The sequence below is a fragment of the Halalkalibacter urbisdiaboli genome, from assembly GCF_002156385.1.
Taxonomy (GTDB): Bacteria; Bacillota; Bacilli; order Bacillales; family Bacillaceae_D; genus Halalkalibacter_A; species Halalkalibacter_A urbisdiaboli.
In genome coordinates this window covers 925838-983508 of record NZ_MVJM01000001.1, presented here as the reverse complement: position 1 = coordinate 983508, position 57671 = coordinate 925838, and the positions used below count along the sequence as shown (strand labels likewise).

At 38.3% G+C, this 57671-nt stretch carries 48 protein-coding genes (2 of these 48 running past the window's edge); 44 read left to right on the top strand and 4 right to left on the bottom strand.

What is annotated here, in order from left to right; translation table 11 throughout:
• Together B1R93_RS04875 and B1R93_RS04870 are read left to right on the top strand one after the other, a co-directional pair.
• Window positions 1-342, top strand: the 3' portion of a protein-coding gene (locus B1R93_RS04875; RefSeq protein ID WP_088102829.1) for a DUF3995 domain-containing protein. 81 nt of this gene lie to the left of the window's left edge; the window shows 342 of its 423 coding nt (coding positions 82-423); the start codon falls outside the window, past its left edge; the stop codon is at window positions 340-342.
• Between the two features lie 193 nt (window positions 343-535).
• Window positions 536-2596 carry a glycosyl hydrolase 115 family protein gene (locus B1R93_RS04870; RefSeq protein ID WP_245308191.1) on the top strand — a complete coding sequence of 687 codons (2061 nt, stop codon included), beginning with the start codon at window positions 536-538 and terminating at the stop codon, window positions 2594-2596.
• A 145-nt stretch (window positions 2597-2741) separates the two neighbouring features.
• On the opposite strand, the gene B1R93_RS04865 is transcribed toward B1R93_RS04870, so the two are convergent.
• Complete coding sequence (locus tag B1R93_RS04865; RefSeq protein WP_088102828.1) at window positions 2742-3767, bottom strand: LacI family DNA-binding transcriptional regulator; 1026 nt, start codon at window positions 3765-3767, stop codon at window positions 2742-2744.
• 215 nt (window positions 3768-3982) lie between these two features.
• On the opposite strand from B1R93_RS04865, the gene B1R93_RS04860 reads away from it, so the two are divergent.
• The 19 genes from B1R93_RS04860 to B1R93_RS04770 all read left to right on the top strand — a co-directional run bounded on the left by B1R93_RS04860 (window position 3983) and on the right by B1R93_RS04770 (window position 23593).
• Window positions 3983-4288: a UxaA family hydrolase gene (locus B1R93_RS04860; RefSeq protein ID WP_245308190.1), complete on the top strand. Its 306-nt coding sequence runs from the start codon at window positions 3983-3985 to the stop codon at window positions 4286-4288.
• 21 nt (window positions 4289-4309) lie between these two features.
• Complete coding sequence (locus B1R93_RS04855) at window positions 4310-5470, top strand: UxaA family hydrolase (protein ID WP_088102827.1); 1161 nt, start codon at window positions 4310-4312, stop codon at window positions 5468-5470.
• Window positions 5471-5509: 39 nt separating this feature from the next.
• Entirely contained in the window at window positions 5510-6304 is a 795-nt protein-coding gene (locus B1R93_RS04850) for an SDR family NAD(P)-dependent oxidoreductase (RefSeq protein WP_088102826.1), read from the top strand.
• An 18-nt stretch (window positions 6305-6322) separates the two neighbouring features.
• The gene (locus B1R93_RS04845; RefSeq protein ID WP_088102825.1) at window positions 6323-7096 is read left to right on the top strand and encodes an SDR family NAD(P)-dependent oxidoreductase; all 774 of its coding nucleotides are present in this window, start codon (window positions 6323-6325) and stop codon (window positions 7094-7096) included.
• Window positions 7097-7119: 23 nt separating this feature from the next.
• Entirely contained in the window at window positions 7120-8010 is an 891-nt protein-coding gene (locus B1R93_RS04840; protein WP_088102824.1) for a fumarylacetoacetate hydrolase family protein, read from the top strand.
• Between the two features lie 141 nt (window positions 8011-8151).
• Window positions 8152-9657: a sugar ABC transporter ATP-binding protein gene (locus B1R93_RS04835; protein ID WP_088102823.1), complete on the top strand. Its 1506-nt coding sequence runs from the start codon at window positions 8152-8154 to the stop codon at window positions 9655-9657.
• Between the two features lie 22 nt (window positions 9658-9679).
• The gene (locus B1R93_RS04830) at window positions 9680-10666 is read left to right on the top strand and encodes an ABC transporter permease (RefSeq protein ID WP_207634117.1); all 987 of its coding nucleotides are present in this window, start codon (window positions 9680-9682) and stop codon (window positions 10664-10666) included.
• A gap of 50 nt (window positions 10667-10716) precedes the next feature.
• The gene (locus B1R93_RS04825) at window positions 10717-11700 is read left to right on the top strand and encodes an ABC transporter substrate-binding protein (RefSeq protein WP_088102822.1); all 984 of its coding nucleotides are present in this window, start codon (window positions 10717-10719) and stop codon (window positions 11698-11700) included.
• Between the two features lie 55 nt (window positions 11701-11755).
• A complete protein-coding gene (fucU, locus tag B1R93_RS04820; RefSeq protein ID WP_088102821.1) occupies window positions 11756-12184 on the top strand; it encodes an L-fucose mutarotase in 429 nt (142 codons plus the stop codon).
• 245 nt (window positions 12185-12429) lie between these two features.
• A complete protein-coding gene (locus B1R93_RS04815) occupies window positions 12430-13257 on the top strand; it encodes an amidohydrolase family protein (RefSeq protein ID WP_088102820.1) in 828 nt (275 codons plus the stop codon).
• A gap of 48 nt (window positions 13258-13305) precedes the next feature.
• Complete coding sequence (locus B1R93_RS04810; protein WP_088102819.1) at window positions 13306-14322, top strand: zinc-binding alcohol dehydrogenase family protein; 1017 nt, start codon at window positions 13306-13308, stop codon at window positions 14320-14322.
• Window positions 14323-14344: 22 nt separating this feature from the next.
• A complete protein-coding gene (locus B1R93_RS04805) occupies window positions 14345-16630 on the top strand; it encodes a glycoside hydrolase family 95 protein (protein ID WP_088102818.1) in 2286 nt (761 codons plus the stop codon).
• 234 nt (window positions 16631-16864) lie between these two features.
• Window positions 16865-17425 (top strand): helix-turn-helix domain-containing protein, encoded by a 561-nt coding sequence (locus B1R93_RS04800; RefSeq protein ID WP_088102778.1) that lies wholly within the window; start codon window positions 16865-16867, stop codon window positions 17423-17425.
• Window positions 17326-18252 carry an IS3 family transposase gene (locus B1R93_RS04795; protein ID WP_133058600.1) on the top strand — a complete coding sequence of 309 codons (927 nt, stop codon included), beginning with the start codon at window positions 17326-17328 and terminating at the stop codon, window positions 18250-18252. Before B1R93_RS04800 ends, B1R93_RS04795 begins: the two co-directional genes overlap by 100 nt.
• A 230-nt stretch (window positions 18253-18482) precedes the next feature.
• Window positions 18483-19640, top strand: a complete 1158-nt coding sequence (locus B1R93_RS04790) for a Gfo/Idh/MocA family protein (RefSeq protein WP_088102817.1) — start codon at window positions 18483-18485, stop codon at window positions 19638-19640.
• Window positions 19641-19654: 14 nt separating this feature from the next.
• Entirely contained in the window at window positions 19655-20728 is a 1074-nt protein-coding gene (locus B1R93_RS04785; protein WP_088102816.1) for a Gfo/Idh/MocA family protein, read from the top strand.
• A gap of 36 nt (window positions 20729-20764) precedes the next feature.
• Entirely contained in the window at window positions 20765-21610 is an 846-nt protein-coding gene (locus B1R93_RS04780; RefSeq protein WP_245308189.1) for a helix-turn-helix transcriptional regulator, read from the top strand.
• 28 nt (window positions 21611-21638) lie between these two features.
• Window positions 21639-22496, top strand: coding sequence for a sugar phosphate isomerase/epimerase family protein (locus B1R93_RS04775; RefSeq protein ID WP_088102815.1), 858 nt, complete (start codon window positions 21639-21641; stop codon window positions 22494-22496).
• A 143-nt stretch (window positions 22497-22639) separates the two neighbouring features.
• Window positions 22640-23593: a sugar kinase gene (locus tag B1R93_RS04770; protein ID WP_088102814.1), complete on the top strand. Its 954-nt coding sequence runs from the start codon at window positions 22640-22642 to the stop codon at window positions 23591-23593.
• 110 nt (window positions 23594-23703) lie between these two features.
• Here the strand turns inward: B1R93_RS04770 and B1R93_RS04765 are convergent, their stop codons facing one another.
• On the bottom strand, window positions 23704-24690 hold the full coding sequence (locus B1R93_RS04765; protein WP_165763727.1) for a LacI family DNA-binding transcriptional regulator: 987 nt from the start codon (window positions 24688-24690) through the stop codon (window positions 23704-23706).
• Window positions 24691-24809: 119 nt separating this feature from the next.
• Between B1R93_RS04765 and B1R93_RS04760 the strand changes: the two genes are divergently transcribed.
• The 9 genes from B1R93_RS04760 (at window position 24810) to B1R93_RS04720 (ending at window position 34863) form a co-directional block, all read left to right on the top strand.
• Window positions 24810-25766, top strand: coding sequence for a bile acid:sodium symporter family protein (locus B1R93_RS04760; protein ID WP_088102812.1), 957 nt, complete (start codon window positions 24810-24812; stop codon window positions 25764-25766).
• A 128-nt stretch (window positions 25767-25894) separates the two neighbouring features.
• Entirely contained in the window at window positions 25895-27391 is a 1497-nt protein-coding gene (locus B1R93_RS04755; protein WP_088102811.1) for a UxaA family hydrolase, read from the top strand.
• Window positions 27392-27434: 43 nt separating this feature from the next.
• Entirely contained in the window at window positions 27435-28955 is a 1521-nt protein-coding gene (locus B1R93_RS04750; protein ID WP_088102810.1) for a tagaturonate reductase, read from the top strand.
• A gap of 155 nt (window positions 28956-29110) precedes the next feature.
• Window positions 29111-29752 carry a bifunctional 4-hydroxy-2-oxoglutarate aldolase/2-dehydro-3-deoxy-phosphogluconate aldolase gene (locus B1R93_RS04745; protein WP_088102809.1) on the top strand — a complete coding sequence of 214 codons (642 nt, stop codon included), beginning with the start codon at window positions 29111-29113 and terminating at the stop codon, window positions 29750-29752.
• 130 nt (window positions 29753-29882) lie between these two features.
• Window positions 29883-30650: a DeoR/GlpR family DNA-binding transcription regulator gene (locus B1R93_RS04740; protein ID WP_088102808.1), complete on the top strand. Its 768-nt coding sequence runs from the start codon at window positions 29883-29885 to the stop codon at window positions 30648-30650.
• A gap of 99 nt (window positions 30651-30749) precedes the next feature.
• A complete protein-coding gene (gene kduD, locus B1R93_RS04735; protein WP_088102807.1) occupies window positions 30750-31502 on the top strand; it encodes a 2-dehydro-3-deoxy-D-gluconate 5-dehydrogenase KduD in 753 nt (250 codons plus the stop codon).
• Window positions 31503-31556: 54 nt separating this feature from the next.
• Entirely contained in the window at window positions 31557-32387 is an 831-nt protein-coding gene (gene kduI, locus B1R93_RS04730) for a 5-dehydro-4-deoxy-D-glucuronate isomerase (RefSeq protein ID WP_088102806.1), read from the top strand.
• A 176-nt stretch (window positions 32388-32563) separates the two neighbouring features.
• Window positions 32564-33967, top strand: a complete 1404-nt coding sequence (gene uxaC, locus B1R93_RS04725; protein WP_088102805.1) for a glucuronate isomerase — start codon at window positions 32564-32566, stop codon at window positions 33965-33967.
• A 140-nt stretch (window positions 33968-34107) separates the two neighbouring features.
• Entirely contained in the window at window positions 34108-34863 is a 756-nt protein-coding gene (locus B1R93_RS04720) for an NAD-dependent epimerase/dehydratase family protein (RefSeq protein WP_088102804.1), read from the top strand.
• Window positions 34864-35156: 293 nt separating this feature from the next.
• Here B1R93_RS04720 and B1R93_RS04715 read toward each other — a convergent pair whose 3' ends face one another.
• Window positions 35157-37454 (bottom strand): helix-turn-helix domain-containing protein, encoded by a 2298-nt coding sequence (locus B1R93_RS04715; protein WP_088102803.1) that lies wholly within the window; start codon window positions 37452-37454, stop codon window positions 35157-35159.
• Window positions 37455-37792: 338 nt separating this feature from the next.
• On the opposite strand from B1R93_RS04715, the gene B1R93_RS04710 reads away from it, so the two are divergent.
• From B1R93_RS04710 to B1R93_RS04695, 3 genes are all read left to right on the top strand, one after another.
• Window positions 37793-39289 (top strand): extracellular solute-binding protein, encoded by a 1497-nt coding sequence (locus B1R93_RS04710; RefSeq protein WP_088102802.1) that lies wholly within the window; start codon window positions 37793-37795, stop codon window positions 39287-39289.
• A 410-nt stretch (window positions 39290-39699) separates the two neighbouring features.
• Window positions 39700-41997, top strand: a complete 2298-nt coding sequence (locus B1R93_RS04700; RefSeq protein ID WP_088102801.1) for an AraC family transcriptional regulator — start codon at window positions 39700-39702, stop codon at window positions 41995-41997.
• 456 nt (window positions 41998-42453) lie between these two features.
• Complete coding sequence (locus tag B1R93_RS04695) at window positions 42454-43998, top strand: extracellular solute-binding protein (RefSeq protein WP_088102800.1); 1545 nt, start codon at window positions 42454-42456, stop codon at window positions 43996-43998.
• A 27-nt stretch (window positions 43999-44025) separates the two neighbouring features.
• Here the strand turns inward: B1R93_RS04695 and B1R93_RS04690 are convergent, their stop codons facing one another.
• Complete coding sequence (locus tag B1R93_RS04690) at window positions 44026-44931, bottom strand: pectinesterase family protein (RefSeq protein ID WP_088102799.1); 906 nt, start codon at window positions 44929-44931, stop codon at window positions 44026-44028.
• A gap of 353 nt (window positions 44932-45284) precedes the next feature.
• Between B1R93_RS04690 and B1R93_RS04685 the strand changes: the two genes are divergently transcribed.
• The 11 genes from B1R93_RS04685 to B1R93_RS04635 form a co-directional block, all read left to right on the top strand.
• Complete coding sequence (locus B1R93_RS04685) at window positions 45285-46787, top strand: extracellular solute-binding protein (RefSeq protein ID WP_088102798.1); 1503 nt, start codon at window positions 45285-45287, stop codon at window positions 46785-46787.
• Between the two features lie 465 nt (window positions 46788-47252).
• A complete protein-coding gene (locus B1R93_RS04680) occupies window positions 47253-48122 on the top strand; it encodes an ABC transporter permease (protein WP_425348933.1) in 870 nt (289 codons plus the stop codon).
• A gap of 20 nt (window positions 48123-48142) precedes the next feature.
• Window positions 48143-49018: a carbohydrate ABC transporter permease gene (locus B1R93_RS04675; RefSeq protein WP_088102796.1), complete on the top strand. Its 876-nt coding sequence runs from the start codon at window positions 48143-48145 to the stop codon at window positions 49016-49018.
• A gap of 43 nt (window positions 49019-49061) precedes the next feature.
• A complete protein-coding gene (locus tag B1R93_RS04670) occupies window positions 49062-50174 on the top strand; it encodes a prenyltransferase/squalene oxidase repeat-containing protein (protein WP_088102795.1) in 1113 nt (370 codons plus the stop codon).
• 21 nt (window positions 50175-50195) lie between these two features.
• Entirely contained in the window at window positions 50196-51452 is a 1257-nt protein-coding gene (locus tag B1R93_RS04665; RefSeq protein WP_088102794.1) for an MFS transporter, read from the top strand.
• Between the two features lie 19 nt (window positions 51453-51471).
• On the top strand, window positions 51472-51786 hold the full coding sequence (locus B1R93_RS04660; RefSeq protein ID WP_088102793.1) for a cupin domain-containing protein: 315 nt from the start codon (window positions 51472-51474) through the stop codon (window positions 51784-51786).
• A gap of 9 nt (window positions 51787-51795) precedes the next feature.
• Complete coding sequence (locus B1R93_RS04655) at window positions 51796-53262, top strand: family 43 glycosylhydrolase (protein ID WP_088102792.1); 1467 nt, start codon at window positions 51796-51798, stop codon at window positions 53260-53262.
• Window positions 53263-53271: 9 nt separating this feature from the next.
• Window positions 53272-54810: a glycoside hydrolase family 28 protein gene (locus tag B1R93_RS04650; protein WP_088102791.1), complete on the top strand. Its 1539-nt coding sequence runs from the start codon at window positions 53272-53274 to the stop codon at window positions 54808-54810.
• 11 nt (window positions 54811-54821) lie between these two features.
• Entirely contained in the window at window positions 54822-55841 is a 1020-nt protein-coding gene (locus tag B1R93_RS04645) for a dienelactone hydrolase family protein (protein WP_088102790.1), read from the top strand.
• A 74-nt stretch (window positions 55842-55915) separates the two neighbouring features.
• Window positions 55916-57478: a glycoside hydrolase family 43 protein gene (locus tag B1R93_RS04640; RefSeq protein WP_088102789.1), complete on the top strand. Its 1563-nt coding sequence runs from the start codon at window positions 55916-55918 to the stop codon at window positions 57476-57478.
• A 30-nt stretch (window positions 57479-57508) separates the two neighbouring features.
• On the top strand, window positions 57509-57671 hold the beginning of the coding sequence (locus tag B1R93_RS04635) for a glycoside hydrolase family 88/105 protein (RefSeq protein ID WP_088102788.1). The gene runs 938 nt beyond the window's last position; the window shows 163 of its 1101 coding nt (coding positions 1-163); the start codon lies at window positions 57509-57511; its stop codon lies off the right edge, out of view.

Genomic DNA, 57671 nt, shown 5'->3' with positions numbered 1-57671 from the left:
ACATGGGGGGGTCGTGCAGCATTACCTGAAAAAGTAAAGGGGAACTTAGCGTTTACTCCTAGGCGGATTGAAACCCTCATTGTCGCAGTCGGCTTAGTAGGTGTGGGATTTATATTGTTAGCACAGAATGACTTGATTCCTTTTTTTGCATCAAATGCCTTTACAAAATGGTCTAGTACTATCCTTACCATCATTTTTCTGTTAAGAGCAATAGGTGATTTTAAATATTATGGCTTCTTTAAGAAGGTAAAAAATACGAATTTCTCAAAGTATGATACGAGACTTTATACCCCTCTTTGCCTGTATTTAGGTATTTGTTTCATGTTTTCTTGGCTATTTTGAATGTGTGGTGAGGGGAGGGCTTTTTCACAGTTTAATAAGAGCTCAAACTTTATTTGAAATTAATCACAACCAAAACGCCATTTTGAACATTTACGAGTAATAGTATACAGGTACATTTGAATACTAGTATGCTAGTTTGTCTTTTCTTTCTTTAGATTTTAAAATCATTCATGACTATTTGGAGGTTGTCAAATTGGATTTCTTTACGTTAAATGCAAATACGACTGTACAAGTACCAGAACAACTAAATACGCCTATTCAATATGCGTTAGATATGTTTGTTCGAGATATGGAAAACGTCTTTGAAAGTAAACCTCTAGTAAATGCTGAAAATGAAACTGGTGATGTGATCCTTCTTAGCTATGATGAAGGCTCGCTCGGAAACAAGTTGGAGTCCTTTTCAATAAGGTTTACGAAGCATGATGAAAGAACAGTTATGACGATAAAGGGTAGTGATGACCTTGGAATGGTGTACGGACTTTTGCATATTAGTAAAACGTATTTAGGCATTGATCCATTTTGGTATTGGGCAGATCTAAAAGCAGAAAAGAAAGATAGCGTTTACATACCTATCGAGGATTTTGATTCTCCGAGACCGGCTGTTCGATATAGGGGCTGGTTTGTGAATGATGAAGTTTGTTTAATTGGTTGGAAACGAGAATATCCTCCAACGAAAGAGGTATGGTATCCCGTTTTTGAAGCGTTGCTTAGGTCGGGAGGAAATATGGTCATACCAGGGACGGACTTACCAAAGGAGGGCATCCATTGGGATTTAGCATCTGAAATGGGGTTGTGGATTACGCATCATCATGCCGAACCATTAGGTGCTGAAATGTTTAAACGTGCATATCCCGATAAACAAGCGAGTTACGCTAGTCATGGCGACTTATATGAAGACTTGTGGGAAGAAGCTATCCAAAAACAAAAAGATAAAAAAGTCATTTGGGTCTTATCGTTCCGGGGGCAAGGGGATGAACCTTTTTGGAAGCAGGATCCTTCATATGATACACCGCATAAGCGTGGACGACTAATTTCTAATGTGATTAAGAAACAATTTGAAATGATAAAAACATACGTAGACAATCCCGTATGCTGCGTTGCATTATATGGTGAAATTTCCGAGCTGTATAAAAGCGGAAATATCGAAGTTCCTGAGGGTGTAATAAAGGTTTGGGCTGACAATGGGTATGGAAAAATGGTGTCGAGAAGAAATGGGAACGAAGATTTTAGGATCAATTCGCTACCAGAAGGAAAAGAGAAAGGGGAACAAGGGACTTACTACCATGTCACCTTCCACGATTTACAAGCTTCTAACCATTTAACAATGTTTCCTGCATCACCGTCCTTACTTGTAGATGAATTAGAAAAGGTACTTGAAGCCGGGGGAGACGATTACCTATTACTAAACTCCGGAAATATACGGATGCATCTCTATCCTTTAGATATTGTAAGTGAAATGTGGAACAAGGGTCGGGTTGATGTTGGCGAACATATCGAGCAATTTGTGGCTAGACTTTATGCATCACACCATACCGAGATTGTGGATGTTTATAATCAATACTTTCATTGTACGATTCAGTACGGGAAACATGCTGATAATCGAGCAGGTGAGCAATTTTATCACCACCCAGCAAGACGAATGATAAGTCATTGGATACAAGGGAAGCATTCCGAAAACCTTGATAAGTTAAATTGGGCGACAGGGCGAATTCCTTTTAGACAGCAAATGCAATGGTTCAAAAGCAAGTGTGAAAATAGCTTAGAGTTATGGATGGCCCTTAGGGAGAAATGTACGCAGTTGCTCGAGAAATTAAGTGAGGATGATAAACAGAGATTGGAAGACCAGCTCTTTATTCAAATAGAATTGCATTATTCAGGGTGTGCAGGGTTAATAAAATTATGTCAATCATATGAGTATGCAAGGCAAGAAAAATACCCGGAAGCATTCGTCTTAGCGTCACAGGCCATCTGGGATTATCAAAAGGGCTTTGAAGCTTTGCGTAAATCTGAACATGGAAAATGGAAGGATTTTTACCGAGCTGATTGGCTGACGAATGTTGAATGGACACTAGAAAGCTTAGAAACTTTAAGAAGATATCTTCGTATGCACGGCGATAGTCCTCATTTCTTTGCTTGGTATAAGGAGTATGTCATGCCGGAAACAGAGAAATATATTTACTTAGAGAATACGCACCGAGAACCTTTAACCAACGATGAACTTGCAAGAAAATTAGAAGACAGGTTGTCGCTTTAACTTAAAGAGAGAGGCATATTAAGAAGTTTGCGGGAGCGTTCCATACATCTTTTAAAAATGAGGGAGTCGCACCTTCATTCCACATTGAGAGATTGTGTCGGTGAAGGAGAATTAATGATTAAAACCCAAGCTAGTTGAATGGAAACTAGCTTGGGTTTTTGTTATGCCGTAACGATGATTCTCTAATCACAATTTCAGGCGGCAATACAATCCTTCTATTGGTTTGACTCGAATTCCCTTCAATTTTATCTATTAAGATTTGAGTGCCTAAATAACCAAAATCATAAGCAGGTTGGGCAGCAACAGTAAAGAAAGGATGATAGTCCATGACCGGATCAAAATCATCAAAACAAACAAACGCAATATCATTTGGTACATTTACGCCCCGTTCTTTAAGCTTTTTCATCATAGTAACAGCAATAAAATTATTGGCTGCAAAAATGGCTGTAGGTTTTTGCTCAGGTGGAAGTACCATTAGTTTATCAATAATTGTCGTTTCGCTTTGTTGCTTATAATCAGTTTCAAATATGAGGGCCTCATCAATGGGCAGGTTGTAAAATTGTAAGGTCTCGATGTAAGCCCGTTTTCGCTCTCTAGCAGTTGAGATGTAGGTAGGTCCATTAATAAGTGCTATTTTTTTATGTCCTTGTTCAACAAGGTGGTCGATTAAATTTCGTGTTCCTTCATAACTGTTCCCTAAAACAATATCAGAGTCCACCCCATCAATTTCTCGGTCAAGCAGGACAAATGGTATTTGACTTTTAATTAATTTTTTCACATTCTTACGTGACTGGTCGCCTGAAGGCGCCATTAATACACCATCAACTCTTGATTCCAACAGCATTTGGATGTATTTTGATTCCTTTTCGATATCCTCATCACTGTTACTAAATATCACTTGGTAACCAAGTTGAAGTGCTTTGTCTTCGGCACCACGGGCCACCTTGGTAAAAAAAGGGTTGCTAATATCGGTAATTAAAAGAGAAAGAATTTTAGTTTTTTTGGAGACTAAACTTTGTGCTGATTTGTTAGGTATATAGTTTAACGCTTCGATTGCTTGTTCTACTTTAAGTTTTGTTGCTTCACTAATAGGGCCTTTTTGATTAATGACTCTTGAGACGGTCATTGGAGATACCTCAGCCAATTTTGCTACATCATAAATGGTTGCCATAAAAATACGTCCCTTCTTAAACTTACAACAACTCCATTATAGTTTATATTGACAAGAAAAAGAAGTTTCTGTTATTTTTATGTTATCGGTAACATAAAAATAACATAGGTTAGTAATGAATAGACTTTCACTTGAGGAATGAGGCTTTTAGATTATGAACATTCTTATGTAAGCGATTTCTTGATGTTAGCTTAGGGAAAGGAGGAATTAATTTCGTGAGAAAAACTTTTAATTCAGGTATTACATGTATTGTCATGAGTGAAAAGGATAATGTTGTCACATTGTTACGGGATGTAAAAGAAAATGAGCACATCAGTTTTGAGTTGAATGGTAGGGAACAGAAGCTAATCGTGAAGCAAGATGTTGACTTTGGACACAAGATTGCGCTGAGGACAATTGAAAAAGCAGAGACGATATTCAAATATGGTGAGTCAATTGGGGTGGCAACGACGACCATTCAAGCTGGAGAACATGTCCATATTCATAATCTCGGTGGAGTGCGAGGCCGTGGTGATCAATAAAGTTCTAGGGGAGTGAGAGAAATGACAATGATTAGAGGATACCGCCGACCAGACGGGAATGTGGGAATTCGTAATCACTTATTACTGTTACCAACAGTTGTTTGTGCCAATCAAGTCGTTAACCGGATACAACAACAAGTACCAGGAGCTGTAGCGATTCCTCATCAGCATGGGTGTAGTCAGGTTGGCAACGATAAGGAACAGACCCATAAAGTACTTGTCGGTATGGGAAAGAACCCGAATGTTGGAGCAGTGCTCGTAGTAAGTCTAGGCTGTGAAGTCATGAATGCAGAACAAATTCGCGATGAAATCGCCGAAACGGGAAAGCCAGTCGTTTGGATTGATATTCAAGATGAGGGTGGTTCAGTCAATACAATCAAAAAAGGGATTGAAGTGGCAAATGAACTCCATCAGCAAATTTCTAGTTTACAAGTTGAGGAGATTTCTTTATCAGAATTAGCTATCGGGGTGAAATGTGGAGGGTCAGATGCAACATCTGGTCTGTGCAGCAATCCCGCTCTTGGAAGAACGTCTGACCTGATTATTAAAAAAGGTGGAAGCATTATTATGGGGGAGACAACGGAGATTATTGGTGCAGAGCACATTTTAGCAAAAAAAGCTGTGAATGAACAGGTTAGTAATAAGCTTTTCACATCCATAGAGCGATTTGAGAAAGAAATTGAACGAATGGGTGTCGATATGCGTGGTGGGAACCCAAGCCCTGGGAACATTGAGGGTGGACTCTCAAGTATTGAGGAAAAATCACTAGGATGCATTAGCAAAGCTGGGACTGCCCCATTGCAAGGAGTTTTCGAATATGCAGACCGGATTCCAGGGAAAGGGTTTTACTTTATGGACTCTCCAGGGAATGACATCGAATGTGTCTCAGGCATGGCTGCTGCAGGTGTTCATATTGTTTGTTTTACAACTGGACGCGGAACGCCGACTGGAAACCCGATCGTTCCGGTTATCAAAATCACAGGAAATGAACTAGCAGCTAAAAAAATGGCGGACAATATTGATGTCGATACGAGTCCTATACTTCAAGGCAAAGAGACACTCGAGCAAGCAGGTGAACGAATTTTCACGGAAATAGTCAAGGTTGCATCAGGGAAAGAAACGAAAGCAGAGATTTTAGGACATCAAGAGTTTAGTATAAGTCGCATTGGAATCAGCTTATAAATCTCTTAGAAGCAAATGAGATAAGGAGAGTGATGAAAAATGAATCGCTTGCAACAAAAGATAGCGTTAGTGACAGGTGGCAGTCGTGGGATTGGTAAAGCCATCGTTTTAAGGATAGCTGAAGAAGGAGCGGATGTGGCGATTAACTATCACTCTGAGCGTTCAGAAGCCCAAGCGGAGGAAGTAAAACTCGCAGTTGAAAGATTAGGAAGAAGAGCGATTGTTATTAAAGCCGATGTTGGGAATAAAGCAGAAGTAGAAAAAATGATGCAAACAGTTGAGGAAGAATTAGGCGAGGTTAATATTTTAGTAAATAATGCAGGAATTGCACCATTTGAACCATTTATGAAGGTATCAGAGGAGACATGGGATCGGACCTATAATACAAATGTAAAATCTATCTTTCTAGCATCGCAGCTTGCTGCCAAAAAAATGATTCCAAAACGATACGGGAAAATAATAAATGTGTTGTCTACCGCTAGTTTAATGGTAACAAGTCCAGTTATCCCACATTACCAATCATCGAAAGCAGCCGGTCATATGCTGACTAAAGGAATGGCGATAGAATTAGGGCCATATAACATAAATGTCAACGCTGTCGGTCCTAGCACAGTTGATACCGATATGTGTACCGATTTTCTAGCTGACCCTGAAATAAGACGCAAGGAAAAAGAGGCGAATCCGATGAAGCGTTTAGGCACAGCTAAGCAAATTGGCGACGCGGTTGTCTTTTTAGCATCGGATGAAGCAATGCAAATAAACGGACATTTGCTTATGGTGGATGGGGGATTAACCGTGAAGGCTGCTCAACCAGAGGATCATCTTGAACATTAAGAGGGAGGAATGATAAAGATGAGGTTAAAAGATAAAGTTATTCTCATAACCGGTGCAGGATCTGGCATTGGCAAAAGTACGGCTCTCCTTTTTGCTAAAGAAGGCGGAACAGTGATTGTGAATGATTTGGACGAAAAGGGTGGAGAGGAAACCGTACAAGACATTCGTGCCCAAAACGGGGTAGCACATTTTATTCAAGCCGATGTGACTGATTCAGAGTCTGTCAAAGCGATGGTAACTGAAGCGGTTCAAAGATATTCACGAATTGATGTTTTGTTTAACAATGCGGGCATAAGCGGAGTGGGAAAGCTTCATGAAATAGAGTTGGACGCTTGGGATAAAACGATGAATGTCAACATCAATGGGGTGATGCTACCAAGTAAATACGTGCTTCCGCATATGATGGAACAGAAAAATGGAGCTATCATTAATATGTCTTCTTGTATTGCAGAAATGGGGCTTGCGAATCGCGCTTCGTATTCAACAACAAAAGGAGCCATTTTAGCCTTAACAAAATCAATGCAGGTCGATTATGCAGCATATAATATTCGCGTGAATGCGATTTTACCTGGTACGATCTTTACTCCGTTTGTGGAGAACTATTTAAAAACATCGTACAATAATCCGGAAGAAGCCATCGAAAAAATCAAGACACGTCAATTAAGTGGAGATCTTGGGAAACCCGAAGATGTAGCTTACGCTGCTCTCTTCCTTGCATCGGATGAATCGACATTCATGATGGGCTCACCACTTTATATTGATGGTGGAGTTGTGTTTGGAAAAAATGCGTAATCAAACTAGAGGAGGACTGAACAATGAAACTAGTAACATTTTTGAAAAAAGGAAATCAAACGTTAGGAGTGAGAACAGAGAAAGGAATCATTGATATTCAAGCAGCCTTGACGGTATCACCGAACCCGGATATCCCGACAAATGTCATGGATGCTATTAAGGGAGGAGAAGTTGCAGTTTCAGCAATCGAAGCATACATAACCACACTTGCAAATGATGCTTCCTATTTGCTGAATGAAGAAGCTATTCAGTGGGGTCCAAGTGTAACAGAACCAAATAAAATTATTTGTGTCGGGTTGAACTATCGTAAGCATGCCGATGAAACAAATGCACCTTACCCTGAAGTACCAATCCTATTTAATAAATTCAATAATACATTAACTGGGCATAACTGCGACATCGCGGTACCAAACGTCACAGAAAAGTTAGATTATGAAGTAGAATTAGGCGTCGTGATTGGGAAAAAAGCAAAGAATGTAAGCAAAGAAGAGGCCTTAAATTATGTATTTGGCTATACGACATGTAATGATTTATCAGCACGTGATTTACAAATGAAAACACCACAATGGTTATTAGGAAAAACATGCGATGATTTTAGTCCAGTCGGTCCATATTTAGTGACTGCTGATGAGGTAGGGAATCCGAATGACCTCAACTTAAAAACCTATGTAAATGGGGATGTTCGTCAAAACTCTAATACATCAGATATGATTTTTTATGTCGATGAGATCATCAGTTATATCTCTAAGCATATGACACTAACCCCAGGAGACATCATTCTCACCGGTACCCCTGAAGGTGTCGTCTTAGGATACCCTGAAGCTGAACAAATATATATTCAACCTGGTGATGAGGTTACTGTTGAAATTGAAAAACTAGGGGCTTTAACAAACCGTTTTGTTGTAGAGAAATAAAACTAGGTTTATCCGACCTTTTTTAAGCTATGTGTAGATCATGCCACTTTCTATTTGAAGGTGGCAGTCCAAAACAAAACGAAAGTGGTTTCCTCAGGGTATGTTATTGTTTATTTTTCTAAATTGAAAAGGAGGGAAACAATGAGTACCGTACTACTGAAGATGGAAGGGATATCAAAAGGTTTTCCCGGTGTTCAAGCATTGTCTAATGTAGATTTTGAATTATGTGCTGGTGAGGTTCACGCAGTATTAGGAGAAAACGGCGCTGGTAAATCTACATTAATGAAAATCCTAACCGGAATCTATCAGAAAGATGAAGGAACTATTACGTATCAAGGTAAGAAAGTCAATATCACTGATGCGAAAAAAGCTCAAGAATTAGGAATAAGTATGATTCACCAGGAGCTTAATCTGATGCCCGATCTTACAATTGCCCAAAATATTTTTATTGGTCGTGAGCCTCGTAGTAAAATCAAATTCTTTTTAGATGAACATGAATTGAACATTCGAACCCAGAAATTATTTGATGAGTTACAACTCAATTTAGACCCTAGAGCGTTGATTTCTGAGTTGACGGTTGCAAAACAACAAATGGTTGAGATTGCAAAAGCACTTTCTTTTAATTCAAATGTTTTAATCATGGATGAACCAACAGCCGCGTTGACAGATAGTGAAATCGATACATTATTTGATATTATCAATCGCCTCCGAAAAAACGGTGTCGGGATCGTTTATATCTCTCACAGAATGGAAGAGTTAAAGCGTATCACTGATCGCATAACAATCATGAGGGATGGCACCTATATTGATACCGTTAACACTAAGGAGGTGGCAATAGACCAAATTATTACCATGATGGTAGGACGAGAAATCTATGATAACACAAAACCAATTGTAAATACGTGTACGAATGAAGTTGTACTGAAGGTGAAAAATCTAAATAGCAGTGTATTAAAAAATATTAATTTTGAACTGAAAAAAGGAGAAATACTTGGTTTTGCTGGACTTATGGGGGCCGGTAGAACCGAAGTGGCACGTGCCATTTTTGGAGCAGATCCGATAACCTTCGGAGAAATCATCGTTAATGGAAAGAAAATTGATATCAAAAATCCAAATGATGCTGTAAAAAATGGAATCGGGTATCTTTCAGAAGATAGGAAAAGGTACGGATTAATGGTTGAAATGGATGTAAAAACGAATATTGCCATTTCTTCTATTAATCAATTCTTGAATCCATTTGGTTGGGCGAAAGATTCAAAGATTGCAAAGGTTTCTAGAGAACTTGTTGAAAAGTTATCCATAAAGACTCCTAGCATTCATCAAGAAGTAAAATTTCTTTCAGGAGGAAATCAGCAAAAGGTCGTTATGGCAAAATGGTTAAATAGAGATTGTGAGATATTAATTTTTGATGAACCGACTCGTGGAATTGATGTTGGGGCAAAAGGAGAAATCTATAAACGTTTAAACGAACTAGCAATGCAAGGAAAATCAATCATAATGATCTCATCAGAATTACCTGAAATACTTCGGATGAGTCATAGAGTCATGGTTATGTGTGAAGGAAGAATAACAGGTGAACTCAATCATGAAAGCGCTTCACAGGAATTAATAATGAGGTACGCAACAAAGCGTGAACGTATAAGTTAAATAACGATTGGGGGTAATAAACATGAAAGTAGAAACAACCATGAATACACCTAATAAATCATTTATTCCTATTAAATCAGGTGCGATTCAACAACTACTTGCATTTGCAAGTTTGATTCTTCTAATAGCCATTTTCTCATTAGCATCTCCGAATTTTTTGCAATTTTCAAACATTGTGGGGATTTTACTGTCAACCGCCGTAATTGGAATCCTTGCTTTAGGTGCAACGTTTGTTATTATCACTGGAGGAATTGATTTATCTGTAGGCACTGTTATGACACTTTCTTCAGTAATGACTGCGCTTTTCATTACGACACTTGGATTGCCACTCATTATTGGGGTCGTAGTTGGGATATGCACTGGTGCTTTCTGTGGTTTATTGTGCGGTTTGGTTATTTCAAAAATGAATATTCCTCCTTTTATAGCTACATTGGCAATGATGATGATTGCTAAAGGGATGGCTTTGGTTGTATCTGGAGCTTCGCCAATTTATTTTACCAATACACCAAACTTCTCAAAGATTGCATTAGGAACAATGATTCCTGGCATACCGAATGGAGTCTTTATTTTTTTCAGTATGGCTGTAATAGGGGCACTGTTGTTATCTAAAACCATTGTTGGGCGATACACATTTGCTTTAGGAAGTAATGAGGAAGCGACTCGATTATCAGGTGTAAACGTAAACAGTTGGAAGATTAAAATTTATACATTAGCCGGTGTCTTTACAGGGTTAGCTGGTGTCATTATGGCTTCTCGATTAAATTCGGCACAACCCGCTTTAGGGATGGGGTATGAATTGGAAGCAATTGCGGCAGTTGTAATAGGAGGGACCTCTCTTAGTGGAGGAAAAGGTACGATTATTGGAACGGTTATTGGAGCACTGATTATGAGTGTTTTAACAAATGGATTACGTATACTTTCTGTGCCACAAGAATGGCAAACCGTCGTTGTTGGATTTGTGATTATTTTAGCGGTTTATGCTGATAATTTACGAAGACAAAAGGCTTAATAATCTATGTTCGGATTTATAAAAATAAACATAAAAAAAGGAGAATGAATATGAGGAAATTATCTATATTTTTGATTTTGTTAGTTGTTGTAACAGCACTTTCAGCTTGTGGATCTAGTGAAGAGGGGGCAAATAATGAAATCAATGGGGAGAAATCTGAAGACAAATTGTTTATTCCAATTGTTTCAAAGGGATTCCAACACCAATTTTGGCAAGCGGTAAGAGAAGGGGCAGAGCAAGCAGCAGAAGAATATGGAGCAGAAATTACGTTTGAGGGACCTGAGTCAGAATCTAACGTAGATAGACAAATTGATATGTTAAGAGCTGCATTAGATAACAAACCAGATGCGATTGGTTTTGCCGCATTGGATAGCCAGGCATCGATTCCTTTTTTAGAACAAGCGGAGGAAAACAACATCCCGATTGTGGCTTTTGACTCAGGAGTAGATAGTACCATCCCTGTAACTACTGCGGCGACCGATAATATTGCAGCAGCCGCTCTAGCCGCTTCGAAAATGGCAGAATTAATAGATGGTGAAGGTCAAATCGCATTGATCGTTCATGATCAAACTAGTATTACAGGAGTTCACAGACGGGATGGATTCGTTGAATATATCGAGGAAAATCATCCTAATATTGAAATTGTCGATATTCAATATGGTGCAGGAGACCATCTTAAATCTACTGACCTAGCAAAAACAATCCTACTAGCTTACCCTGACTTAAAAGGATTTTTCGGTGCTAATGAAGGTTCTGCTATAGGGATTATAAATGCAGTTAAGGAACTAAATAAAACAGGAGATATTACTGTGATTGGTTTTGATTCTGGATCCCTGCAAGTAGAGGCCATAAACAATGGAGTTATGGCTGGGGCTGTTACGCAAAATCCGATTGGAATTGGGTATGAAACTGTAAAAGCAGCGGTATTAGCAGCAAGTGGTGAACCAGTGGAGGAGTCAATTGATACAGGATTTTATTGGTATGATAAAAATAATATTAACGATGAAAAAATTCAAGCGGTTCTATATGAGTAAAAATGAGCAGTTTTCTATCAAAAGTTCAACAATACAATAAAGGCAGTTGATAAACATGTTGAAAGGAATACCAAGGCTTTTGTCACCAGAGTTAGTAAAAGTACTAATGGAGATGGGGCATGGTGATGAAATTGTATTTGCTGATGGGAATTTCCCAGCAGCAAGTCATAATAGTCGGGTAATTAGATGCGATGGGCATGGTATACCAGAGCTATTGAACGACATTTTAACACTGTTTCCATTAGATAGCTATGTTGAAGAACCAGTGGCACTTATGGCGGTAGAAGCAAGAGATGATTTTATTCCGTCTATTTGGGACGTATATAAAAACACGGTAGCAGAGGCTTGCAATACGAATGTTAGATTTGAGAAAATGGAGCGTTTTGCTTTTTATGAGAGAGCAAAGTCTGCTTATGCAATCGTTGCTACAGGTGAGAAAGCTCTATATGCAAACATATTATTAAAAAAAGGCACAATTAATTAAAAGACCTTTGTGATTACTAGAATTTAACAAGAAAAGCATAAAAATTTAGGGGGTGACTCCTGGAAAGAAGTTGCCCTTTTTCTTATGTACTATAAAAATGAGGCATGCCATTAAATTTATACATTTCGGAAATATTTCCTAAGTTATATTTTTTATCAAAATAAGTTATAAATCAGTTGAATGAAACAATTTTTTTTTGTATGAAAACTTAAATACAATAAATGTATGTAGGAGGTTTTCACTCGATGAGAATTGATGCCCACCAACACTATTGGAAGATTAAACGGGGAGATTATAGTTGGATAACACCTGAAGTCACGTCGCTTTACCGAGATTTCCTTCCTTCTGATCTTCAACCCTATTTAAATAAGTATGACATCCATCAAACGATTCTAGTCCAGGCGGCCCCTACAATAGAAGAAACGGAATATATTCTTCAACTAAGTGAGTCTAATGAGTCAATTGCGGGTGTGGTTGGTTGGCTTAACCTTGAAGACCCCCATTATAAGACTCAGTATGAAGCATTTCGCAAGCATCCTAAGTTTATTGGATTCCGATTGATGATTCAGGACATGGAGGATGCATCGGTCGTTTTAACGAAGCCGTATATTGATGCGCTGACGTTTTTTGCTGAGGAAGATGTACCTATTGACTTGTTGGTCGTGCATCATCAACTTCCTGTGCTTATCAAATTATTAGAAGAAATTCCGTCTCTTAGAGGGGTTATCGACCATATTGGGAAACCAGCGATCGCCGCAAAGGAAATCGATACGTGGAAACAACATATCCAAAAACTTGCAACCTTTGAAACGATATATTGCAAACTATCTGGGATGATTACCGAAGCTGACCATAAGAGCTGGAAGAAGGAGGATTTTATTCCGTATATCCAGGTTGTCTTACGCGCTTTTGGCTCAAAGCGTGTCATGTTCGGTAGCGACTGGCCTGTTTGTAATCTAGCAGGAAGTTATGATGATGTGATGGGTGCTCTAACACATGCGTTACCTACAATGACAGATCAGGAAGAAGAGCTCCTATTTGGTGATAATGCAAAGATATTTTATAAGATTTGATTTGAAAGCATAAAAATGAGGTAAGACAAGTTGAGGTGAATAATGCTAATGAAAAGTCTAGTTTGTCTCCAACCAAAAGAGTTTATGTATCGTGAGGAAAACCTTCCGAGTATACAGGATGGGATGGCATTAGTTCGTATTAAAAGAGTCGGGATTTGTGGAACTGATTTGCATGCGTATCGTGGGGTTCAACCTTTCTTTACATATCCGCGCATCCTCGGTCATGAACTTGCAGGTGTCATTGAAGATGTTAGTGGCAATAATGCGGGGTTAAAGTGTGGAGACCAAGTTACGATTATTCCATACGTTGCTTGTGGTATTTGCTTTGCATGTAGGTCTGGAAAAACAAATTGCTGCTCTGATTTGAAAGTAATTGGTGTTCATCGTGACGGGGGAATGAGAGAGTATATAACAGTTCCTTTAACCAATGTAATAAAGACAGAAGGTGTCTCATTGGATCAGGCAGCGATGGTTGAGCCGTTAGCAATTGGTGCACACGCTGTAAGACGGGCCCAATTAAGAAAAGGCGACACCGTTCTAGTTATTGGTGCGGGACCGATTGGCCTTGGAGTGATGGCATTTGCAAAAGAGCAGGGAGCAAAGGTCATCGCCATGGATGTAAATGAAGATAGACTGAAATTTTGTAAAGAGTGGGCAAAGGTTGAACATACCGTGCAGGCGTTGAATAGCCCGGTAGAGAAGGTAGAAGCGTTGACAAATGGTGATATGCCATCGGTTGTTTTTGATGCGACAGGGAATGTGCAATCAATGACGCAGGCGTTTCACTATGTCTCACATAGTGGCAAGCTTGTCTATGTCGGTCTAGTTAAAAGTGATATTCAGTTTTTCGATCCAGATTTTCACAAAAAGGAAATGATATTGATGGGGAGTCGAAACGCGACAAGGGAAGATTTTGATTATGTATTGTCCTTATTATCCTCTAACTATCTAAATATTAATAAATACATTTCTCATCGGTGTCATTTTGATGATTTGACTGAGCAGTTTGATAAATGGCTTCTTCCAGAATCAAATGTCATTAAGGCGATTGTTGAATTTTCATAGATAAAAAAGGAGGAATGATTATATGTCTACATTATTTTATAAAAAGCCAGCTCAAGAATGGAATGAGGCGTTACCAATTGGGAACGGGCGCTTAGGTGGAATGATTTTCGGGGGCATTGAAAAGGAGCGAATCCAACTGAATGAGGATTCAGTTTGGTATGGTGGACCAAGGGATCGGAATAATCCAGATGCGCTAAAAAACCTTCAAAAAGTCCGACAATTGCTAGTAGAAGGACGGTTAAAAGAAGCAGAGGCTTTAGCTGAACTAGCATTTACTGGTGTTCCTGGTGCTCAACGACATTATGAGCCACTTGGCGATTTGCTTATGACATTTGCTAACCATGAGGGAGAGGTATTGAACTACCAGCGTGAACTTAACCTAGACGAAGGTGTATCGCGTGTTTTTTATGATATAAACGGTGTTACTTATGAGCGGGAACTTTTCGCGAGTTTTCCGAATCAAGTTATGGTGATGAGATTAACAGCATCTAAAAAGAATGCGATTTCATTCAAACTTATTTTGGACCGTACTAAAATGCGAAATTATGACGATATGAAGGCGATATCTTCTAATCAATTACTGATGCAAGGTGAAACCGGTGGAAGAGATGGGATTACATTTTGCAGTGTTGTTCAAGCCATTTCTGAAAATGGAACAGTAACGACAATTGGGAATCGGTTACTCGTTGAAAATGCTGATGCGGTAACGATTCTCCTATCAGCTTCTACATCGTTCCGATATGAGAACCCAAAAGAAGAATGCATTCTAAAAGTTGAAGAGGCAGCAAATCAATCGTACAATGCTTTACGTCAAATCCATCTAGATGATTATCAATCATTATTTAACCGTGTTTCGTTTAAGCTTTCTCCATCAAATGATAAAAATGCTCTCGCAACGGATGAACGCTTAGAGTTAGTGAAAAAAGGTGAAGAGGATTTAGATTTGGTAAGCACATATTTTCAGTTTGGACGCTATTTGCTCATCTCATCAAGTCGGCCAGGTTCATTACCAGCTAACTTGCAAGGGATTTGGAACGACCATATGCTTCCACCTTGGGATAGTAAATATACGATTAATATCAATGCGCAAATGAACTATTGGCCGGCGGAAGTAACCAACCTTTCTGAATGTCATGAACCATTGCTTGAACATATTGAGAGAATGGTAGAGCCTGGACGTAAGACGGCAAAAGAGATGTACGGATGCAGAGGGTTTACAGCTCATCATAATACCGATATTTGGGCGGACACGGCACCTCAAGATATATACATGCCTGCGACAATTTGGCCATTAGGGGCAGCTTGGTTAAGCTTGCATCTGTGGGAGCATTACCAATATACCGAGGATGTTGCCTTTTTGGAAAGAGCCTATAAAACGTTGAAAGAAGCAGCCTTGTTTTTCGTAGATTTTTTAATTGAAAACAAAGAAGGTCTCCTCGTAACGTCTCCATCCGTGTCTCCAGAAAACACGTACATTTTACCAAATGGAGAAAAGGGAACGTTATGTGAGGGGCCATCTATGGATAGTCAGATTATCTATGCGCTTTTCAGTAGTTGTATTGAGGCTAGTGACATCTTGCAAAAAGATAAGGAGTTCAGTCAAGAGTTGCTTGAATTAAGAGAGAAGCTACCTACGCCTAGAATCGGCAAACATGGGCAAATTCAAGAGTGGTGGGAGGATTATGAAGAGGCAGAGCCTGGTCATCGCCATATTTCTCAGCTGTTTGCCTTGCACCCTAGTAATCAAATTGCGCCAAAACATACACCAGAGCTTGCGTATGCGGCGAAGGTTACGATCGAACGAAGATTGAAACATGGTGGCGGACATACGGGCTGGAGCCGTGCGTGGATTATTAATATGTGGGCGAGACTCTCAGAAGGCGATTTAGCTTATGAAAACATTCTCGGGTTGCTAACATCCTCGACGTTACCAAACTTATTCGATAACCATCCGCCTTTCCAAATTGACGGAAACTTCGGAGGAACGGCAGGGATGGCAGAACTGCTTTTACAAAGTCATATGAATGAGCTACATCTTCTTCCAGCTTTGCCTAAAGCGTGGTCAGCGGGCCAGGTGAAAGGCTTGCGAGCCAGAGGTGGGTTTGAAGTCGATATTGAGTGGGAGGAGAATACGTTAAAGCGTGCAAAAATTATCTCAATGAATGGCAACCAATGTACGGTAAGGATTCATGATGAGATTTCGGTTATATGTGAAGAGAATCCTATTCATGTTAAATCTTTAGGTGACTCTGTTTATGAATTTGAGACGAAAAAAGGAAAGGCGTACGAGGTTATTCAGGTCATTTAATAACACACTTGTGGTCGAGGGCACTGAAAAACCCTTTGAAAGCATTTCGAGGAAGCAGTAATGGCTTCACTCGTTGCGCGCCTAGCTATGAGAAAACCACTCATAGCTAGGCTTTTCAAAACCGGGCAACGGCTCCGCGCATTACTTAAAGGGCACTGAAAAAAGGGAAAAGCCCCCTTTTGAACTGCACCCCAAAAGTTAGAGTTAACAATCTGACTTTGGGGTGTGTTTTTTATGGCTAAATATAGTGACCAATTTAAATTAATGATAGTACATGAGTATCAAAAAGGACATTTATCGTTTGACAGGTTGGCAAAAAAACACGGTATGAATGACAGCACTGCCATAAAAAAATGGGTGAAAGTTTACGATAAATTTGGGACGACAGGTTTGATGAAAAAGAGTAAGAGGGAAACTTTTTCTGTCCAATTCAAACTCGATGTATTAAGCTTTATGAAAAGAACAGGATCTTCAGAGATGGATACCGCTATTTACTTTGGATTGTCCACCCCTTCGATGATAGGTGCATGGAAGAAAGTTTTTTTGGAAGATGGTGCTGAAGCCCTGGATAGAACGAAAGGAAGACTACCCATGTCTGATAAAGCTAAAAATATAAAAAAACAACGTACAGAAAAAGAAATGACGTATGAACAAAAGCTTGAAAGAGAGAACGAGCTCCTACGTTTAGAGGTAGAATACTTAAAAAAGTTGCGAGCTTTTCAGATGGATCCGGAGGGCTATCTCGAAAAGCACAAGCAGCGTTATCATTCGAACTCAAAGAAAAGTTCAAACTAAAAGATGTTCTACAAAGAGTCGGAATTCCTGATTCCTCCTACCATTATCATATAAAAGAGATCAAGAAGGAGAATCCGAATCAGAAACTCGAGGAATGCATCCAATCCAAGTTTGAGGAACATAATGGGAATTATGGGTATCGTCGTATCTGTTTGGAGTTAAAACAAGATGGGCTCAAAGTGAATCACAAGAAGGTTCAACGCATCATGAATAAACTTGGGCTTAAATGCAAGAAATTTAGTAGAAAGTCACGAAAATATAGTTCTTACAAAGGAACAATTGGAACTGTTGCCAAGAACCTTATCAATCGTCGGTTTCACACAAGTGTGTGTCATCAGAAATTAACAACAGATATCACAGAATTCAAGTGCTCAGATGGTGTAAAACTGTACCTAAATCCAATTATGGACTTGTTTAATGGCGAAATTCTTTCTTATGAGATAAATATGCGTCCAACCTTAGAATTGGCTCTTAAACCTCTTGAGGAAGCTTTAGAAATAGTAAAAGATTCAAGGTATAGAACGACTGTTCATTCTGATCAAGGCTGGCATTATCAACATAAAAAATGGGTAAAAACTCTAAAGAAACATAAGGTGTTCCAGAGTATGTCACGAAAAGGAAATTGCTTAGACAATTCACCTATGGAAAGCTTTTTCGGATTATTAAAACAAGAAATGTATTATGGTGAGGCACTCTGCTCATTTGAGAAATTAAAAAAGAGAATTGAAGACTATATCAATTATTATAATAACAAACGCATAAAGCAAAAATTGGCAGGCATGAATCCGGTTCAATACCGTATTCATACCAGCCAATTAGCAGCTTAATATAAAACTCTAACTTTAGGGGGTCACATCATTTTTTCAGTGCCCTCTTGTCGTCAGAGGAACTCATGATAATCCTCTGACCTTTTTTTACAAGTAAAACGGAGCGTTCAAGAAGACACCAACCACGTATAAATGGCGTGCGTGTTTGATAAATATGAACAAAGCACTCATTCAAAATTTTTAATAAAATGAAGGTAGAAATAAATACGTTGTAGAAAGAAGTGAGGCGAATGAAGGAAGTTCGTATTGGTGTCATTGGTGCTGGTTCTATGGGAAGTGCTCATATAAGGTATTTATACGACAATGTGGTCAAGGGTGCTAAATTAACGGCTGTATTGGAGCGCAATGAAGAAAGAGCAGTTTCGGTTAAAGACACCTATGGTGATGTTGAGGTTTTTAGCGAAGAAGAACCATTTTTTCAATCGGGATTGCTGGATGCGGTGTTAATAGCAACTCCTCACTATGATCATCCGAGATTAGCAATCAAGGCTTTTGAGTATGACCTTCATGTGCTATGCGAGAAGCCAGCGGGCGTGTATACGAAACAGGTGCGAGAAATGAATGAAGCGGCCAAAAAGAGTGGCAAAACCTTCTCAATGATGTACAACCAACGAACAAATCCACTTTATCAAAAGCTCCGAGACCTCATTGAAACTGGTGAACTCGGTGACATTCGCCGGATTAATTGGATTATCACCAATTGGTACCGCTCTCAAAGCTATTATGATTCCGCTAACTGGCGTGCGACATGGTCAGGCGAAGGGGGAGGAGTACTTATTAATCAATGCCCGCATCAGCTTGATTTGTGGCAATGGTTAACAGGGATGATGCCGACGAGAATGAGAGCGTTTTGTTATTTTGGAAAGCACCGTGCCATTGAAGTAGAAGATGATGTGACCGCCTATGCAGAATATGAAAATGGGGCAACAGGCGTATTTATAACGACGACTGGTGAAGCCCCTGGAACGAACCGTCTAGAGATTGCAGCTGATCGTGGAAAAGTGGTGGTCGAGGATGGGACGTTAACGTTTTGGAGACTTCGTGTGCCTGAATCACAATTTAACAAAGAGTATAAAGGTGGGTTTGGTTCACCTGAATGTTGGAAATGCGAGATACCGGTTGAGGGGAAAGAAACAGGTCATATCGGAATCACGCAGAATTTTGTGGATGCGATCATTTCGAATACGCCGCTCATTGCTCCAGGTGAAGAGGGGATACATGGTCTTATGCTCTCAAATGCGATGCAATTATCAACATGGCTGGATGATTGGGTAGAACTGCCGATAGATGAAGAACGATATTATGAACAGTTACAAGAGAAAATCAATGCCTCAACGATAAAAAAAGAAAAGAATAACATTCGCTTGGACGTATCCGGAACGCACTAAAAGGAGGGAAAAGGATGAGCCGACAAGAAGGAATGAATTACGCACCTAAAGGAAAAGTAAGCAAGGTCGTGAACGAAGGGGAATTTGTATTTGCTGCCATTGCGTTAGATCATGGTCATATTTATGGCATGTGTCAGGGATTAATCGAAGCAGGGGCTGAGTTGAAGTGGGTGTACGATCCGGACCCGACAAAGGTAGACGCATTTAAAAAAGCTTTTCCACATGTCCAAGTAGCTTCTTCTGAACATGAGATTTTCATAGACAGAGAGGTGAAATTAATTGCGGGAGCTGCGGTTCCATCGAAACGCTGTGAGCTAGGCTTACGTGCTTTTGATTACGGAAAAGATTATTTTACTGACAAAGCCCCCTTTACAACGTTGGAACAATTAGAAGCTGCAAGGAAAAGGACCGAAGAGACGGGTTTAAAGTATATGGTGTACTACAGTGAACGTCTTCATGTTGAAAGTGCAGTGTTTGCTGGGCAATTAATTGAAGAAGGTGCGATTGGAAGAGTCATTCAAGTGACAGGGTTTGGGCCTCACCGTTTGTCAGCGGATAAGCGTCCAGCCTGGTTTTTTGAAAAAGACTCTTACGGGGGAATTCTTTGTGATATTGGTAGCCATCAAATTGAACAGTTTCTCTATTTCTCAGGGTGTAAAGATGCTAGAGTGCAATCTAGTAAAGTAGCTAATTATGCAAATAAGGACTATCCTGAACTTGAGGATTATGGCGATGCTACATTAATTGGTGATAATGGTGCATCAAATTATTTTCGAGTTGATTGGCTCACACCAGATGGCTTACGGACATGGGGAGATGGTCGAACCTTTATCCTTGGGACGAACGGCTATATAGAAATTCGCAAATATATCGATGTGGCGCGTGATGATAGAGGAGATCAACTGTATCTTGTCAATGAACATGGCGAGAAGCACTATTCGTTAAAAGGTGAAGTAGGCTTCCCGTTTTTTGGTGAACTTATTCTTGATTGTATAAACCGTACCGAAAAAGCGATGACGCAAGAACATGCGTTCAAAGCGGCAGAACTGTGTTTAATCGCTCAGAAGGTGGCCGAAAAGGTCGAATAGGCCGAAATCTGTAAACATTGCACGACTGGAGGCATTATGTCAATCCCATCGATTATTTCTGGAAAGTTAAGCTTGGCCTATCGTATGGATCAAAGGTTGGAGATGAATGTTCATTCTCATGAGGAGTACGAAATCTATTATTTTCATAAGGGGAAATGTACGTATTTAATAGGGGATCAAATTCACGTCCTTTCACCTGGGGATTTGATTCTCATGCATGGCTTGACCTTGCATTGCCCGAAAATAGTTGATGATGCTGACTATATACGGACAACGCTCCACTTTGATCACGTTCATTATCGGGGAACTCTTCAAAAAATCGGAATGGAATTTTTATTGGAGCCCTTTGTTTTATTGAAATCCTTTTTGATTCCGTTTCGTGGTGATTTGAAAGAGGAAATGGAACATCTTTTTGCAAGAATGAATGATTTTAACGGAAAAAAGGACGCAGCCTCTCAAGCGAGATTTGAGTTAGCCTTTATTGACATTCTCGCTCATTTGTATCCGTTTTGTCAGCAGAATCTATCATTTACAAAAGAGCCGCAGTCGGAAAAAGAGAAGCATGTTCATCGGATCATCGCATTTATTGATCAGCACTACAACGAGGATATCACTCTCGAACGCCTTGAGAACATTCTTCATTTAAATAAATACTATTTGTCAAAGGTCTTTAAAGATGTTACAGGGGTGACGATTTTTACCTATTTGTATCATCGTAGAATTAATCAAGCAAAGGTTGAATTTATGATGGAAGAGGAAGTAACCGTGACAGACGTGAGTGCCCGTGTTGGGTTTAAGCATTTGTCTCATTTTAGTAAGATGTTTAAAGCAATTACTGGAGTAACTCCTGAGCACTATAAAAAATTACACCGTCCGTACTGATCTAAACGGCTAAAAAGGAGAGATGGAATTGAAGTTTTCGGTCTTTACTGTTATGTGTCCGGATATGACGAAAGAGGATGTACTTGTCAATTTAAATAAATATGGCTATGACGGTGTTGAATGGAGATATAAAGAGACGCCGGATGATGTTAAAGAGGAGAAGCCTAGCTTTTGGAGGAATAATCTTTGTACCATTGATCCACAAAGTACAGACGAAGAACTACGAAAATTAGCTAAAAAAACAGAAGAGCAAAACATTGAGACAATCAGCGTTACCCCTTATTTAACTTGTGGAGATTTACAAGAAACGGAAAGAGTTTTACAAGTTGCACAAACAATGGGGGCAAGGATGGTCCGCCTTGGCGTTCCTGGATACGATCGTAAGGCGAATTACCATACGCTGTTTGAAAAAGCTGTTCAATATCTATCAGCGGCTGAAGAGTTGTGTCAGCAATATAAGATTAAAGGTTTAATCGAAACGCACCATCAAACGATTGCTCCAAGTGCTTCGCTTGCCTATCGACTTGTGAATCAATTTGACCCTGAGCATATTGGCGTTTTATATGATCCAGGCAATATGGTTCATGAGGGATTTGAGAACTATCGGATGGGCCTTGAGTTACTAGGTCCTTATTTAGCGCATGTTCATGCTAAGAATGCATCATTTAAACCGCTCGACCGAAGAGAAGATGGAATCCGGGAATGGCAGGTTCAGTGGTCTGTTGCTCAGGACGGAGTTGTTGATTGGAAGCAGGTATTAACCGATTTAAAGGCCGTTGGTTATCATGGCTATATTGGAATGGAGGATTTTAGCGGCGATCGTTCATCAGAGGCTTCCCTTAAAGAGAATATAAGCATTTTTAAATCACTGATTGACCAGCTATAGACGGTTGTCCAAACTTTGATGAGAACTGGTGTAAGAAGTCTTGACTTTTATTCGGGAACATTTAAAATTGAAACCAACGTTGTTATTTCTGAAACTATGAAAATCAGAGAACAATAGAATGTTCTTAAATGAGGAGGATCCATATGGATGTAGTAACAATTGGTGAAACAATGGTACTTTTTACGCCTGAATCATCACCTTTAATGCGATATTCAGCTATGTATTCACGTAAGTTTGGCGGAGCAGAGTCTAATGTAGCCATTGGTTTAACGCGTCTTGGACATCAAGTAGGCTGGATTAGTAAGGTTGGTAATGATGAGTTTGGGACAGCAATGGTCTCCTTTATCCGCGGGGAAGGTGTTGATGTCAGTCAAGTCAAAAAATCAGAATCAGCCCCAACAGGCCTATATTTTAAAGAGGTAAGACATGCGGGGAATGTGCAAGTACAGTATTATCGAAAAGGATCGGCCGCTAGTACGTTAACGATTGATGATTTAGATGCTGATTATATTGGTCAGGCAAAGTATTTACATATTACAGGGATTACACCAGCGTTAAGTGATAGCTGTTATGAAACGGTTATGAAAGCGATTGCGATTGCAAAGGAAAAAGGGGTTAAAGTCGTATTTGATCCTAATTTACGGAAAAAATTGTGGAGTGAGGAACGAGCAAGAACGGTTCTTCTTGAAATCGCTGCACTGTCTGATATTGTCCTTCCTGGAGTGGCTGAGGGTGACTTTATGTTTGGGGAAAAGGATCCTCTTAAGCTTGGTGAACACTTTTTGGAATTGGGAGCAGAGCTTGTTGTATTAAAGGTTGGTGCAAAAGGTGCTTATTATTTTACAAAGGATGAGCATGTACTGGTGCCTGGCTTTATAGTAGAACAAGTGATTGATCCTGTCGGTGCAGGTGATGGCTTTGCAGCAGGGGTAATTTCAGGACTACTTGAAGGGTTACCACTTTTGAACTGTGTTGAGAGAGGGAATGCTGTCGGGGCAATGGCTACGATTGTACCGGGAGATTTTGAAGGCTTACCAACTTTACGCGAAATAGAAAGCTTTATGAATTCAAGTGATGATGAAGATATTAATCGATAAAAAGTAACAAAGCTGATAGGAGGGGGCTCCTATCAGCTTTGCTTTACTATGAAGAGTGATTTAGAGCGCTATAAGCGGATAGTGGTGTCTCTCACTGCAGCTTTAAGAGATTATTTTCTTGGGGTACAAGAATTGAGAATGCTTAATTCTGGCTCTAAGATGATCGAGTCGTGAATTTCTTTATCTATAATATTTAATAAAACTTCAGTAACTCGTTTTGCGATTCGATTTAAAGGTACACCAACTGTTGTTAAGGGCACTTCAATGTTTTCAAATTGTTGAATATTATCATAGCTAATCAGGGAAAGGTCTTTTGGAACATCAATGTGTAGTTCAGAGGTTGCTCGCAAGACCCCTCTTGTTAAATCATAGCTTCCACTTACCATGGCAGTTGCACCCGTATTTTTAGAGAAAAATGATTTAGCCGCTAAGTAACCGTCATATACTTCAAGACCATTTGTCGGTATAATTAATTCCGGGTTAGCTTTCACTATCGCTTCATCCATCGCTTCCTGGTAACCAATAAACTTTTCTTTTTGAAGTGTTTCAGATTCGGTAAGATCACCTAGAAATGCAATTTTCGTATGGCCAATTTGCTTCAAGTAATCAACGGCTAATTTAATTGCTAGGCGTCTGTTTACGTCAATGGTTGGGTAAATCGAGTTTTCTTTAATACCGTAATAAAGGATCGGAACCATGGAGCGAAAACGTTCACTGTCATTTAAATCAAATTCATTTTCACCAAAGACTAAAATAGCGTCGACTTGAAGACGGTTAAAGGTCGCAACGGCAGATTCTAGCTTATTAATTGATAATAAAGTGGTATAGGAATGTTCTTCTAAAAGATCATTAATTTTTGTAATTAGTTTTGAAGGTGCCACGCGTTCAACCGATGGCCAAATGACGCCGACTGTATATGATTTTTTTTGTACGAGACTTCTAGCAACAACATTTGGTTGATACCCTAATTCTTCGGCGATACGATGGATTTTATTTTTCGTTGGTTCTTTTACAAGGGGGCTGTTTCTAAGAGCTTTTGAAACTGTCGAATAACTTACACCCGCTTGTTTTGCAATATCTTTAATTGTTACACCCATAGAAAGGCCTCCATATCGAAACTTGTCATTTACAACGTTGTTAATAGACATTATTATAGCAAAGTCAGCTAGAAATGATAAGAGGTAGATAGTGATTTGAATAAAAGGAGCTTAAACACATGATACAGTTGAACAGAATACTTGAAAAAGCAATGCCTTTTATTACACCGGCTAGTGTAATTATTGGAGTACTTCTTGCGGATTTTTTAACCGCATGGATAGTTATCGTTCCTTGGTTATTTGCGTTTATCACACTGTCAAGTAGCCTAGGTGTTAGAATCGAGAAGCTCAAGAAAGCAATCATGAACCCGAAGCCATTGGTGGTAGCTTTATTTATTATCCAAGTGATCATCCCGTTAATTGCCTATATTATGGGGAATATGATGTTCCCTAATGATCCTTTAACGGTTGTCGGTATTATGATTGCTTTTGTTATCCCGACAGGTGTGGCAAGTTTAATATGGGTGTCTATATATCAAGGAAATGCCTCAATGTCCCTATTAACCGTTATTGTTAATACGATGTTAGCACCATTTATTATTCCACTTTCATTAGAGCTATTTGTTGGGGCAAATGTAGAAATCAACATCTTAAGCCTAATGACTAATTTATTGATTATGATTGTCATTCCTTCGGCAATCGGAATTGGATTAAACTACATTCCTATGAGGGAAACCGTAAATTTAAAAGCAACGCTATCTCCATTGTCAAAGATATGTCTAATTTTAGTGATTACAATTAATAGTTCAGTAGTGGCGCCGTTTTTCAAAAACTTTGATTGGAAGGTTGTCGCCGTTGCGTTGTTTGTATTACTAATCGCTTCATCAGCATATGTAGTCGGTTTTGTAATAGGAAAGGTATTGAAATTAGAGAATGACCTTATCATCAGTCTCGTTTTTCATAGTGGAATGAGAAATATTAGTGTTGGAGCGACGATAGCGATTATCTATTTTCCAGCGGCGGTATCTCTCCCGATTGTGCTAGGGACGTTATTTCAACAAACACTAGCAGCTGTCTATGGTAATCTCCTGCATCAATATCTTTATAAAGAGAAAAATGTAACTCAAACTCAATGAAATAATAAAAATGGGTTTGAGTTTCAATGTTAATTAGTCATTGACTAGGAATGGTAACTTCCGTTAAAATAAAAATAACAACGTTGTTATTGTGATTGCGGATTATAGCAATTAGAGGAGGAGACGTAATGAAAGCGGATTATATTTTAGTGAACGATTCAGATAACGTCATCGTGACGTTAAAGGAATACAAACAAGGCGAGCAAATTTCGATTGCTGAGCAAACGGTAACATTGAAAGAGGATGTAACGGTTGGTCACAAGATAGCGATTCAACCGATTAAAAAGGGCGAAAATATTAACAAGTATGGATTTCCGATTGGACATGCGACAGAAGACATTGAGGTTGGTTCGTGGGTTCATACGCATAACACGAAAACAAATTTAGAGGGAACACTTGAATATTCTTATTCACCGTCTGAGGCTGTAAAGCAACCAGCACCAACAGAAGAAAGAACGTTTCAAGCATATGTAAGAGCAAATGGTGAAGTCGGTATTCGTAATGAGATTTGGATTGTTAATACTGTTGGATGTATTAATAAAACGGCAGAATTATTAGCAAAAACAGCAAACCAGCAATTTCAAGATGATGGTTTTGATGGCGTTTTCCATTATCCACATTTATTCGGTTGTTCACAGCTAGGGGATGACCTTCATAATACACAGAAGATTTTAAGTAACATGGTTCATCATCCTAATGCTGCGGCCATTCTTGTATTAGGGCTTGGCTGTGAAAATAACCATATTGCCGAATTTAAAAAGGTCATCGGCGAATATGACGAGAACCGTGTGAAGTTTATGAGTGTTCAAGAATCAACGGATGAATTGGATGAAGGATTGCAATTATTAGAAGAGCTAGTTGACTATGCTAAAACGTTTAAACGTGAGCCAGTCCCGATTTCGAAATTAAAAGTAGGCTTGAAATGTGGTGGCTCAGACGGTTTCTCAGGAATTACAGCAAATCCACTCGTCGGTTCATTTTCAGATAAGCTTATTGCTCATGGCGGCTCAACCGTTTTAACAGAAGTTCCTGAAATGTTTGGTGCTGAAACGATTTTAATGGGAAGAGCAAAAGACGAAAAGGTTTTTGATGGCATTGTTGATTTAGTTAATGACTTCAAAGAATACTTTATTAAACACGATCAAGTAGTCTATGAAAACCCATCTCCAGGAAACAAAGCAGGTGGGATCACAACGTTAGAAGAAAAATCATTAGGCTGTGTACAAAAAGGTGGCTTCTCTCCAGTTGTTGATGTATTACCTTACGGAGGTCGTGTGACAAAGCCTGGATTAACGTTATTACAAGGTCCAGGGAATGATTTAGTTTCAGTGACTGCGCTATCAGCTTCAGGAGCCCACATTGTGATTTTCACAACAGGACGTGGAACGCCATTTGGTGGCCCTGTACCAACTGTAAAAATGTCAACAAACACGCCACTTTCCGAGAAAAAGAAAAACTGGATTGATTTCAATGCAGGGGAGCTTGTACAAGGCAAAGACATGAATCAGCTTACGGATGAATTATTCGAATACATTATTCAATTAGCGTCAGGAGATGTTCGAACAAACAATGAAAAGAATGGATTTAAAGAAATCTCAATCTTTAAGGATGGGGTCATTCTTTAAATTAAATGTGTGATGATTTTAAATTGGCAAAGGAGTGAAAGGAATGGCTCAGCTTAGTAAAGCATTAAAGAAAGAGGACATTTCAGAAAAAGTTACGTATGAGTATCAAGAGCTACCGGAAAAAGTCATCCAGTTTGGCGAAGGGAATTTTTTAAGAGGTTTTGTTGATTGGATGATTCATGAAATGAACAAACAAGGGTTATTCAACGGGAAAGTTGTAGCAATTCAACCTACCCCTCATGGAAAGGTTGTGCCAAAGCTAAATGCTCAGGATGGCTTATATACAGTAGCATTAAGAGGAATTGAAAACGGTCAAGTGATTGAGAAAAATGAAATTGTATCCTCTATTTCAAGAGGAATTAATCCTTATACTGATTGGAAAGAAGTATTAAAGGTTGCCGAGTCAAAAGAGATTCAATTTATGTTCTCAAATACAACAGAAGCTGGATTAACGTATCAGCAGGAAGACTATGACGGGGAAACATCACCAGTATCCTTTCCAGGAAAGGTTACTGCGTTTTTATACCACCGTTATCAAGTAATGAACGCAGCTCCTGATGCGGGGATGGTAATCATCCCTTGTGAACTAGTTGAAGGAAATGGAGACCTGTTAAAAGAGATCGTGTTAAAAATTGCAAAGGATTGGGGATACCCAGCCGAGTTTACAAGCTGGGTTGAGGAATATAACCAATTTTGTAATTCTCTCGTCGATCGAATTGTAACTGGTTATCCTAAAGATAACATTGAAGAATTTAATCAACTGCTAGGTTATGAGGATGTTCTCTTAACAGCAGGAGAGCCTTATCATATGTTTGCTATTGAAGCAGGTGATGATGTGGCCGAACGCATTCCATTTCACAAAGCAGGTTTGAATGTGAAATGGGGAGATGTCACACCATTTCGTGAGCTAAAGGTTCGACTATTAAATGGACCTCATACGATGATGTTTGCGGCTTGCTATCTTTCAGGGGTTGATACGGTTCTTGAAGCAATGGAAGACCAAGATTTAGTTGCTTTTGTTAAACAAGGACTTTATCAAGAAATTTTACCTACAGTAAATATGGATGAAGCTGAAAAAAATAGCTTTGTTGATTCGGTTATTGAGCGCTTTTTAAATCCGTATAATCGTCATTTCTTAGCGGATATTGGGATGAACGCAGTCTATAAATATAAGTCTCGCTTAATTCCATCGTTACTCGATTATATTGAAGCAAAACAGCAGCTACCTCGCTCGATTGTGTTTGCTCTTGCGGCTTTAACGGTGTATTATCGCCCGGCTCGTAGGGATGGAGAGTTTTTAGTAGGGAAACGTGGAGAGACTGAATATACGATTCGTGATAACAAGGAAGCGATCACGGTCTTTGAGCAAGTGTGGCAGCAATTTGAGAACGACAATAATGTAAACAATCTTGTTAATGTAGTCTTACAGCAAACAGAGCTTTGGGGAATGGATTTAAATACGATTTCTAACCTTAACGAAATGGTTGTTGACGATGTTGAGAGCATTTTAAAAGTGGGAATGAAGGAAAGTGTTAAAAGAGTTGTAGGGGCTAAAGCAAAATAAGAACATTGTTCCCTCCGAGTTTAGGAGGGGACCTCTTATTTTTATTAAAAATTATCGGAAAAGAACAGTGTTTTTAATTCTCCGTTTTCAAAAAATAAATATAGAAGTATACTAGTATGCAAATACATAAAAAGAAAAAAGATGGAGGAAGAAATATGAATCTATTAGAACAAATTACACAAAGTGGGATTGTCGCTGTTATTCGTGGTTCAAAGCCTGAGAATATTGTTTCAATTGCAAAGGCTCTAAGTGAAGGGGGAGTAAAAGCACTTGAAATTACGGTGGAAACGCCAAAAGCAATGTCCATCATTGAAAAGGTTGCTTCAGAGCTAGATGGTGAGGATGTTATTATTGGAGCTGGTACAGTTCTTGATCCTGAAACAGCTCGAGCGGCTATTTTATCTGGTGCTAAGTTTGTTTTCTCACCGACAGTTAATCCTGAAACAATTAAAATGTCTAAACGTTATGGCGTATTAAGTATTCCGGGTGCGATGACTCCAACAGAAATTCTTACTGCGTATGAGCATGGTGCGGATTTAATTAAAGTGTTCCCTGCGAATGTTGTTGGCGCGTCATTTATTAAAAATGTCAAAGGCCCACTTCCTCATATTCCCCTAATGGCAACAGGTGGAATTGATGTGGATAATGTCGGAAGCTTTATTAAAGCTGGAGCTGTTGGATTAGGTGTAGGAAGTACACTTGTTCCTGCGGTTTCAGAAGTCGATGAAGCAGTTTGCCAAAGTATCACTGAAAAGGCGAAGCAGTTTGTTGCAGAAGTAGCGAAGGCAAGAGGATAACATAATGTAAGGGGGATGTCGCAAAAGGTTAAGAACGAGCCTTTTGTGACATCCCTCTTTTAATTTCAGGTTTACAAATGTTCGTTTTGGTTTGATAATAGAGGTATACCTATATTATTTGGAGGACATTATGCTTTCCGTCGAACGCTATGAAACGATACTTGAACAGCTAGATAAACATAAAATTATAAAGGTTTCTGAATTAAGTAAAGAGCTCGGTGTAACTGAAAAAACGATACGAATTGATTTAGAGACATTAGAACAAAAAGGTTTGTTAAAAAGGATTCATGGAGGGGCTGTACTGCAAGAGGAAGAAAGACGCATATTCCCTGTCGATGAGCGACAATCAAAACATAATGATGTAAAACAGGCCATTGCGATAGAAGCGATAAAATTAATTGAGCCGGGAGAAACCATTTTAATGGATGGAGGAAGTACAACCTTAGCAGTAGCAAGGTTGTTAGGCGATTTCCCTGTTACTGTTATTACGAATGATATAAAGATTGCCAATGAACTGTTAAATAAAGAAAAGGTTCAACTAATGGTTCTTGGTGGAACTCGTATTGGAACATCCTCATCCCTATTTGGACCGGAATCATCAGACCTATTAAAAAGGATTCGAGTGAATCGATTGTTTTTTGGTGCGACCGGTATCTCATTGGAACACGGTTTAACCGTTTTAAATAGTCTTCATGTTGATTGGAAACAACAAATTATCCGTTGTGCAGATTGTGTAACCTTGCTTGCGGACTCCACTAAGTTTGAAAAAGTAGGGTTAATCCGTTTTGCAAGTATTGAAGATGTAGATGAAATTATTACGGATTCTAAATTGGAAGTGGATGTTCGAAATAAGCTAACTAAAATGGGAAAAAGAACAACCTATGCTGAAATGAATTGAAAGTTTTATTGTCACGGGTTCGTTTAAGTGCTATAATCAAACCATAACGAACTTAAATGAACAAAAAAGATTAAATTGTGAACGAGGAGGGCTTCCACGATGCAATTATTCTCTTTAGAGGGAAAGGTAGCTTTAGTGACAGGGGCAAGCCGTGGGTTAGGACAAGGGATGGCTGTTGGTCTTGCAGAAGCAGGTGCAGATGTTATTGGAGCAGGCGTAAGTGATATGTCTGAAACGAAACAGAAGATTGAGGCACTTGGTCGAAAATTCTATGAAATTAAAGCGGATTTATCAAAGACCGAAGCTGCAAAACAACTAGTCTCTGATGCAGTTGCACAGGCAGGGAAGATTGATATTTTAGTAAACAACGCAGGGATTATTCGTCGTGCTGAAGCAGCAGATTTTACAGACGAGGATTGGGCTGCTGTTTTAGATGTAAACTTAAATTCTGTTTTTCAGCTCTGCCGTGAAGTTGGTAATCACATGCTTGAAAACGGTTCAGGTCGAATTATTAATATTGCTTCGATGCTTTCATTCCAAGGTGGTTTAAGAGTTCCAGCTTACACAGCAAGTAAGCATGCAGTAGCTGGTTTAACAAAATCATTAGCTAATGAATGGTCAAAGCAAGGGGTTAATGTAAATGCCATTGCACCAGGCTATATGGCTACAGATAATACAGCTGCTCTACGTGCTGATGAACAACGAAATGCTTACATTACATCACGTATTCCAAAAGGCGAGTGGGGAACTCCAGAAGATTTAAAAGGACCTGTCGTATTTTTAGCATCAGATGCTTCTAGTTATGTAAATGGGCATATTTTATGTGTTGATGGCGGATGGATGAGCTCATAAAAGAGAGCAAGAATACTGACAAGCTAAAACTTAGATTAAAAGGAGCGATTTGAAATGGAAAATAGATATGCTGCACATCCGGAGGACTTTAAGCATTACACGACGGAAAAGCTTAGAAAAGATTTCTTAATTGAATCATTATTTGTAGAAGGCGAAATCAACATGGTTTATACACATTACGACCGTACAGTTGTAGGTGGAGCAATTCCGACAGATAAACCATTAAAGCTTGATGCAGGAGATTTCTTAAGAACAGAATACTTCCTAGAGCGACGTGAAATTGGGGTCGTTAATATTGGACCAAAAGGGAAGGTTATTGTTGATGGTGAAGAATTTGAATTAAATAAGCGTGACTGCTTATATATCGGTCTTGGGAAGAAGGAAGTTACGTTCCATAGTGAAGACCCTGCAAACCCAGCACGATTATATTTAGTATCAGCATTAGCACATAAGGAATATCCTACAAAAGTGCTTGCCATTAAGGATGCTGTTCCTACGAAGCTTGGTTCGGATGCTGAATCAAATAATAGAACGATTTATAAATATATTCATTCAGAAGGCCTACAAAGCTGCCAACTAATGATGGGAATGACGCTACTAGAGCCAAATAATATGTGGAACACAATGCCAGCACATATTCATGACCGTCGAAACGAAGTCTACTTATATTTTGATATGGATGAGGATTCTCGTGTGTTCCACTTTATGGGGCAACCAGATGAAACTCGTCATTTAGTAGTGAAAAATGAGCAAGCGATTATTTCACCACCTTGGTCGATTCACTCTGGTGTCGGTACAAACAATTATACATTTATTTGGGCAATGGCTGGTGAAAACTATACATTCACAGATATGGACTTTATTAAAATGGAAGATCTTAAATAATCGTTCTACTAAAAACCCGATTTTACGTAGTGTAGAATCGGGTTTTTTTAAAAGAAAGTGGTTGCAAGACACGTTTGTAAGCGTTTATACTTAAGGAGAGAAAAGCAACGTTGCACTAAGTATATTTTTTTATAGAAAAATAACAACGTTGTCATAAATGAATAGGAGGCAAATAGATGAAATCAATTATTCATGAGGATTTTGTATTAAACAGTGAAGCTGCCAAAATTTTATATCACGAGTATGCAAAGGATATGCCGATTTTCGATTACCATTGTCATTTAAGTCCAAAGGAAATTGCTGAAAACCGTGCATTTAAAAATATATCTGAAATTTGGTTGCATGGTGACCATTATAAGTGGCGTGCGATGAGAACTCTAGGAATCGATGAATCTCTTATTACGGGTGACGCTGATGACAAGACGAAATTTCAACAATGGGCTAAGGTAGTTCCTCATACAATCGGAAACCCACTCTACCACTGGACTCATTTAGAGTTAAAACGTTACTTTGATGTTGATGTGATATTTAATGAAGAGTCGAGTGAAGCGATTTGGAATCAGTGTAATGAGCTGTTACAACAAGATGATTATACAACGCAAAAAATCATTGAGCGTTCTAACGTAAATGTTATTTGTACGACGGACGATCCAGTTGATACATTAGAGCATCATCAGGCAATTAAAGAGAATACGACTTTTGAAACAAAAGTATTACCTGCGTTCCGTCCTGATAAAGCGTATGAAGTTCAAAAGCCTGAGTTTCCTGAATATGTTGCAAAGCTTGCACAAGCTGCAAGCATGGAAATTAACACATACGATGATTTGTTAAAGGCGATTGAAGCGAGAGCAAACTATTTCCATGAAGTGGGATGCCGTATTTCCGATCACGGTATTGAAACGATTCCAAATGAGCCTTGTACGCAAGAGGAAGCTGCAGCTATTTTTGCAAAGGCAATGAGTGGACAATCAATTACGAAGAAGGAAGAGGAGCAATATAAGACGGCGACACTATTATTTTTAGGCCGACTCTATCATTCTTTAAATTGGGCAATGCAAATTCACGTTGGTGCAATCCGTAACAACAATAAGCGTCGCTTTGAAACGCTCGGACCAGATACTGGTTTTGATTCAATTCTTGATTTTGAGCTTGCTAGACCATTGAATGCATTCCTTAGTCAGCTTGACCAAGATAATGAACTTCCAAAAACGATTTTATACAATTTAAATCCTGTTCATAACTATGTGATTGGTACAGCAATTGGGAACTTCCAAGCAAGTGGAGTGAAGGGAAAAATCCAATTTGGTTCTGGTTGGTGGTTTAATGATCAAAAGGATGGCATGATTAGACAAATGACAGACCTTGCCAACCTAGGCTTATTAAGTAGCTTTGTAGGAATGTTAACTGATTCACGAAGCTTCTTATCATACACGAGACACGAATACTTCCGACGTATTTTATGTGACATCGTTGGTGGCTGGGTTGAAAGTGGAGAAGCGCCAAGAGACTATAAATTATTAGGAAGCATGATTCAAGATATTTGTTATCATAATGCCGATAATTACTTTGAAATTAAATAAAAGGGAGGTGTCCCCAAGGTGAATCTACTTTGGGACACGTCTTTTTTTTTTTTACATATTTATTCTGTTTTTGGACAAATTAGTCATATATTTACATGATGATAATTAAACATACGTTTAGTTAAGGAAGGACGTATCGTATGAAAAAAATTGCGATATTAGGCGGTGCTGGGACGATTGGCCAGTTACTTGCTAAAGGTTTACGTTCACAATACGAGGTGATCGTCATGGATAAGAATCTAAAATCGTTCCCCCTTGAAGAGGTGACTACAATTCAAGTAGACGCAACGAATTATCAACAATTACTTCAACAAATTCCGAAAGATGCGGATGCACTCATTAATTTGCTAAAAACGGATACGGATGATGCCATTGAAGAAATTGCTACCTTTGAGCAAATGACAGATGTGTTTTTTAAAGCATCTTATTATATTTTAATGGCAGCTAAGGAGTTGAATATTCCGAAAGTAATTTTTGCGAGTAGCAATCACGTGACCGACTATTATGAAAAGGACGGGAAATCGTTATTGGGGCGAGAGATAAAAGTTGATGATTATCCTTATTCTAAAGGATTATATGGCTTGTTAAAATTAGCTTCTGAACAGGCTGGTTTTTTATTCTCGCTTCACAGTTCTTTATCTGTCATTAATATTCGGATCGGATCCGTACCGAAAGATGTTACCTATGAGGATGTTGTTGAAAATCACCGTCTTCAGAAAACATTATTATCACAAACAGATGTAGTTAATTTGTTTCAAGCAGCGATTGAATCTGATGTTCAGTTTGGAACGTACTATGGTGTCTCGAATAATCCAGATAAACCGTGGGATATGTCAAACGCGATAGCTGAGCTCGGGTTTGAATCAAAAGAAACGACAAGTGATATTTTACATTAACGCACACTAGAACACGCGGGCAAGAAATCCCTCTTGAAAGTCAGGGCTAGGAATTTTACAAGTTGCCCTCCTGCTATGAGAAACCCCTCATAGCAAGGGCACTGAAAAATTACTTCGTGTAACTCAAAGAAGAAGTAATGGCTTCGCACGTTGCACGCCTTGCTATGCGAAACCCACTCATAGCAGGGCTTTCAAAACCAGGCAACGGCTCCGCACATTACTTAAAGGGCACTGAAAAAGGGAAACCCATCCTTTTTCAGTGCCCTTGAAACCCACCCTTTTTCAGTCTGATTTTATTCCGCCTTCTTTATCGTTCTGTATTTACCTGGTGTTGTTCCTTCCGTTTTTCTGAACGAGCGAATGAAGTTTTGTGAATTATTGTACATTAATCTTTCAGAAATCTCTTTAACCGACATATCTGTTTCTATTAACCACTTCTTGGCAATGTTTAACCTGTATAGCGCTAAGTATTCACTGAAAGAGATATTTGTTTCTTTTCTGAAAATGCTACTTAAGTAGTTCGGGTTATAGTGCAATCTAGCTGCAATCGATTCAAGCGTTAAATCAGAGTCGTATTCCTGTTGGACAATATGAATAATTTTATCTGAGAGACTTTTATACTGTGATTCTGTTCGTTCTTCAATCTTTGAAAGAAGTGGATAAATAATCTTATATGAGAACCAATTCTGAACTTCCTCAAATGTTTTAAGCTCATAAAGCTGATCGAATAGTGAAATACGGCCATCGTCAATCTCGATAATATCGACTCCTAACATTTGCATTAACTCAAGCAAATCATAAAAGAATCGAGTGATCGAGATTTGATATTGTGTGTGGTTCAAATCTTTTTCAAAAATCGATTGAAGCAATACTTCTAGTTTTTCAGAGACAATACTTTTGTCACAAACCTTAATCGCATCAAATAGTTCATTTTCAATTTGTTTTGGAAAGAAGGTATGGAAACTGCCGCCCCTTTCTAAATTCTCATAAAAGATGATCGACTCTGTACCAAATTTTAAGCGGTATTTAAGAGCCTCTAACCCTTCTTTATAAGCGTAATGTGTTAAAGATAAATCCGAAAAAGGCAAACTGATTCCGATACTAATTGGAATATTTAACTCTTCCTTCACACTTGACTGAATTGTCTGCGCTAATTGAGTAATTTCATAATTATATTTTTCATCATCACTGTGCTCACTTAAGATGATTGTTACCTGAGAACGGTTCAAGACAGTCGGCGTCAGCTTTTGTTCTGTAGGTAAAAGACCATCAACCATCGTATTAATGGCAAAAAGAAGAAGATCCTCTTCTTTTTTCTCGAAGGTTGTCCCCTCTAATGAGTCAATTTGCAAGGTGAATACACAAAGTTTTTTCCAGTTTTGGCTAAGTCCAAAAGAGGCCAGTTTGATAGGGATTTCATCAGTCGAAACTTTTCCCTGTACTAAATTTAAAATGAAAAATTGCCGAAGCTGTCCAATTTGTCCTTGAAGCTGTTTCTCAAGCTGATCATTTTGGACAATCATGTGCTGAATTTGGTTCTTAATTAGTTTGAAATCATCTTGATGAGTGATTTCTGAATGCTTAGTAGATATTGAAGTTTGTATCAGTTCTTTAAGTTGTTGAATTGGTTTATAAATACGCTGTGAACCAAAATATGAAACAATTAGAGATAATATTAGCAATGCAGCACAAATAAAGAAAGTAAACCAACCAATGGCATTCGATTGTTTGTATAAGTCACTAATTTTTATAACGGATAAATAAGTCCAGTCATTATATTCTGATTTACGGAAAGTGACTTTAAAGTTTGTATTATTAATAGCGGTATTGAATTGACCGGCTCGCTTACTATTGTCTAATGAATTGATATATTCGACTTCGGAAAAGTCTTGTCCAATAAAGGATTTGTCACTATGACCAACTACGTTTAAATCTTCATCTAATATGATAATCGACTCAATGTCAATATTTGAAGCAATGAACGGTGTCAATTCACACGTTGGAATATTCGCGACAGCTAAGCCCGTTTTATATGAGCTATCAAGCGGTAGTTTCTTTACAAGATTTATATAATAAGGACAAGTGTTTTTTAAATCAGAATTAAAAATTATATTGTTTCTTTCTTCTAATAACCAGCTTGATTTAGTTGGTAAATTCATGTAATCAGAAATAGAATCAACATGCTTTTTAGTTAGACGTCCATAGCCGTTGTTATTGATAAGCCAATCATGTTGAAGACTGACAAGTACGATATCTTCAATTCCAGTATCAAAACGTTGTAAATAATTTAATTCTTTTTTAACTTGGTTTATAAGTTGAAAATGTAAGGGTGTTAAAGGTTCTTTTAGTGTTTGATTTAACTGAAAAGAAGTTACATAATTTGATAGTGAGTGATCAACTGTTTTTAAAATTTGTTCCACATTTGTTTGAATTTGGTACATGCTTTGTTGCTTTTCCTTTGCAACATTGGCTTGAATAATCTCAGATGATTTTAAATAAGAAAACAATCCAACAATGATAACTGGAACCGTACTTAATATAAGGACAAATGTTATGATTCTAAAATAGTAGGATGTCGTTTTCATTCTCATTCTAGAGATCCCCTCTACTGCCATTAGAGCAGGTTGTATTAAATAAAAAATTCAACGTGCTGATGAAGTATGATAGTCTTATAGTACATCAATAGTGTAAAGAAGATGTAACCTTAATGTAAAGGCTTTCAATAATAATATAGCATAAGATCGAGAATTATACCGAAAGAATATAGAAGATCACCTTAATAATTCGAATAATCATTTCATTAGTTCGTCATTGTGCTAACGGTCTAATAAGCTTCGGATTATAGACAATATCCTTTTTTTTATTACTATTAAAGAGAGAGTAGCTGTTGATTTGATTTGTAAGGATGGAAAATATAGGAGGAACTATCATGAAGAATAAGATATTTTTTATCATCACGATGATGGTTTTGCTAATGCTTGTAGCTTGTACTTCACCTGAAGAAGGAAGCGAAGAAGCGACAGAGGATATGCCCGAAATTTCAATCATGATGAATGTTCATACTCCGGAGATTCCTAATGACAGAATTAGAGAGATGTTGGAGGAACGAACAAATGTGAGTTTAGATATACAGTGGGTTCCAGATAGCAATTATAACGATAGACTTAATGCTGCATTTGCAACTGGAACGTTACCAGATGTTGTTCTTATGGGCTTTCAAACGTTTATTCAGTATAAAGATGCAATTAGAGATGGTCAGTTTTGGGAGATTGGTCCTTATATAGAGGATTATGATAACTTAAAGAAATTAAATCAAGAAATATTAGATTTAACGCTCGTTGAAGATAAGCTCTACACCCTTTATCAAGGGAGACCTTTATCACGTCAAGGAATTATTTACCGAAAGGATTGGGCTGAGCGCTTAGGTCTCTCTGCTCCAACGACGACGGATGAATTTTTTGAGATGGCTCGAGCTTTTACGGAAGATGATCCAGATGGCAATGGGAAGGATGATACGATTGGTTTAACGGATCGAAGTGATTTAGTTTACGGTGCGTTTAAAACGGTCGCTTCTTGGTTTGGAACGCCAAACGAGTGGGGTTTTAAAGATGAAACCTTACTTCCTGAATTTATGTTTAACGAATATAAGGACACATTGGATTTCTTTAAAGCATTAAATGAGAAAGGATATATGAATAAAGACTTCCCTGTTACAAGTAAAACGGATCAGCAGACGATGTTTAAAAATGGAACAGCTGGGATGTATGTAGGGTCGATGGAGGATGTTGAGGGACTTTATATAGAAGCAAAAGAAATTAATCCTAATGTTGAATATGATGTTCATCATTATGTTGAAGGGCCAAATGGTAAGTATCAAGTGTGGGGAATTCCTGGTTTTTCAACCGTCGTACTGTTTCCAAAAACGGCTATTAAAACGGAAGAGGAGTTAAAACAAATTTTGCATTTTTACGATCAACTTATGAAGCCTGAGAATATGAATTTACTCATTTGGGGGATTGAGGGAGAACATTACTCGGTTAAAGACGGGAAAGCAGTTATTGCAGAAGACCGGAAGATTTTTGACAACGAAGTTAGACCCTATTTATCACTAGAAATTGGGGAGCCAAAGACGAATGGACGATATGAACGATATCATTCATATGAACCAGCTTTAAAAGCCCAACAGTTAATTGATGATAATGAAGATTATATTATTCAAAATCCGACAGTAACCTTGGATTCGAACACTCAATTAGTTGATGGTGAGCGCCTACAACAAATGATATATGATGCGACGTATAAATATATATTAGGTCAAATTGATCAGGATGGGTTTAATGATGCAATTAAAGAATGGGAGTCAGAAGGCGGAAGCAAGATGATTGAAGAGTTCAATAATTCTTATCAAGAAAAAAATAATAAATAACATGAAAACCTTCTATAATTTAAATTATAGGAGGTTTTTTTGTATTTACTCGTTCATCCATTATTCGAACTCAGGAGAAAAAACTTCTTCAGAGGCACCAAGAAAGTGTCTCCAGGAAGTAGCAATGGCTTCGTTCGTTGCGCGCCTGTTATGAGAAACCCACTCATACTGAGGCTTTAAAAGATGGCAACGGCTGAGCACATTGCTTAGGGGCCACTGAAAAAGGTTAAAATCGTACCTTTTTCAGTGATCTTCTTATTCCATGTTTTTTCTAGTTTTCCTAGAAGCAAAGCAGAATTATTCGCTTACTTTGTGTATAATGGTAGAATGTAGGTATTCGAAAGCCCTTACATTGTGATTGTTCGTTTCACTAAAATAGAGAGAGCATACGAACAAGGAGGTGGGTTAACATGCGTAGTAAGAGCTTATTAACAAAACTAATTATTTTTGGTTGTATTATAACGGTCCTTCCCGTCGTCTTTTTGGGAATATTCTCATATAGTCAATCGTCCGCACAAATCCAAGAAAAAACGAACCGAGAAAGATTGCAAGTGATAAGACAAATTAATACAAATGTAGAACAAACGCTAATTACGGTTTATCAGAATTTAACAAATGTCATTGATTCATCTGAATTAGACTTGGCGATAAGAAGTTCCTTGGAAGGTGAAGATTTTAAATTATATCGTGATTTAAGAAAAGAAATGAGCAAAGTTCAAACGATTGATTCACGAGTAGGCGATCTAGTGCTCTTAAACTTCCAGGAAGATTGGCTCATTAATAATTCTGGATTGTATCGATTGGAAGGGCATCCAGATGAGGATTTATATTTATCATATTTAGGGCTGGAGCATAATTCATCTTGGCTATTATTAAATAATGATAAATTTGAAGCATCGCTCACGAATAATCATTGCAATTATACAATTAGTTTAGTTCGAAAGCTTCCTTTGAAAATAAGCAAAAAATATGGATTAGCATTTGCTAATATTCCAACATGTAGTTTAACAGAATTAGTTAATATCGATGATACATCTGATGTATTAATTGTTGATGAAAATTACAAAATTGTCGTACACCGCGATCAAGAAATGGTTGGACAATCCTTATTAGATACCGGTTATGTACAGGACTTTGATCCTTTTGAGGGGACTTCTGGTCAGTTTGATACGGTATTAAATAATCAACGTTTTACAGCAACATATTATAAATCTGATTTTAACAACTGGACGTATTTATCGTTTACGTCGATTGACCATTTAACAGCTGAGTCTAGGAAAATTGGTTGGCTTACGTTTTTTATTACGTTTTTTATCATTATTTCTTGTGTGCTCTATGTCTGGTTATTAAGTCGGAAATTATATACACCTGTCAGTAATTTAATGAACTATATTGATGCAAATTGGCCTGACCAAAGAGAAAAAAAGAAAAATGAACTTCAAATTATTGAGGAACATATTCATCAGCTGTTTTCCTCCAATTCTACACTAGAGTCAGAATTGAGAGAACATACTCAGCAGGTGCAGTCCTTGTTCTTGACCCGTTTATTTCAAGGAAAACTAAGTAATGAAGAAATTGCTGAACGAGTTGAGTACTTTCATTTTCACTCCGTTGTGGAGAAGTGGAAACAGATGACCGTTTTTACTTTGCATATTGATAGAACGGACCAAACGAAATATCAAGCAAAGGATATGGAATTATTAACCTTTGCCGTTAAAAATATTGTAGAGGAGACGATCGATAAAGATAATCGTTTTCCTGCTGTTTGGATTGATCAAACATTGGTTATTCTTGTTGGGGTAGAGAAAGAAAACCGCGAAGAAATTGAAAACTTTGTGTATGATATAACGGAGACGATTCAAGCCAATTTAGAGAAGTGGTTAGCGATTTCAGTGAATATCGGTATAAGTCTTCCGTTTAAGGAGCTAAGTAATGCAAACCGGGGATATTTTGAGGGAATTGAAGCTCTTAAGCATCGGATTAAGCTAGGTGATGGAGTGATTATTCACTTTAACAGTATTAATTCTGGAAAACATTCTGTTATATTTGATTACCCACAAAGGACCGAGGAAGAGCTGATTGTTGCCATTAAAGTTGCAGAGAAGGATCAAGCATTAGATATATTTGATGCTTGGATGGAGAAGGTTTTCAAAAATGCACAATCTCCGAGGGAATATCAAATCTCGATGATGCGACTATTGAATAATTTATTAATGACTAAACAGGAAAGTGGAATAAGCTTTCAACAGTTAGAGGTATATCACTCATCCTTATATGAGGAATTACTACGATTACAAACGAAGGATGAAATTCGAACCTGGTTTCAGGATAGGCTAATTTTACCATTAATTAATATTTTCAAAGACCGACGCGACTCGCAATTTCATAACTTATCGGAGAAAATCATTGATTTAATCCATAAACATTATGACTCAGAAATTACGTTAGAAGAATGTGCTTCTATTCTTCACTATAATGCGAATTATTTAAGCAGCGTGTTTAAGCAAGAAACGAATTACACTTTTAGTGAATACCTTGCGATGTACAGATTTAAGATAGCGAAAGAATGGTTAATTGAAACGGATATGACTGTTAAAGAAATTGCCGATAAGCTCCAATATAAAAATTCTCAGAACTTTATTCGTTCCTTTAAGAAACAAGAAGAAGTTACACCTGGACAATATAGGCAAAAGTTTAAGAAAAATTAATATACTAAACGTTGAAGAAGCTGGAGAGTGATGATTGTATCTCTTCGGCTTCTTTCTTTATTTGTGTCTTTAACAAATATAATAATCATTTGATTAGATCTCAAGTAGTAAATAGACGGTAACCCTTTAATAATAAGACTTTCGACGAATGACATGAGATAGTGATTATAGGCAAAATCGATAAAAACGAAGTATAGTTGAGCTAAGCCACAGAACAGTCTTGGCCAATAACATTGACACAAAGGAGGGAAAGAATAATGATAACGCTCTCAAAAAATACAATTAAATAGAGATTAAGGTTATCAGAAAATTTTAAGCGCTTACATCTATTATTCTCTCATTGAAATGAGTGGGAAAATAGTTCAGCTTGATAACCATTTATTTTAAAATGTATTTTGAAAGCGTTGTCAACCGAGCTTGTGTTTTTTAAAACTAAAAAAGTGGAGGTTAGTTACAATGAAGAAAACTGGTAAACTATTGTGGGTTTGTATTCTTTCTTTTGTTCTTATCTTAGTCGCAGCATGTAACAGCAATTCAAGCGGTAGCGAAAAGGAACCAAGTAACAATAATGATAGTGACAACACAGAAAATGTTTCTAATGAACCGGTCAAAATTACAATGATGTCAAATCTTCACACTCCCGAAACACCAAACGATAAAATTATTAATATGATTGAAGAAGCTACGAATACGGAGCTTGATATTCAGTGGGTTCCAGATAGTACGTATGAAGATCGTTTAAATACAGCTTTTGCAACAGGAACATTACCACAGGTTGTTCCAATGGGATTCAACATGTTTACTCAATTTAAAGATGCGATTCGCGATGACCAATTTTGGGAAGTTGGACCGTATTTAGAGGAATTCGAAAACTTAAGCAAATTAAATCCTGATATTTTAGAAAATACGAAAGTAGATGGAAAGATTTATTCTTTATATCAAGGTCGTCCATTATCACGACAAGGCTTTATTTACAGAAAAGATTGGGCTGACAATCTAGGAATTGAAACACCAACAAATACGGAAGAGTTTTATGAAATGCTAAGAGCGTTTACTGAAGATGATCCAGATGGAAATGGTAAAGACGATACAATTGGTTTAACGGACCGTAGTGATTTAGTATATGGTGCTTGGAAGACAGTTGCTTCATGGCACGGTACGCCAAATGAGTGGGGCGAAAAGGATGGCGAATTATTACCAGAATTTATGTTTGATGAGTATATGCAAACATTAGACTACTTTAAAGACATTCATAGCAATGGCTATATGAACCAAGACTTCCCTGTAACAAGTAAGCCAGACCAACAGGCTATGATTAAAAACGGTACTGCTGGTGTATATGTAGGTTCAATGCCTGACGTTCAAAGCTTATACAATGATGCAAAGGAATTAAATCCTGATTTAGTTTATGACGTTCAGAACTACGTTGAAGGACCACATGGTGAGTATGGTACTTGGTCAATTCCTGGTTATGGTAGTGTGTTCTTATTCCCTAAATCAGCAATTGCAACTGAAGAAGAATTAAAAGCTATCTTAGGGTACTTTGACCACTTAATGACACCTGAAATTGCGAATCTAATTGTATGGGGTATTGAAGGTGAACACTACGAAGTTATCGATGGACGTGCAGCTGCACTTGAAGATAATCGTGCTGCTATTGATAATGAAGTAAGACCATTAATGTCATTAGAAATTGGTGAGCCTTCAACAAATGGCCGTTACGATGCTTATAGCCACTATGAGGTGAAAGCAAAGGCTGATGAGCTAGTTGTTGATAACGAAGATTACTTAATCTTTGACCCAACGGTTACGTTAGATTCAGATACGTACATTCAAAATTCAGAAACATTAAAACAGATTATTACAGATGCGACTTACAAATATATCCTTGGTCAAATCGATAAAGACGGCTTTAATCAAGCAGTTGAGAATTGGAAGAACCAGGGTGGTAATGATGTAATTGCTGAGTTTAACGCTCATAACCAAGAAATTAATAACTAATTTTTTTAAAGGATGACTCATTAAGAGTCATCCTTTTGCTTGTGACCAGAAAGGTACCTCATTAAAAATGTTCTCAACTGTTAACCTTTCTACTTCTTGAAGGGAAAGTTGTTTAGACCAGTTTACCCTTTCTTCTGGATGAAATCCTGGGCCATCACTTTCGAATTCACCGTAAAACACCGTTTTTTCATTATCTGTATTTCTCCAATTATCCCAGCCTTCGGGGATAATATGGTCTCCCATCCATGTTTGAATAAAGACTGTTTTAGCATATGGTCGCCAAGGTCTACCTAGATAGACACTGTGCTGTTTCGCCTCGGCAGTTAATTTACAATTGAAAAACACAAACCCATGTATAGAATCCGCTGGTGTAGAAGCAGCAGTAATATATCCATTTCGTAGGCTGTGTATTTCACAACGATTGAAAACGGCTGTCGCCGATCCGAAGATAAAGTCAACATGTCCTTCAATATAGCAGTCAAGAAAATAATGTCTCCCTCTTGAAGTGTAAAGCGTATCTTGGTTTCCGAGGCATGCAATATTCTTATAGATACCACGATCACCAGCTACATATAAAGCTACTGCTTGACCAATCCCTTTTCCATAACCAGCTGAATTTTGAATCGTTATATTGTTTAATTGGACATCGTCTGCATGAACAGTCAGTGTTGAAGTGCGAAATGTTCCTAATGGTTTTCCATTTGCGTCAAGCTTCTCTGCATAATCATTATAAGTAATAATCGTCTCATCACGATGTTCACCAATTATTGAAAGGGTTGGTTTAGTATCAGGGATGCACACCTTCTCATGATATATGCCTTTTTTGACGAAAATGGTGACTGGTTTAAGTGGTAAAACTCTTACAGAATCAATAGCTTCTTGAATACTAGTAAAGTTTCCTGTGCCGTTAAGGTCGACTACAATGGTTTCCATGAAAATACTCCTTTCAAAAAAACGAGTTTTGTAAGCAACATTTTAACATAGAAAAAGAAGGGTGAAATCGCTTTAATTGTTAAATAGATAATCATTTAATTGGGTATTCGTTAAGTAGTAACTGTAAATTCCCTACCAGATATAGGGTTTCAAAGCTCTGAACATAGTGATTATTGGCAGAATGAATAGCCAGCCGTATAGTCAATATAGACATCAAGTACCATCTTGAGATTAGTTGAAACTAAAAGAAATTAGATGAGGAGGAGGGTGTCTATTATATAGTTTTTTAGTTTGATAATGTCGGTGTCGATGAAAAAAAGTAAGCTGCTTTCAGAAAACAGGAGGGTTAATTCATGAAGTTTAAAAAGTTCATTTCACTAAGTTGTGTTCTGTCATTAGGAGTTGTCATGGCAGCATGTAGTAATGAAAGTGCAACAAATGAGGATATTGATTTGGATGGTCCTTATAAAATCGAAATGATGGCTAATTTGCATACACCTGAAACACCTAGTGATAAGATACTGAATATGATTGAAGAAAAAACAAATACGGAGCTTGATATTCAATGGGTTCCTGATAGTACCTATGAAGACCGGTTAAACACAGCATTTGCAACTGGTTCATTACCACAAGCGGTACCTATGGGTTTTGATATGTATACAAAATTTAAAGATGCCATCCGTGATGATCAGTTTTGGGAGATTGGACCATATTTAGATGAGTATGAGAACTTAAGTAAGCTAAAAGATGACGTCCTAAAAAATACAATGGTAGACGGAAAAGTGTATGCGCTTTATCAAGGGCGTCCGTTGTCACGTCAAGGGTATATATACAGAAAAGATTGGGCAGATAATTTAGGTATTGAAAAGCCAACAAATACGGAAGAATTTTATGAAATGGTAAGAGCATTCACTGAGGATGATCCTGATGGAAATGGCAAAGATGATACGATTGGTTTAACGGATCGCAGTGATTTAGTGTATGGATCGTTTAAAACAATTGCTTCTTGGTTTGGTACGCCAAACGAATGGGGAGAAAAGGATGGCGAGCTTTTGCCAGAATTTATGTTTGATGAGTACATGGATACATTAGATTACATGAAAGAAATTCATAGCAATGGTTACATGAATCAAGATTTTCCTGTAACAAGTAAACCCGACCAACAAGACATGTTCAAAAATGGTACAGCTGGTGTGTATGTAGGTTCGATGGCAGATGTTATTAGTTTATATAATGATGCAATCGAGCTAAATCCTGATTTAGAATATGATGTTCATAACTACGTAGAAGGACCGAATGGTGAGTTTGGTGTATGGGCTATTCCTGGATTTGGTAGTATAACGTTATTCCCGAAATCATCAGTCAAATCAGAGGCTGAACTAAAGAGAATTTTAGAGTTTTATGACAAGTTAATGGATACGGAAGTTATGAATTTACTAGTCTGGGGAATTGAAGGAGAGCACTATGAAATAATTGATGGACGTGCAGCTAATATTCCTGAAAACCAAAGTGCAATTGATAATGAAGTTCGCCCATTATTATCTTTAGAAATTGGTGAGCCGGAAACCTCTGGTAGATTTGAAGGTTACAGTCATTATGATGTGAAAACGAAAGCAGATGAACTAGTAAAGGATAACGAAAATTACTTAATTCATAACCCAGCAATTACACTTGATTCTGAGACGTATATAAGAAGTTCAGAAACACTTCAACAAATTATTACTGATGCAACCTATAAATATATTTTAGGACAAATTGATAAGGATGGCTTCTGGCAAGCTGTAGAGAATTGGAAAAATCAAGGCGGCAGCGATGTCATTGCAGAATTTAATGCGCACTATCAGGAAATTCAATAAGTAGGAAAAGAGGCTGTGCCAAAGGTTGATTTTAACCTTTTGGCACAGCCTTCATGCAATGAGGCGCGTAGCGGAAAAAGCGATTGCTTTTGAGACAACCTCTTTATTGTAAGGATAGTGTTGGAATAATCTTCATTACCAAAGGTGAAAACCCTTACATCCTATTCGTTATCTAGATAATCATCATCTTAGGTTATCTATAAAAACCCTATAAAATAAAGCCTTTTCAAGCGTTATAACGGGATGATTATAGACGTTATTCGCTTAATGAACTAATCTGTGGATAACACAAAACATCTGTGAAAACAGAAATAACTTTGAAAGAAAGGATAAAGAATATGAAACTTGTAAACTTATTTAGAAAGGGAGATGAAAATGAAAAGTAATCTGGCTACGGATAATACAGAAGTCGTCACGAAAGCTGAGAGAAGGGCCGAGTTAATAAAAAATATTAAGAAGAACAAAATGATCTACTTAATGATATTACCTGGACTTCTATATTTCCTAATTTACAAATATGTACCAATGTATGGACTTATCATCTCTTTCCAAGATTATAAGCCTTATCAAGGAATTATGGGGAGTGAATGGGTTGGATTTAAACATTTTGAACGTTTATTTACGAGCCCGGATTTCTGGATGATTTTTAGAAATACATTAATGCTATTTGCGTTACAGTTACTTATTTTCTTCCCGATTCCTATTATTCTTTCATTGATGTTAAACGAAGTTAGACATATGTTTTTTAAACGAAGTGTACAAACATTAATTTATATTCCACATTTTATGTCTTGGGTTGTAATCGTTTCCATTGGTTATGTCATTCTTACTTTAGATAATGGTTTAATAAATGGAATATTACAGGGACTTGGATTACCAAAGGTTAACTTCTTAATGAATGCTGATTGGTTCCGTCCAATTTATATTTTACAAGTTATTTGGAGAGAAGCTGGTTGGGGAACAATTATCTTCCTTGCCGCTATTGCAGCAGTTGACCCTCAATTATATGAAGCTGCAAAGATGGATGGTGCAAATCGTTTCCGTCAGATGTGGCACATTACATTACCGGCAATTCGAAGTGTTATCGTTGTTCTATTAATTCTAAAAATCGGTGATGTATTAGAACTTGGTTTTGAACACGTTTACTTATTATTAAATGCATCAAACCGTGAAGTTGCTGAAATTTTTGATACGTATGTGTATACTGCCGGTTTAAAACAAGGTCAATTTAGTTACAGTACAGCAGTAGGATTCTTTAAAGGGATTGTAGGTCTAATCCTAGTTATGGTTGCAAATAAACTAGCGAAAAAAGCAGGCGAAGAAGGTATTTATTAGACTTAAAGGAGGATAAAGTTATGGTTGGAGATAGACAATTAGGCAGCCGTATTTTTAACGGTGTGAATGCATTTTTACTTGGACTTGTTGCTTTACTAACAGTACTACCATTTCTACATGTTATCGCAGCTTCGTTTGCAACTGGGGCTGAATTAGCTGATAAACGATTTTTACTTTTCCCAACAGTTTGGAGCTTGGATGCGTATCGCTACATTTTTTCAACAGATACGATTATGAAATCGATGATGATCTCCATTCTCGTTACAGTTGGTGGTACATTATGGAGCATGTTTTTGTCAACGCTTACAGCATACGGGCTATCACGTAGAGATTTAGTTGGTCGTCGCTATATTATGTTCTTTATCGTCTTTACGATGTTATTTAATGGTGGGATGATTCCGACGTTCCTAGTTGTTCAGCATACGGGTTTACTTAACTCTTTATGGGCATTAATTATTCCAGTTTCTATTAATGCGTTTAACATGATTATTTTGAAGAGCTTCTTCCAAAACCTACCTAGCGGGTTAGAGGAATCAGCGAAAATTGATGGCTGTAGTGATTTTGGAATCTTATTCCGAATCGTTATTCCATGTTCGATGCCAGCAATTGCAACAATCTCACTATTCTATGCAGTAACCTATTGGAATACGTACATGCACGCGATTCTATATTTAAGTGATTCATCAAAGTGGCCAGTACAAGTATTACTTCGTCAAATTGTTGTCTTAGCAAGTGGTTTAAACTATGATGGTGGCGAATATACAGATGTACCACCACCAGAAATCACAGTTAAAATGGCTGTTATCGTTGTTGCAACAATTCCTGTATTAATTGTGTATCCATTTTTACAAAAGTATTTTGCAAAAGGTGCACTTATCGGTTCAATGAAAGGTTAAAGAAGGATGTAAATAAGTCTTTAACGACGGAGATGGTGAAAACATGATAGCTGATAGTAAAAAAGAAGTACAACAAAGCTTAGCAAAAATGGAAGCTGTATTTGATGGATTTTTTCAATGGCTGGCTGGACAATATGATCCGGCCAGTGGTGGTTTTTATTATGCAAAGAGCTCGATAAACGATCACCATTTTAAACCGGACATTGAATCGACGGCTCAGGCTTTAAATATTTTACTAAGAAATGATTTAGTAAAAGATATGCCTGAAGCAATGAGAAAGCAAATGGTTGATTTTTTTCAAAGAAAACAAGAGAAGACGACGGGATACTTTTTAGATGAGAATCCTTTAATGAAAAAAGATGAAGTAATGGTCCATCGTGCAATCAATTATTCAACCGGCTCTCTAAATAAGTTAGGGAGCACTCCACTTTTTCCATTACCGTTAGAAGCGAAGTCTGCGCCTGATTATGTAAGAACACCTGAAACCTATTTAGAAAAATGGCGTAGTATCGATCTTCGAAATAGCTGGAGAGGCTGTGACTTACTTGCTACCTCTTGTGTTTATATTGGAGAGATGCCAGAAGACCAGCGTGAACCTTTTCTTCAGGAGGCTATTCGTTATTTAGCTAGCATTCAGGACCCAGAAACGGGGTTATGGGGAGAAGGGAGTTTATATGTAAAGATTTCCGGAACCTTTAAACTTCATACGTTTTATAGTCGTTTTAATATTCCAATGCCAAATACGGATCGAATCTATCAAAGTATCTTAACCTGTTTGCGAACAGAAGAAGCGGTTGATATGTGTTATATTCGTAACCCAATTGACTTACTGTCCTACATGGAGCTTCCGATTCCAGAAGAAGATTTAAAAGAGATTATTGAAATTACGATTGGAAATATGAAAAAGTTAAAGAGAGATGACGGTGGTTTCTCACGTGAGCTTGAACACTCGCCACCGGCACCAAACGTTGCTCAAGTGAAAAAAGGTGAATTTTATCCAGACATGCCTGAAGCCGTTCATTTAGGGAAGGGATTAGTTGAGGGTGATATGAACGCGAGTACACAGGCAACGTTAATTCGGATCCAGTGTCATAAACTAGCTGGAATTCCAGTAAAGCCAATTAAGAATGCACGAACGTTTTACACATTTTTGTAGTGAGAGAAGTGTTTAATTCACATGAAACTATTTCAAGTATCAAAAGAAAAGCGACTCTCAGAACAAGCAGTTATTACGCTTGTTAATCAATCCATCTTTCAATTTGGCAATTCATTATCGTTAATTTTTATTAACTTATACTTGTGGCGCTTAACGAATAGTTTATTAATAAATGGTTTGTTCAATTTAATTGCTCTTCTGTCACAGGCTTGCGGCACGATGCTGATGGGGAAATTCTCAAAACAAAAAGGCCGTTTGACTGCTTACCGTTTTGGTATTTTTCTAACGGCTTTCTTCTATTTATGTATCATTATTGCTCAAGAATCAATTGTTCAATATTTCTATTTGTTTGCACTACTAAAAGGAATTTCGCAAGCGGCCTATTGGCTTGGTTATTTTACATTAGTTCACGAGGTGTCTAATAACCTGAACCGTCATCGTTATTTAGGTTGGAACCAGATTACAATGGCAAGTGCGAACTTAATTGGTCCAGCTATCGCAGGTTATATTATAAGCATTAATAGTGAGTTAAGCGGGTATATTATTGTTTTCTCATTGGCTTTTATCATGTTCTTAATAGCCACTTTAAATAGTTTTCGTATTAAAAAGGAAACCTCGCATCATAAAGAATACTATATGAAATTTCTGCCGCTAATAATCAAAAAGAAACCTAAGTTCTTTAACGCACTATTAGGTTGGTTTATCATCGGTTTCCCTCAAGGGATTCTTATGTATATCCCACCTATTCTACTATATAATATATTACCAAATGAGGGCTTTGTTGGATATATGAATGTCATATTCTTGGCGGCTTCAATTCTAGCAAGCTATGTGTTTGCGAGAATGGCCAATATTGACTCAACAAGAAAATATCTTCTCGTAGCGGCTGTAGGGATGACGGTTTCTTCTGTATTTTTGATGTGGGAAATCGCAATATGGTCAGTTGTATTATTCATGTCGTTCAGTTCACTATTTAAGCCAATCCAAGCGAATACGTATGCCGCTTATTTCTTTAAATGGATTGATGTTATTCCTTTACAAGAAAACTTTCGGGTCGAATCAGTCGTTTTGCGTGAAGCAATCATCAACGTCGGACGTGGTCTAGGGATCGTCGTATTTATGATTTTCTCACAAGAAATCAACACAACGACAATACCATGGATTATCGTCACGGTTATGGCTTTGCAATTACTTATTCCATATTTAGCTAAAGAGGAAAAGAAAGAACAACCAATCACTGTACAACTAGATGCGACAAAAAAAGGAGCATCTTTATAATAAAAAGGAGGAAGATAATATGGCAAATGTAGGAGAATGGGAAGTAGTTAACGAGAAGGTAAAACGTAAGATTCATCAACCTGGAGACAAGTTGATGATGATGGAAGTAGAGTTTGATACCGGTGGGATTGGTGATGAACATAGTCATCCACATGAACAATTTACGTATTGTTTAAAAGGAAAGCTAGAATTCACAGTTGCTGGGGAGAAAGTCATTGTAGAAAAAGGTGATACGCTGCATATACCTAGTGATGTTGTTCATGGTGTTATCGCACTTGAGCCAAGTGCACTTCTCGATACATTCACACCTCTTCGTGAAGACCTATTGAAGTAGGAGGAGTTCATGAACACACAAAACGAAGGAGTAAAACAGGTAAGTAGAGATTTGAAAAATGGAACGTATTTAAATCCGATCCTTAAGGGGAACTACGCGGATCCTTCTATTATAAGAGTAGGGGAAGACTATTATATGGTACATACTTCATACAAGTATGTTCCTGGACTTATTGTTTGGCATTCGAAGGATTTAGTCAATTGGGAACCGATTGGTACAGCCCTTGAGCATTTGAATGGTGATGTTTGGGCTCCAGAGTTTGTTTATTATAAGGAAACCTATTATATTTATTTTCCTGCTGATAAAACGAATTGGGTGACGACAGCGAAGAATCCAAAAGGTCCTTGGAGTGAACCAATTAATCTTAAAACCTCACATATTGATCCGGGGCATGTTGTTGGCCCCGATGGAAAGAGATATATGCATCTATCAGGTGGAAATATGGTTCAGCTATCTGATGATGGTTTATCGGTTGCAGGTGATTTGAAACATGTGTATGAACCGTGGCGTTATCCGGATGAGTGGGAAGTGGAAGCCTTTAGTCCAGAGGGACCGAAATTAACGTACCATAACGGCTATTATTATTTAACGGTAGCCGTTGGTGGAACAGCAGGACCACCAACAAGTCATATGGTTGCGACCTCTCGTTCCAAAACACCGTGGGGGCCCTGGGAGCATTCGCCTTACAACCCGATTATTAAAACGAATTCAAAGGAAGAACGTTGGTGGTCTCAAGGACACGGGACGCTTATTGATACACCGGATGGCGATTGGTGGATGGTGTTTCATGGCTATGAGAATCATCTTCATACAATCGGTCGTCAAACATTACTGATTCCGATTGAATGGACGGAGGATGGATGGTTTAAGGTTCCGGATGGTATGACAACCGAACAACCGTTACCGATGCCAAAAGGGGAAGCGGTCAACCACGGATTTCCAACAGAAGACTCGTTTGATTCAGAAAAATTAGGTCTTCATTGGCAATGGTTTGGGGAACCGGATCGACAACGCTTTTCCATTCAAGACAGTGGATTAGTTGTTCAGGGAAAAGGGGCAGAAAATGCCCCCGCCTCTCCATTGTTATATATGACAGGGGATCGGGATTACGAAACTGAGATAGCTGTTGAAGTCGATGAAGGAGCGAAAGCACGTTTTATGCTTTTCTACGATCCTTCTGCGTATTTCGGACTTTCAGTGTCTAAAGAAGGCGTGCAGCATTTTCGTACCTTTAAAAAATATCGAGTCGAGCCGTACAAAGGGATATCGATTCGCTTAAAAATTCGTAATATTGATAATATCGTTTCCTTTTATTTTCAAGAGGAAGGCAGCGATTGGCTAAAATATGACAAAGTGATCGACTCTTCAGGTTTTCATCATAATACATTCGGAGGCTTTTTAAGCTTACGGATCGGTCTTGATGTGATTGGGGAAGGGAACGCAACATTTACGGAATTTCGATACCGACAATTATAGGGGGACACTATGACGTTTTTTGACATTACTGAATTTGGAGCAAAAGGAGATGCCGTAACGGATAACTCGTCAGCCTTTGCAACAGCTATCGAAGAATGTTCGAAGCAAGGTGGTGGTACTGTGGTGGTACCAGCCGGAACCTACGTAACAGGACCAATCACACTTAAAAGTCATATGACTCTTCAGGTCGAAGCGGGGGCAACGGTTTTATTTAAACATGATTTCGAAGCTTATCCAGCAGTTAAAACAAGATGGTCTGGTTATGAGTGTTACGGGTTTCATCCACTCATTTTTGGCGAGAATTTAACCAATGTTTCTATTAAAGGAGAAGGGACGTTTGATGGCCAAGGTCAAGTATGGTGGGATTCGATTAAAGATTTAAAAGCAGGTAATCCTTACTCATCGGAACGTACAGAGGAAATCCGCCGTTTAAATGCTAACATGAAACTGAAAACGAACTTACTAGAGTGGGATTCTCAATTTTTACGTCCGCCTTTATTGCAGCTTATTAGTTGTGAGAAAGTGACGCTTGAAGGAATTACTCTTCAAAACTCACCTTTCTGGAATACACATCTCGTCTATTGTGAACATGTAAGTGCTAGAGGAGTTACCTTTAAAAACCCTTCTGATACACCGAATGGTGATGGGTTCGACATCGATTCATGTGCATACGTGCGTGTCACAGATTGTCATTTTGATGTTGGTGATGATTGCCTATGCTTAAAATCCGGAATCAATGAGGATGGAAGAAGAATTAATAAGCCAACTGAGCATGTAACGGTTACGAATTGTACGATGAAGGCCGGTCATGGTGGAGTCGTGATGGGGAGTGAAAACTCAGGTGGTATCCGCAATGTGACCGTAACCAACTGCGTTTTTATTGGCACAGATCGTGGCATCCGTATTAAAACAAACCGTGCACGTGGAGCTTATATAAAAAACTTACTTGTTAATAACATCTATATGGAAGATGTGTTCTGTCCGTTTGCGATTAATTCATTTTATCGCTACGGCGTCGATGAAAATGACCCATCGATGACGAGTCCAGAAGCGATTCCAGTTAGTGAGAAAACACCACAAATTGAGCACATTCATATTAGCAATGTGACAGCGAAAAACTGTCGTGCTGCAGCTTCGTTTATTTATGGTTTGCCTGAAATGCCAATCAAGGACGTCTATCTTCGTCATGTGACATTTGAAATGACAGAAGATCCATCTGAACAAGGCGGAGAGCCTGATATGGTGAAAGAAGAAATCATCATGGCTGGTGAAGGGATTTTCTGCAAACACGTGGAAGGTTTAGAGTTTCATCGTGTAAATGTAGAAACACGTCAAGGTCCGGCACTAGCAATTGAGAGTTCGAACGATGTTGAAATCGATAGTGTCAAAATGAAAAAAGTACATGCAAATACTCCTGTTGTTCGACTGAAAGACGTTGAAAATGTGTTTATTACAGGCCGACAAGTACGTGCATTACCTGAGAGCTATGTTAACGTGCTTGAGGGTCGTAACAAAGATATTGACGTGAATGGGGCCGTGTTGGCTTAGGAGGAATAACGATGTGGTCACCTGATTTGTTTATGAAAGAGATTTACGATGGAACGATACGAACCGTTGAGACCGTAGATGAGAACTCTAATAGACAATTAAGAAAGCAATTTCATCGAGTGTTAGGGGAGTTCCCTATTACTCAAAAGGATTTTGATGTGGAAGAAATAGAGAGAGTGGAGTTTGACGATTTCACGCGAATTCGGATTGAATTAACAACGTTTTCTTCTTTACGAATGCCTGCATATGTGTTGAAGCCAAAGGATCAATCACAAAGCAAAAGGCCCGCTGTGCTAGCCTTACATGGACATGGATACGGAAGTAAAGAAATTGTAGGATTAAATCCGGATGGAACCGACAACCTTCATGAAAAACCCGGCATTCATAAAAACTTTGCGGTAGAGCTCGTTCGCCGAGGGCACATTGTGCTTGCACCTGAGGTTATTGGATTTGGAGAGAGACTATTAACGAGAGACGAAAATAGCGAGGCCCCGCCAAATCATAATTCGTGTTTTGGGCTAGCAAGTCAACTATTACTCGTTGGCAAGACACTCGCTGGTTTACGGGTGGCTGAATGTCAGAGGATGATTGATTACTTAACTGAATTACCTGATGTTGATTCTGAAAAGATTGGAATAATGGGGCTGTCTGGAGGTGGACTTGTCGCTGCCTTTACAAGTGCTGTCGATGAGAGGATAAAAGCAACGGTCATTTGTGGATATACGAATACATTTAAAGGGAGTATTATCGACCGAAGCCACTGTCTTGATAACTATATTCCAGGTGTGTTGCAGCTAGGTGAGATGCCACGGCTCATTGGATTAATTGCACCACGACCGTTATTTATTGAATCTGGGAAGGACGATCATCTTTTTCCGATTGAAGAGGTTAAGGTGGCGGTAGAGCAGTTGAGAAATACGTATCAAGCATTTGAGGCAAATGATGTATTGGATACACATTACTTTTCAGGCGGCCATGAGGTAAGTGGAGAGAAATCGTATGATTGGTTGCGAGACCAATTAAGAGCATAGAGATATCAGTGGAGAGAAAAAGAACGGATATTACGTAAGTAAAAGATTTTATAACTAAGGGAAGAGGTGAAAAGATGAAGAAAACCAAAGATGTATGGAAGGCTGATTTAGGAGATGGCACATTTCAAAATCCGATCATTCATGCCGATTATTCGGACCCAGATGTTATTCGTGTCGGAGAAGACTTCTTCATGGTTTCGTCGAGCTTTAATATGTCACCTTGTTTGCCTTTGTTGCATTCAAAAGACTTAGTTAATTGGAAGATTGTCAACCACGTCAGTGAAACATTCCCTTATGACCGTTACAACAAACCTCGTCATGGTGAAGGTGTATGGGCACCAAGTATACGTTATCACGCCGGAAAGTTTTGGGTCTTTTTCGGTGCACCTGATGAAGGGATTTTCATGAGTCATACCGAGGATCCGTTTGGTGAATGGTCACCGCTTCATTTAGTCAAGGAAGTAAAAGGGTGGATAGATCCGTGTCCATTTTGGGATGACGATGGCCAGGCATATTTAGTGAATGCATTTGCAAGAAGTCGAATCGGATTTAAACATATTTTAAATATCGCGAAAATGAAACCAGATGGAACCGCCTTACTTGATGAAGGAACCTATATATTTGATGGAACAGAACACCACCCAACAATTGAAGGACCAAAAATGTATAAACGAAATGGCTACTATTATATTTTTGCGCCAGCAGGTGGAGTGACGACAGGGTGGCAAACGATATTACGTTCAAAAACTATTTACGGTCCCTATGAAGATAAAATTGTCCTTCATCAAGGGGATACAGACATTAATGGGCCACACCAAGGCGGTTGGGTTGAGCTCGAGTCAGGAGAGTCTTGGTTTCTCCATTTTCAGGACAAAGATGCCTATGGTCGAATTGTTCATATGCAGCCAATGACATGGGAAAATGACTGGCCAGTAATGGGCCACAATCAGAATGAGGATGGTGTAGGTGAGCCTGTACTCACGTGGAAAAAGCCAACTGTTGAGTCTGTACAAAATGAGATTTTTAATCCACAAACGAGCGATGACTTCGAAGGGGAGAAATTGGGCTTACAGTGGCAATGGCGTGCGAACATTCAGCACAGCTGGTATTCATTAGGTGAAAAAGAGAATCACCTTAGATTATTTGCAAAGGAATTACCTGAAGGTGTCGAAACATTTTATGATACACCTCAAATATTGACACAAAAGTTTCCTGCTCCTGCTTTTACAGCTACAAGCAAAATGGAGTTTCACCCGGAAGAAATGGCCGACGTCGCGGGATTAATTGTTGTTGGTTTTCATTATGCGGGTCTTATGGTCAAAAAGGGAGAAGACGGGTTACAGCTTGTCCATTTTAGTGGTGAACAAGATGATGATATAACAGCGGAACGAGAAGAAGTTGTTAAAACGATTGACGCTGAAACGTTTTACTTACGTGTAGATGTTACCGAAGAGAAGGGGAAAGCTAAATGCCAGTTCACCTTTAGTGTAGATGGAGAATCTTTTGAGAACGTTGGCGGCCCCTTTACCGCAACGATAGCCCGCTGGATCGGTGCTCAAGTCGGGATTTTCTGTCTAAACAGAGGTAAGCAAACTAGCAAGGGCTTCGTTGATGTTGATTGGTTTAACGTTCAATAGAATGTATAAATTGAAAGGATGATGTTTAGTATGAGTACAGCAGTAAAAGGAAAAGTAGCATTAGAATGGGCAGAAAAAGCTTGTCAAAGTTTAATGAAAAAATATGAGCCTGTTAAACTACCACCGGCCGATCGTTGGCACTACCATCAAGGGGTTTTTCTATGCGGTGTTCATAGTGTGTGGCAAGAAACAA

Excerpts from the sequence above, each read along its gene's own strand:
- B1R93_RS04865 (WP_088102828.1), bottom strand. The coding sequence starts at position 3,767 with ATGGCAACCATTTATGATGTAGCAAAATTGGCTGAGGTATCTCCAATG.
- B1R93_RS04855 (WP_088102827.1), top strand. The coding sequence starts at position 4,310 with ATGACAATGATTAGAGGATACCGCCGACCAGACGGGAATGTGGGAATT.
- B1R93_RS04850 (WP_088102826.1), top strand. The coding sequence starts at position 5,510 with ATGAATCGCTTGCAACAAAAGATAGCGTTAGTGACAGGTGGCAGTCGT.
- B1R93_RS04845 (WP_088102825.1), top strand. The coding sequence starts at position 6,323 with ATGAGGTTAAAAGATAAAGTTATTCTCATAACCGGTGCAGGATCTGGC.
- B1R93_RS04840 (WP_088102824.1), top strand. The coding sequence starts at position 7,120 with ATGAAACTAGTAACATTTTTGAAAAAAGGAAATCAAACGTTAGGAGTG.
- B1R93_RS04835 (WP_088102823.1), top strand. The coding sequence starts at position 8,152 with ATGAGTACCGTACTACTGAAGATGGAAGGGATATCAAAAGGTTTTCCC.
- B1R93_RS04830 (WP_207634117.1), top strand. The coding sequence starts at position 9,680 with ATGAAAGTAGAAACAACCATGAATACACCTAATAAATCATTTATTCCT.
- B1R93_RS04825 (WP_088102822.1), top strand. The coding sequence starts at position 10,717 with ATGAGGAAATTATCTATATTTTTGATTTTGTTAGTTGTTGTAACAGCA.
- fucU (WP_088102821.1), top strand. The coding sequence starts at position 11,756 with ATGTTGAAAGGAATACCAAGGCTTTTGTCACCAGAGTTAGTAAAAGTA.
- B1R93_RS04815 (WP_088102820.1), top strand. The coding sequence starts at position 12,430 with ATGAGAATTGATGCCCACCAACACTATTGGAAGATTAAACGGGGAGAT.
- B1R93_RS04810 (WP_088102819.1), top strand. The coding sequence starts at position 13,306 with ATGAAAAGTCTAGTTTGTCTCCAACCAAAAGAGTTTATGTATCGTGAG.
- B1R93_RS04805 (WP_088102818.1), top strand. The coding sequence starts at position 14,345 with ATGTCTACATTATTTTATAAAAAGCCAGCTCAAGAATGGAATGAGGCG.
- B1R93_RS04800 (WP_088102778.1), top strand. The coding sequence starts at position 16,865 with ATGGCTAAATATAGTGACCAATTTAAATTAATGATAGTACATGAGTAT.
- B1R93_RS04790 (WP_088102817.1), top strand. The coding sequence starts at position 18,483 with ATGAAGGAAGTTCGTATTGGTGTCATTGGTGCTGGTTCTATGGGAAGT.
- B1R93_RS04785 (WP_088102816.1), top strand. The coding sequence starts at position 19,655 with ATGAGCCGACAAGAAGGAATGAATTACGCACCTAAAGGAAAAGTAAGC.
- B1R93_RS04780 (WP_245308189.1), top strand. The coding sequence starts at position 20,765 with ATGTCAATCCCATCGATTATTTCTGGAAAGTTAAGCTTGGCCTATCGT.
- B1R93_RS04770 (WP_088102814.1), top strand. The coding sequence starts at position 22,640 with ATGGATGTAGTAACAATTGGTGAAACAATGGTACTTTTTACGCCTGAA.
- B1R93_RS04765 (WP_165763727.1), bottom strand. The coding sequence starts at position 24,690 with ATGGGTGTAACAATTAAAGATATTGCAAAACAAGCGGGTGTAAGTTAT.
- B1R93_RS04760 (WP_088102812.1), top strand. The coding sequence starts at position 24,810 with ATGATACAGTTGAACAGAATACTTGAAAAAGCAATGCCTTTTATTACA.
- B1R93_RS04755 (WP_088102811.1), top strand. The coding sequence starts at position 25,895 with ATGAAAGCGGATTATATTTTAGTGAACGATTCAGATAACGTCATCGTG.
- B1R93_RS04750 (WP_088102810.1), top strand. The coding sequence starts at position 27,435 with ATGGCTCAGCTTAGTAAAGCATTAAAGAAAGAGGACATTTCAGAAAAA.
- B1R93_RS04745 (WP_088102809.1), top strand. The coding sequence starts at position 29,111 with ATGAATCTATTAGAACAAATTACACAAAGTGGGATTGTCGCTGTTATT.
- B1R93_RS04740 (WP_088102808.1), top strand. The coding sequence starts at position 29,883 with ATGCTTTCCGTCGAACGCTATGAAACGATACTTGAACAGCTAGATAAA.
- kduD (WP_088102807.1), top strand. The coding sequence starts at position 30,750 with ATGCAATTATTCTCTTTAGAGGGAAAGGTAGCTTTAGTGACAGGGGCA.
- kduI (WP_088102806.1), top strand. The coding sequence starts at position 31,557 with ATGGAAAATAGATATGCTGCACATCCGGAGGACTTTAAGCATTACACG.
- uxaC (WP_088102805.1), top strand. The coding sequence starts at position 32,564 with ATGAAATCAATTATTCATGAGGATTTTGTATTAAACAGTGAAGCTGCC.
- B1R93_RS04720 (WP_088102804.1), top strand. The coding sequence starts at position 34,108 with ATGAAAAAAATTGCGATATTAGGCGGTGCTGGGACGATTGGCCAGTTA.
- B1R93_RS04715 (WP_088102803.1), bottom strand. The coding sequence starts at position 37,454 with ATGAGAATGAAAACGACATCCTACTATTTTAGAATCATAACATTTGTC.
- B1R93_RS04710 (WP_088102802.1), top strand. The coding sequence starts at position 37,793 with ATGAAGAATAAGATATTTTTTATCATCACGATGATGGTTTTGCTAATG.
- B1R93_RS04700 (WP_088102801.1), top strand. The coding sequence starts at position 39,700 with ATGCGTAGTAAGAGCTTATTAACAAAACTAATTATTTTTGGTTGTATT.
- B1R93_RS04695 (WP_088102800.1), top strand. The coding sequence starts at position 42,454 with ATGAAGAAAACTGGTAAACTATTGTGGGTTTGTATTCTTTCTTTTGTT.
- B1R93_RS04690 (WP_088102799.1), bottom strand. The coding sequence starts at position 44,931 with ATGGAAACCATTGTAGTCGACCTTAACGGCACAGGAAACTTTACTAGT.
- B1R93_RS04685 (WP_088102798.1), top strand. The coding sequence starts at position 45,285 with ATGAAGTTTAAAAAGTTCATTTCACTAAGTTGTGTTCTGTCATTAGGA.
- B1R93_RS04680 (WP_425348933.1), top strand. The coding sequence starts at position 47,253 with ATGATCTACTTAATGATATTACCTGGACTTCTATATTTCCTAATTTAC.
- B1R93_RS04675 (WP_088102796.1), top strand. The coding sequence starts at position 48,143 with ATGGTTGGAGATAGACAATTAGGCAGCCGTATTTTTAACGGTGTGAAT.
- B1R93_RS04670 (WP_088102795.1), top strand. The coding sequence starts at position 49,062 with ATGATAGCTGATAGTAAAAAAGAAGTACAACAAAGCTTAGCAAAAATG.
- B1R93_RS04665 (WP_088102794.1), top strand. The coding sequence starts at position 50,196 with ATGAAACTATTTCAAGTATCAAAAGAAAAGCGACTCTCAGAACAAGCA.
- B1R93_RS04660 (WP_088102793.1), top strand. The coding sequence starts at position 51,472 with ATGGCAAATGTAGGAGAATGGGAAGTAGTTAACGAGAAGGTAAAACGT.
- B1R93_RS04655 (WP_088102792.1), top strand. The coding sequence starts at position 51,796 with ATGAACACACAAAACGAAGGAGTAAAACAGGTAAGTAGAGATTTGAAA.
- B1R93_RS04650 (WP_088102791.1), top strand. The coding sequence starts at position 53,272 with ATGACGTTTTTTGACATTACTGAATTTGGAGCAAAAGGAGATGCCGTA.
- B1R93_RS04645 (WP_088102790.1), top strand. The coding sequence starts at position 54,822 with ATGTGGTCACCTGATTTGTTTATGAAAGAGATTTACGATGGAACGATA.
- B1R93_RS04640 (WP_088102789.1), top strand. The coding sequence starts at position 55,916 with ATGAAGAAAACCAAAGATGTATGGAAGGCTGATTTAGGAGATGGCACA.